A 57,671-nucleotide genomic window follows, 5' to 3' on the forward strand; every position below is an offset into this window, starting at 1 on the left:
ACTTTCCTGTTCATGCTCGTGACCCATTGGTGAGCCAAACACAAACCAATAAAAAAATGTCGAAGACTCATATTGTTGGTATTGATCAAACCTTGGTTGATATTGAAGCGAAAGTGGACAGCAGTTTGATTGAAAAATATGGCTTGAGTAAGGGACATTCACTGGTCATTGATGATAAAGCAGCGGAAGCGTTATATACCGAGTTAAAGGAAAAAGAACTCATCACTAACGAGTTTGCTGGTGGAACGATTGGGAATACGTTGCACAACTTCTCGGTATTAGCCGACGATAAATCGGTATTACTGGGGGTTATGAGCTCAGATATTAAAATTGGCAGTTACGGCTACCGTTACCTGTGTAATACGTCGAGTCGAATGGATCTCAACTACTTACAAGGTGTTGAAGGTGCGATTGGGCGTTGTTTTACCTTAATTACCGAAGATGGCGAACGTACGTTTGCTATTAGTGAAGGTAAAATGAATCAATTACAGCCAGAAAGTATCCCAGAAAAAATATTCAAGAAAGCATCGGCATTGGTACTGACTGCTTATTTAGTTCGTTGCAAACCTGGTGATCCAATGCCGGCGGCAACCATGCAAGCAATAGAATACGCAAAGAAATACGATGTACCAGTCGTTTTAACCCTGGGTACACGTTTTGTTATTCAAGATGATCCGAAATACTGGCAGGACTTTTTACAGCAACACGTGACAGTGGTTGCCATGAATGAAGATGAAGCGGAAGCATTAACAGGGGAAAGTGATCCTTTGGCCGCATCAAACATCGCGCTTGATTGGGTGGATTTGGTATTGTGTACTGCAGGTCCTATCGGTTTATTTATGGCTGGCTACACTGAAGACAGTGCGAAACGCGAAACGTCACTGCCACTGTTGCCAGGGAGTATTGCAGAGTTTAATCGCTATGAATTTAGCCGCCCAGCAATCAAGCAAGAATGCATCACTCCAACGAAAATTTACTCTCATATTGCACCTTATATGGGCGGGCCAGAGAAAATTAAAAATACCAATGGTGCGGGTGATGCTGCGCTTTCAGCCCTACTGCATGACATGGCAGCAAATAAACACCATAAAGAAAACGTGCCTAATTCAAGCAAGCATCAGCATCAATTTTTAACGTACTCTTCTTTTTCTCAGGTATGCAAATACTCTAATAGAGCAAGCTATGAAGTGTTGGTTCAGCATTCACCACGCTTATCACGAGGTTTGCCGGAAAGAGAAGATAGCTTAGAAGAAGCATACTGGGAAAGATAATAAAAAAGCGCCGTAAAGGCGCTTTTTTTTATATGTCTTTAAACACAATAGAATAAGTGATTAAAGCTCAAATTCTTCTAGAGATTTACCTGCATCTAACGCGGCTTGGATTATTGATGGAGTACGGCCTTGGCCTGTCCATGTTTTTTCTGCGCCGTTGTCATCAAGGTATTTGTATTTAGCAGGACGCGGTGCACGTTTGCTTTTGTTTTTCGCTTTAGATTCACCAGATAATGCAGCGATTAGGTCTTCAACATCGATACCATCTTTAGCAATCATCTGTGCGTATTCGCTCAGTTTAGCTTCACGAGCTTCTCTTTCTGCTCGTTCTTCTTCATCAGACTCTCGTCTTTCAGTGACAACAATAGTAAGTTTTTCTAGTGCTTCTTCTAATTGCTCAACCGTTAGTTCACGAGCAAATGCACGTAGGCTACGAATATTAAGCAATGTTTTTGTTAATTCAGACATGACAATTCCCATGATTTTGTTTCGTTCGGCTTTAATAATAAACTTCATCGGCCATATTGACAATGAATTAGGTGTAACAAAAGTGAAAATATAATAATCTTTACACAAAATTGATAAAACTAAGAAAGATTACTTTAAGTGTTACTAATGATTACAGGTGGATTTATTTAGAGACTGATGTTCACGGTATGACATTCATTAGAATGGGTTATTGATGTTTGGTTTTGTTGCATATTAATTGCAAAAAATCTTTAGTTATAAAGTTTAGTTTATAAATCTAAGTCGCTAACGGAACTTATTTGAAACGCAAATGTCCATCGCAGATATCGAAAATTTAATGGAATACCTATTATATTGATAGCCCAAAGCACAATACTATCTGCGTTCGCGCGATTAAGTCATGCTATAAGTTCACTATTAAAGTGGTATCGACATATAAAGAGGCATCAACATCGTTATTAACGTTGTTATCTTTTACTCAATTGCCGGTCTTTTATTCCGCGAAAAACTTTCCTCCAACCTAGGCGAGTGATGCCTGAATTAGCCTAGGTAATAAGGCGTAACAACCTCTTCACAACATTGATGTTGCAATTAACAGTTCGATAAGTACAATGGCGCGCACCTAATGCAAAAGTAAGAACATTCCTCTAACTGTGAGCTTATAAGTTAGTCGATGATTTTGCTTTTGATGTAGAGGTGCGACTGCGAAAAGTACTTGTCGTTGGGGTGATGCCAATGAACGACAACAAAAGGCGCGGTCGCCGAAGTGAGAATAGAAGATCAAACTATCTTGCTGGTGTTGTCTCTGAAAGGAACAACACTGCCATAGTCTATTATTTGTTAAACTATGGAGCGCTACTGTGGGGGTTGGAAAAGCAATCGCTTTTCTTTCGCTTATTCAACATTATGTTGAAATCTATGTGTTACACGCATGTCTGCAGTAGATCTCTGACCATAATTAAAACTGGTTTCTGAAGATCATGAACTTAATCGATTTTGCTTCCTCACCATTGTCATTGCTACCGCCGCTCGTAGCTTTGAGTTTGGCTATCATCACACGTCGTGTTTTACTCTCATTAGGAGTAGGTATTGTTTTAGGTGCCTTCCTTCTAAATGATTACTCTGTTGCCAATGCTGCAGGCTATGTCTTTGATACTGTTTCTGGTGTCGTAATAGAAGACGGCAGCCTGAATATCTGGAATATGAGTATTGTTGGTTTCTTGCTGCTGTTGGGCATGATGACTGCACTATTAACCTTATCCGGCGGAACTAAAGCGTTTGCCGAATGGGCTCAGTCTCGAGTTAAAAGTAAACGCGGTTCAAAACTGCTTGCCGCTTGCCTTGGTGTGTTTATTTTTGTCGATGACTATTTTAATAGTCTAGCGGTGGGAGCTATCTCCCGCCCTGTGACAGACCGCTTTTATGTGTCTCGTGCTAAGTTGGCGTACATTCTTGATTCAACGGCCGCACCAATGTGTGTATTGATGCCCGCTTCAAGTTGGGGGGCATACATCATGACGATTGTCAGTGGTATCTTAATTAGTCATGGTATTACTGAGTATTCCGCAATTGGTGCTTATGTTCGTTTAATACCGATGAACTTTTATGCCGTCTTTGCGCTGTTAATGGTATTCGCCGTCGCCTGGTTCCAACTGGACGTTGGCCCAATGCGTAAGCATGAGTTACGAGCGAAGCAGGGCATTGGCTTTGATCACGACAAAGACAATGACACAAAAGAAGCACATGAATTAAATGAAGAACTCGACATCAAAGAGAGCGATTTTGGTTCGGTGTCGGATCTTGTGCTACCTATCCTTGTTTTAATCTTTGCCATGATTGGTGCAATGTTATTTACCGGCAGTCAAGCACTCGCTTCTGATGGTTTACCATTTAACTTACTTGGTGCGTTTGAAAACACTGATGTAGGCATGTCGTTGATTTATGGCGGCAGTGCCGGTCTTGCAACAGCCGTGTTTACTGTGGTTAAGCAAAAATTAGCCTTTAAAGATATCGCGATAACCATGTGGATCGGTGCTAAATCGATGTTCGGTGCGATTCTCATTTTGTTCTTTGCTTGGTCCATTGGTTCAGTCATTGGTGATATGAAAACGGGTGCTTACCTGTCATCAACGGTTCAAGGCAGTATCGATGTTCATTGGTTACCTGTCATTTTGTTCTTATTGGCTGGCTTGATGGCATTCTCGACAGGAACGTCATGGGGCACATTTGGCATTATGCTGCCTATCGCAGGTGATATGGCTGGTGCGACGGATATCACGATGATGCTACCGATGTTAGGTGCAGTGCTTGCGGGCTCTGTATTTGGAGACCACTGTTCACCAATTTCCGACACAACGATTCTGTCATCAACCGGAGCACGTTGTAATCATATTGATCACGTATCCACTCAGTTGCCTTATGCGTTGTCGGTAGCCGTCGTGTCTTGTGTTGGCTTTATCGCGCTTGGCATGACCAATTCAGTTTGGATCTCATTCGCAGCTGCGAGTGTTACCTTTGTATTGGTATGCTTCGTGCTGTCAGCGTTATCACGTGCTCGAATGTCACAAGATATCAAAGCGTAATCACGCCGTGCCTATTGGCACCGTTATGTGAATATTAGGAGCCTTTATGGCTCCTTTTTTGTGCGAATTTTTTATACTAATCCGACGCGCAGGGGTTAAAAGCAGAATTCTTATTCTGTCAGCAAGATTATTTTTGAAAAACTGTAAATTAGTGGTTGAAAATTTAGCTGAGCTTAGTTAGTGTGAAGTCACAGCTTAAAAGGAATCGCCAAATAATTATGCGCTTAAACGATATGAACATTCATCATCACCATCATCACCCAATCTAGTCTTTCGGGAGATGCGCGCATATCCGAGAGCTAACTAAACTCTCGGAGGTTCGAAGCAAGATTTAAGAATTAACCCTCGGGAGACCAAAACTCTCGAGGGTTTTTTCGTTTTATAATTTAGAAATCAATCTTCTGCACAGGGATACAGCAATGCAAACACAACGTCTAAGAATCGCAATCCAAAAGAAGGGCCGCCTCAGCAGAGATAGCCAAGACCTCCTAAAGAAATGTGGAGTGAAATTTAATGTCATGGGTGAGCGTCTCGTCGTTCATTCACTCAACATGCCAATTGATTTACTACTAGTGCGTGATGATGATATCCCTGGTTTGATTATGGATGGCGTTGTTGACCTTGGTTTTATCGGTGAAAATGAATTGGAAGAAGTGCGTTTAGATCGCATTGCTTTGGGCGAACCAAATGAATTCCACACACTGCGCCGTTTGGATTTTGGTGGCTGTCGTTTGTCTATCGCTATTGATAAAGATGTGACGTACAACGGACCTCAAGATCTTGCTGGTAAGCGTATCGCTACTACTTATCCTCAGTTGCTAAAATCTTACATGGACGAGCAAGGTGTCGACTTTAGTGCTTGTATGCTAACAGGATCGGTTGAGGTTGCGCCTCGTGCTGGTCTTGCCGATGCTATTGCTGATTTGGTGTCAACGGGTGCGACCTTAGAAGCCAATGGTTTAAAAGAAGCTGAAGTGATTTTCCGCTCTAAGGCGACATTAATCCAGCGTCAGGGTGAATTTGATGCCGATAAGTTAGCGTTGATTGAGAAATTGTTGACTCGCATGCAAGGTGTACAACAAGCCAAAGAGTCTAAGTACATCATGTTACACGCGCCGATTGCGAAGTTAGAACAGATTAAAGCACTACTTCCAGGAGCTGAAGATCCTACCGTACTGCCACTTTCAACAGATAAAGAACGAGTAGCGGTTCACCTGGTGAGCACAGAAAATCTTTTCTGGGAAACGATGGAAGGTTTAAAAGAACTCGGTGCGAGTTCCATCCTTGTGCTACCAATTGAAAAAATGATGGGGTAGAGACTATGAGAACCGTTGTTTGGCGCTCACTGAGCCAACCCCAACAAGAGTCAATCTTGGAACGACCAGCGATAGCAGATGGTGCGAATATTACCGCTGCTGTGTCCTCTGTTATTGAACAAGTGCGCCAAGGCGGAGACAGCGCTTTGTTTGCGTTGACTGAAAAGTTTGATAACGTGCGCCCGGATTCAATTCGGGTGACGAATGAAGAAATTGAAGCCGCGTCTAACCGCCTGACGGATAAGATGAAGCAAGCCCTTGAGCAAGCGTATGCGAATATTTCGAAGTTTCATAAAGCGCAACGCCCTCAGCCATTAAAAGTTGAGACTCAGCCCGGTGTCGTGTGTGAACAAGTGACTAGGCCAATCAATAATGTTGGTTTGTATATACCGGGGGGAAGCGCTCCGCTACCGTCTACGGTACTTATGCTTGGTGTCCCTTCTCAAATCGCAGGGTGCCGTAAGGTTGTCTTGTGTTCACCACCACCGATCGCTGATGAAATCTTGTATGTCGCAAAGTTGTGTAACATCGATGAGGTATACAACGTGGGAGGGGGGCAAGCCATCGCTGCGATGGCTTACGGTACCGAGACCGTCTCTAAGGTCGATAAAATATTCGGGCCGGGCAACGCGTACGTAACAGAAGCAAAACGTCAAGTGAGTAACGATTTCCGTGGGGCGGCTATCGATATGCCCGCGGGCCCATCAGAAGTGCTAGTGATTGCCGACGACAGCGCGGATCCTGATTTTGTTGCCGCGGACTTATTGAGCCAAGCCGAGCACGGTCCTGATTCTCAGGTTGTATTGGTGACACCATCAGCGGTGGTGGCCGATCAAGTAACAGAAGCGGTTAAAAAACAACTTCAAATGCTGACGCGAGCGGATATTGCGCAAAAAGCATTAGGTTCTAGCCTCGTGATAATTGCAGAGTCGTTAACTCAATGTGTATCGATTTCTAATTACTATGGCCCAGAGCACCTAATTGTCCAGACGAAGAATCCGCGGGAACTCTTACCATTGCTTGATAACGCGGGCTCCATTTTTCTAGGAGATTGGTCTCCGGAGTCCGTAGGTGATTATGCATCAGGTACGAATCACGTCTTGCCTACCTACGGTTATACAAGAACGCACTCTAGCTTAGGCCTTGCTGATTTTTCAAAGAGAATGACGGTACAAGAGTTATCAAAAGATGGCTTAAAGTTACTGGCGCCAACGGTGGTGACAATGGCGGAAGCTGAAGGGCTAGATGCACACAAGCGAGCGGTTACTATCCGTGTTGACAAGCTAGCGCAGGAGCAAAAATAATGGAAAAGTTAGCGCGTAAGCAAGTGCAAGCTCTCACTCCCTATATGTCGGCCCGACGTATCGGCGGTTCCGGCGACATTTGGTTGAATGCGAATGAATCCCCATTTGATAATGAATATAAAACCGACTTTGCTCGTTTAAATCGTTATAGCGAATGCCAACCGAAAGCGCTAATAGAAGCGTACGCTGCCTACGCAGGTATAGCACCTGGTCAAACATTGACATCTCGAGGCGCTGATGAAGGCATTGAACTGCTGATTCGTGCTTTTTGTGAGCCTGGTGAAGACAGTATTTTATTTTGCCCACCTACCTACGGTATGTATGCCATCAGCGCTGAGACTATTGGCGTAGCAAGAAAAGTCGTGCCTTTGACATCTGACTGGCAATTGGATCTTCCTGCAATAGAAGCAAGTTTAGAGTCAGTGAAACTTGTGTTTGTTTGCAGCCCTAACAACCCAACCGGTAATTTAGTCAATCGTGACGACATTATTGCTTTGCTGGAAATGACAAAAGATAAAGCTATTGTGGTTATGGATGAGGCATATATCGACTTTTGTCCTGAAGCTTCAACGGTCGATTTATTAGCGGAGTACGACAATCTTGCGATTCTGAGAACATTATCCAAAGCCTTTGCTCTAGCTGGCTTACGTTGCGGTTTTACCCTTGCTAACGAGCCGCTGATTAATGTTCTGCTTAAGGTGATTGCGCCATATCCAGTACCCGTGCCCGTAGCAGATATTGCTATTCAAGCGTTATCCGAGCATGGTTTGGCGCGAACGAAGTACCAAGTCCTCGATCTTAATGCCAACCGTGCTTATCTTCAGGCCGGGTTGACTATGTTGCCGGGTGTTGTGGTTCATGAAGGGTGGGGTAACTATCTATTAGTTGAATTTACTAATGGGGATGAGCTGTTTAAAGCCACGTGGGATAACGGCATTATCTTGCGTAACTCCCCAATAGAGAACTGTGTCCGCATCAGTGTCGGTAATCGGGATGAATGCGAAAAAACACTCGCATTTATTCGCAATAAAATAAATCAAAGCGCTGCCTAAACGACGCATACAGACAAGGAGTTTTATAGTGAGCAACCAACAAAAAATCTTATTTATTGACCGTGATGGCACGCTGATCGTTGAACCACCAATTGATTTTCAAGTCGATCGCCTAGACAAACTGAAACTTGAACCTTTTGTGATTCCAAGCCTGTTAGCACTTCAAAATGCCGGTTATCGATTAGTCATGGTGACCAATCAAGATGGTCTGGGTACAGACAGCTATCCGCAAGCAGATTTTGATGCGCCCCAAGATATGATGATGGAAATTTTCGAATCGCAAGGTGTGCTGTTTGATGATGTACTCATCTGCCCACACTTTGACGAAGATAACTGTTCGTGCCGTAAGCCAAAACTAGGCATGGTGAAAGAGTATCTGCAAAGTGGAAAAGTAGACTTTAAAACATCAGTCGTCATCGGTGACCGTGCGACCGATCTGCAACTGGCAGAGAATATGGCAATACGTGGTATTCAATATCACCCTGAGACAATGGGTTGGCGTGATATTTTAAAAGATCTCACTGTAAATGCTCGAACAGCAGAGGTCATCAGAACGACAAAAGAAACGGATATTAAGGTTTTCGTCAATCTCGACGAGGCGGGTGGCAATGAGATTTCGACGGGGATGGGCTTTTTCGACCACATGCTTGATCAGATCGCGACCCATGGCGGTTTCCAAATGAAAATCGATGTGAAGGGTGATTTGCACATCGATGATCACCATACGATTGAAGACACGGCACTTGCACTCGGACAAGCTTTAAAAGAAGCGCTGGGTGATAAACGTGGTATTGGTCGTTTTGGCTTTAGCCTACCAATGGATGAGTGTCTTGCACAATGTGGATTAGATTTGTCCGGTCGACCTTATCTTAAATTTGAAGCAGAGTTTTCTCGCGAGCAGGTTGGCGACCTATCGACAGAAATGGTGGTGCATTTCTTCCGTTCATTAACGGATACGCTAGCGTGTACATTGCATCTTTCTTCATCAGGCCACAACGACCACCACATCATTGAAAGCCTGTTTAAAGCCTTTGGTCGTACGCTGCGTCAGGCGATAAAAGTCGAAGGTAATGAGCTCCCGAGTAGTAAAGGGGTGTTGTAATGGAACGTACAAAACAAAAAGTCGTCATTATTGATACTGGTTGCGCTAACGTTTCGTCAGTCAAGTTTGCTATTGAACGTCTTGGTTACGCCGTCACGATTTCAAAAGATGCGGATATTGTACTTGGCGCTGACAAGCTGTTTCTGCCGGGAGTTGGCACGGCCAGTGAAGCGATGAAAAACCTTGAGCAGAGAAACCTTATTGAGTTGGTGAAACAGGTCGAGCAACCTTTATTAGGAATTTGTTTAGGTATGCAGCTTCTCGGTAAGCTATCGCAAGAAAAAGGTCAGAAAGCGGATCAACAAGTCGAATGTCTTGGCTTATGTGATGGTGAGGTGAAAAAGCTTGAAACAGGCTCGCTTCCTTTGCCTCATATGGGGTGGAATACGGTTAAGGCGAATTCTGGGCATCCGCTGTTTTCAGGTATTGAAGATTCAGAATATTTTTACTTTGTGCACAGTTTCGGTATGCCGGTTGGTGATTACACCATTGCACAATGTGACTATGGAACAGCGTTTAGCGCCGCTATCCAAAGTGAAAACTATTATGGGGTACAATTTCACCCTGAACGCTCATCAAAAGCTGGTTCGAAGTTGATCCAAAACTTCCTTGAATTGGTTTAGCAGCCGTGTTCAAAACCAGATGATTTAATAAAGACACAAGGCGTTGTCTTGAGTCCGTGAATAAAGATATTAAAAGGGATTGAAAAGTGATCATTCCAGCACTTGATTTAATAGAAGGACAGGTTGTAAGACTCTACCAAGGAGATTATGGCCAAGTGACAGAATACAAAGTGGACCCAGCGGAGCAGTTTAACCTATACCATCAGGCTGGCGCTAACTGGTTGCACCTTGTGGATCTCACGGGAGCGAAAGATACTACCGCTCGTCAACTCGATTTGATTGCAACTTTGCTAGCGAGTACGCCAGCAAGCATACAGATCGGCGGTGGAGTACGCACGGAACAAGACGTCGTAGATTTGCTAGAAGCGGGTGCTCAACGAGTGGTGGTCGGTTCGACAGCCGTCAAACAGCCAGCTTTAGTTAAAGGTTGGATGCAAAAGTATGGTCCTGAAAGAATCGTACTCGCCCTTGATATTAATATTGATGATCAGGGCGTCCGAAAGGTTGCGATCTCGGGTTGGCAAGAGGATTCTGGTGTCACGATTGAGGCACTTATCGACGACTATTTAACGGTCGGACTCAAGCACGTGTTATGCACTGATATTTCTCGCGATGGTACACTACAAGGAAGTAATGTGGAGCTGTATGTGGATTTATGTCGTCAATATCCCCAAGTGCAGTTTCAATCATCGGGTGGCATTGGTAGTTTAGAGGACATTGCTGCGCTAAAAGGCTCAGGTGTTGCAGGCGTTATTGTAGGACGAGCTTTGTTAGATGGTAAATTTAGCGCCGACCAAGCGTTTGAATTGTGGAACAATGGTTAATGGTTAATGGTTAATGGTTAGCGAACGGATAATTGCTTCTAAATGAATAAAAAGCACGCTTAGCGTGCTTTTTTACGTTTGGTTACGTAATTGAGAAGACGGATTGCGTCTTGACCCAATCGGCTATTATCAACTCAGTCCCACATGTGATAAGTCCTGCTAATGAGTGATAAGTCAGGCTAATGGTCTGGCGATTTGTGTATTCTATAGTTTTAAATTCTACCATTAGTGGTGTTTATGTAACATTTGCGAAATATATACAAGGCATTGAATTGCTGGTTGATTGTTGACTAGTTTTGCATCAAAGTGGTGGTAATATTCATAATTTCGAGTTTAAAGCACTTTAATGTGCATATTATCTCAGTTATAATCGCTGTATTAATCAGTATATTAGGTTAATAATTTGTTGCAAACACCACTTTGTAGTGCTAGCTTGTATCGAATATCAAAAGGTCGGAGTACCTTAGCAGTCCATAAAATACAGGGAGCACAAGCGCATGAATGATGTACCAGCGCTGGACATAAAAGAACTGCATAAGACATTTGGTCAAAATGAAGTTTTAAAGGGGATTTCCCTTACCGCTCATAAAGGCGATGTAGTATCAATTATTGGCTCATCGGGCTCTGGAAAAAGTACCTTCCTTCGTTGCATCAACCTCCTCGAAACTCCTACTTTAGGTGAAATATGGGTCAATGGTGAATTGATTCAAATGAAAAACAATCGCTCCGGTGAGGCCGTTCCCGTTAATGAAAAGCAAGTTCAACGCATCCGTTCGCGTTTAGCTATGGTTTTTCAGGGTTTCAATCTTTGGTCTCACATGACCGTACTAGAGAATGTAATCGAAGCCCCAGTTCATGTGTTGGGCGTTCCGAAAGCACAAGCGATAGAAAATGCAGAATTGCTGCTCAAAAAAGTCGGATTGTATGAGCGTAAAGATTATTACCCTGGCCATTTGTCTGGCGGTCAACAGCAACGAGCGGCAATTGCAAGAGCGCTTGCTGTCGAACCTGAAGTGATGCTATTTGATGAGCCAACGTCTGCTCTCGATCCTGAATTGGTTGGGGAAGTTTTGGGTGTAATGCGTGATTTAGCAGAAGAAGGGCGCACCATGTTGGTGGTGACTCATGAAATGGCGTTTGCCCGTGATGTATCGAATCACGTGATGTTTCTGCATCAAGGCTTGGTTGAAGAGCAGGGGGACCCTGCGCAGTTATTTACATCACCAGAATCAGAACGTTTGAAGCAATTCATTTCGTCTATTTACTAATTATCAAGCGGTTGGCAGCGCTGCTAATCGTTACCGATGCGCTAAACATTGGTACGCGTCAGATACTTGATACCCGATAGATAAGACGACGCGTCATACAATAATGAATAAAAAGCACCACAACATAAAAGCAACACAACACTAAAATAACGTTAAGTTAAAAATAATGTAAATCACAGGAGTATGGAAATGAAAAAGTGGTTATTAGCAGCGGCAATTATTGCGACAGCAGCAACTGGAGTAGCACAAGCAAAGGAATGGAAAACAGTGCGCTTTGGTATTGAAGGTGCGTATCCTCCATTTAGCTGGACAGAAGCCGATGGCTCCCTAAAAGGTTTTGATGTTGATATGGCTAACGCTCTATGTGAAGAGCTAAAAGCGAAATGTGTCATCGTTCCTCAAGACTGGGATGGCATTATTCCTTCTCTATTGGCGCGTAAATATGATGCGATTATCGCCGCGATGTCAATTACTGAAGAACGTAAAAAGAAAATTGATTTTACGGGTAAATACGCACTTATTCCGAACAAATTTATTGCGAAAAAAGACGCGGGTATTGATTTCGACAACCTTAATGGTGTGAAAATCGGTGTTCAACGTGCAACGACTCATGATAAATACTTAACTGATAACTTCGGTGACAGTGTTGAAATCGTACGCTACGGTTCGTTTGATGAAGCTTACCTTGATCTTGGTAACGGTCGTATCGCGGCGGTATTGGGTGATGCCTCTGCTCTTGAAGATGGTGTACTGAAAAAAGAAGGTGGCGATGCCTATGAATTCGTTGGCCCTTCATTAACTGACCCTAAATGGTTTGGTGATGGTTTTGGTATTGCTGTGCGTAAACAAGACAAAGATCTAACTAAACAACTGGATGCGGCTATTTTGTCACTACGCGAGAAGGGTGTTTATCAAGAGATTGCTGCAAAATACTTTAATTATGACGTATACGGTAAGTAACCCGCTTATCTAACCGCTCATTGATAAGGCTTGAGTGTTATCTCAAGCCTTTTTACCAAAATACGAGTCAACGACCCGTATGGTAAGAATTATCAATGCTTAAGTTTCGCAGTTGGAAGAAACTATGCTCGATTTACAAGGATATGAAGCCTCCATCCTCAAAGGGGCTGTGCTGACAATAGAAGTGGCCGTGCTGTCATTGATCCTCGCAATGCTTTTAGGCATGTTAGGCGCGCTGGCTAAACTTGCTCCCTATCGGTGGGCTCGTGCGATCGCGACATTATATACCACCATTATCCGTGGGATCCCCGATCTTGTTTTGATGATGTTGATATTCTTTGGTGGGCAAATATTACTCAATAATAGCTTGTATGCTGTTAATGAATGGTTGAATGAGTGGTTTACCTCGAGCAACCCGAACCATGAGTGGACCGCTTACCTACCGGATTATATTGATGTCTCTCCATTTATTGCTGGTGTGCTGACCATTGGTTTCATCTTTGGCGCGTATATGGCAGAAACTTTTCGTGGCGCTATTATGGCCGTCGACAAAGGCGAAATGGAAGCGGCCAAAGCCTATGGAATGAGTGGCCCTATGGCCTTTAGGCGCATCCTGTTGCCGCAAATGATCCGACATGCTCTGCCTGGCTTCGGTAATAACTGGCTGGTATTACTCAAGACGACGGCGTTGGTTTCGATTATTGGTTTGGAAGATATGGTACGGGTCAGCTCCCTTGCTGCTGGTTCAACCAAAATGCCCTTCACTTTTTATATGTCAGTCGCGATCATTTTCTTGTTTTTCACCGCGGTATCAACAGGTTTATTGAAGCTGGTTGAGCGCAAATTTAGCATTCACGTGAGGTAGATATGGACTTTTCTATTATTATCGATAGTTTTCCGGTTTATCTCGATGGACTGTGGACTACAGCATGGTTGGTGTCATTGTCGCTAGTCATTGGTCTTTGCGTTGCTATCCCCCTTGCCATCGCTCGAAATAGTAATAACTACTTTGCCATCGCGCCATCTTGGGCATTTATTTATTTTTTCCGTGGCACCCCACTACTAGTCCAACTTTATTTGATTTATTACGGCATGGACCAGTTCTTTCCGGTAAAAGATACCCTTTGGGAAAACGCATGGTTCTGTGCACTTGTTGCGTTTGTTCTCAATACATCAGCGTATACGTCTGAAATTATTCGTGGCGCAATAAATGGCTTGCCAAAAGGAGAAGTCGAAGCGGCGAAAGCCTACGGTATGGGATACTGGAAAACGTACCGTCGTATTATCTTGCCGAGTGCATTGCGTCGTGCGCTTCCTGCTTACAGTAACGAAGTTATCTTTATGTTACATGGCTCAGCGGTGGCGGGTATTGTCACGATTATGGATTTAACGGGGGCGGCTCGCTTAGTCAATGCGCGTTATTACGCGCCATTTGAATCATTCCTCGCCGCTGGACTGTTCTATATGGCATTGACCTTTATTATCCTAGCGGTTTTTAAATTTGCAGAAAAACGATTCCTTGCATACCTCAAGCCTCTAAGTTAAAGAATGGGCTTCGTTGAATAAGTTGATAAATGCATGCGATAGAGGTCAATTATTTTCGGTAAGCTGAACATATATTAAAGCGACATCCATACCGACGTGAAAAAGCGCTGAACCTATAGGTTCAGCGCTTTTTTTATAATGAGTGACTTGATCTGAAGTGGCTATTTAAAGCTAGACCAAATCGGCGCATGATCTGATGGCTTTTCAATTCCACGCAATTCATAATCGATACCCGCTTCAGTACAATCTTGAGCCAACCCCTGAGTTGCAAGAACGACATCAATACGCAGACCTCGGTTGTCGACAAAGCCTTTCGAGCGATAATCAAACCAAGAGTACTGGTCATCTACTGTCGGGTGCAATTGACGGAAGGTATCAATGAATCCCCAGTCAAGAAGTCGTTTGAGCCACTCTCTCTCCACTGGCTGGAATGAACATTTTCCTGTTTTGAGCCAGCGCTTTTTATTGGGCTCACCAATGCCGATATCGAGGTCGATTGGGCTGATATTAATGTCGCCCATCACGATGACGTTATCTTCAGGGGTGTGGTGCTCATCAAGGTAAGTCATCAGGTCACTATAGAACTGACGTTTGTATGGGAACTTGGTCTCATGGGCGATGTTGTCCCCTTGAGGAAAGTAACCGTTTAATACCGTGACTTTTTTATCGTTTTCATCGTCGAACGTTGCCATGATCATACGCTTTTGATGATCGTCTGTGTCAGTAGGGAATCCGTATTGAACCGAACTTGGTTTTTGTTTACAAAGCATGGCAACGCCATAGTGGGCTTTTTGGCCATGGAAATACACGTGATACCCCATCGCTTCGACGGCCTCTAGGGGGAAAGCATCATTGTGTACTTTAATCTCCTGTAAGCCGATAACATCAGGCTGATGCTTGTCAATTAATGCTTGAAGCTGGTGAAGTCTGGCTCTTAGCCCATTAATGTTGAAGCTGATAACTTTCATTTTTGGCGATCCTATAGGTGGTTCGATCTAATAGGTTGTTCACGTGAAAGCGAAAGACACAAGGCTGGGATATGAATTCCCATTGAGTTATTGATCAATGTGAAATGAAGCGCCGTAATCCAATGTTGTTCTCTTGCTTTACGTGTTTTGTTATAGCAGAAATACTAGCACTGTCATAGAGATGGGTATACTTCAAATTATTGAGGTATCGTTATAAACATGTTGTAATAAAAGACTCAATAAAAAGGATGTTCTGTCGATAACATCTATATATGCATAACCGTTTGCGAACAAGGAAGTATTATGCGAACTCTCTCCGTACAATGGAAGATTACCCTTTTAGCTGGCTGCTGTTTATTATTTACGTCGCTTGCACTTATTGGTTTCTCTCTCTATAACGCTACAAATAATCAAAAAGCTACGCAATTACTGAGTTCTCAATCAGTGGTTGAAAAGTCTGAGGCACTATTGGAAGCACGGGCTGAAATAAATGCACGTGAAGTGAAAGACTATTTTAGCGAAGCCATATTTCGTGCAGAGATGCTAATTTCTAATGCCACTTTCCAAAAGTCGAATGCGGAAGAGAACTTTGTCCCGAGTGAAGACTTGCGTACAGCACTGGATGAGATGCTTCGCCAAGCTGTGATTCAATTTCCGTCGATTGAGGGGGCTTATCTCGTCTTTAAGCCCAATATGCTTGATGGTGAAGATTCTAACTACGAAGGGGCAGATTATGTTGGCTCGAATGAACTTGGCCAGTTTGCTACATATTGGACGATCACGGAGTCAGGCGAGAACGCGGTCCGCCAAGTGTTAAGCAAAGCGGACCTGGATAATTTTGATAATGCGGAACGGTTTTATTGTCCTCTTGCATCGGAATCAGCCTGTGTCAGCACACCTAAAAGCACTCAAATTGGGGGCAATACTCACCTAATTTCATCACTTTCTTTGCCGATCAGTGTAGATAACATGGTTATTGGCTTTCTGGGGATCGACCTACGTTTAACACAGCTTGCAGAAACCGTCACAGACTCAGATAGCAGTTTATTTAGCGGTAGCGGTAATATTAATATTGTCAGTCTGGATGAGTCCGTTATCGCGAGTGATGATCCCAATGTAAAAACTGGGACGCCTTTCGTTAGTCACGTATTGTCAAAAGACCAAGTGACGGACCTGATGTTTGGAGAGGAATCTGTTATTCAATGGAGTAAGGATGGCGAGTGGTTGACGGTATTCAATCCCGTCTATATTGCTAATCAGACTTGGGGTGTCTTCTTTGATATGCCTAGAAGTGCTGTTTTGAGTGATGCCATCACCTTAGATCGAACGCTGACTACTCAATTAGAAGAAGGCGTTCTCATTGAGATTTTAGCTGGGTTAGGCTTTGTTATTATCGGGTTGGCGGTGATTGGTGTTGTATCACACAGTCTAGTTAAGCCGATTCGTGAGGTTGTAGCTAGGCTTGAAGATATTGCGACGGGTGAAGGTGATTTAACGCAAAGACTGGAAGTGAAATCAGGGGATGAAATAGGCCAACTCGCCGTGCAGTTTAATGCGTTTTTAGAAAAACTTCAGTCGACTATCTCTCAGGTTGCTGTCACCTCTGAACAAGTGACTCAAACGGCGGCGCAGGCAAAATCAACCGCGGCATCAAGTCGAATTAGTTGTGACGCTCAGTTTAGAGAAGTCGATTTAGTGGCGACCGCTTCAGAAGAAATGACACAGACGGCTTCGCTTGTCGTTCAAAATGCGGAAACGGCGGTTGAAGCGGCGGAATCGGCTAATAATTCCGCAAGTCAAGGACAAGAAGTCGCGGAGTTGTCAGCGGCCGAGATGGTGAGACTTGTTGAACAAATGAAGGCGACCGTGCCTATTGTTGAGGAATTGGCGAATAACAACGCCAATATCACCGCAATTTTAGCGGTCATCGAGGGGATTTCTGAACAGACCAATTTACTCGCTCTCAATGCAGCAATTGAAGCAGCTCGAGCTGGAGAGCAAGGACGAGGTTTTGCGGTGGTGGCAGATGAAGTTCGTAATCTTGCAAGTCGAACGCATGACTCTGTGGGGGAGATTCGCGAGGTGATTGACCGCGTACAAAAGGGAACCAAAGATGTGGTTCAAGCGATTCAACATGGGTCACAACTTGCTGATTCTACGGCGTCTCATGTACAACAAGCGGTAACGTCGTTGAGTAGTATTTTTGAGTCAATATCGGCGATTAACGACATGAACTCACAAATCGTAAAAGCGGCGGAAGAGCAGCAGTCTGTTTCAAGTGAGGTAAACCAAAATGTCACCAATATACGGGACTTAAGCGCGAAGATCTTAGATCAAGCTGGAGAGTCGGAAAGTGTGGGTAATGATATTTACCAGCTATCTTCGGAGCAGCAGCGTTTAATGAACCAATTTAAAGTGTGATTTGTCCCTGGATTACAATGGTTGAAAGGATCTGGCATCGATCTTAGAGTGCCGGATCTTTTCAACGTGATAGGGCTGCGGCTGATCCCTTGATATCTGTATTCGATCATTTAGTCGTTGTGTGACAAATAACGAAACTGGCTTACTGCTTACTGCTTTCGAGTTGTCGACGAAGATCGGATTGAACGATATCTATAGCTTTCAACGCTATTTCTGGTGAAATATCATTACTTTCCAACAAATAAATAAGGTCAACGGCCAGTTTTATTTCTTCTGGCGCACTGTCTAAGCTTTGATCGTTTGGCATTATAAAAACTTCTCACTTTCGCTAATCTGATGTTCAATATTGAGTATGGCTGACCGGCAGCGTTGCAAGCGTTGCTCGGCGGTTCGCCATGCTTGTTCTAGCGCCACATTATGTGGGGCTGATTTATACTGGACTTCTTTTTGTCTGACCATATCACACAGTCTGATTTCCCACACTTTGTGCTGCTCAAGGCTGGCGTTAAGTTCATTAATAGGCGTAGTATGATTACCTGCTGCGGCTAATGATGAAGAGGCGAGTGCTCGCTCTAAGGCTTCTAACTGTGCGACAAATCGCTCTGACAGGTATTGTGCCTTGTTGGCGTGAAGGTCTGGAGAGGAAAGCTGGCGCAGGTTCTCCTTTGCTTCTTGTACACAGGGTGACAACAGCCGAGATGGCGAATTAAATAACTGCTGATCAAACAAAGCCGGGGCGTGTTTCTGACGCTGTGCATCAAGCGCAGAAGCAGACCGTCGGAGAACATCGAGACGTGCGTGTAGATCGGTTAATCTCATGGTTTCTCCTAAGCACTTTACTCACATTGGCAAATCAAACAATCAATGTTAACGATCAAAACCACGCATCGTAGGCGAGCTTGATTGCGAGAATACTCACAACGGTTACAAAAATAGGGCGAATGAACTTGCCACCAAACCGAATGGCCGAATGCGCGCCAATGTAAGCCCCAACCATGAGGCATACGCCCATCGTCAGTCCCAAAACCCAATTAATATGACCGAGAATGGCAAAAGTGATGAGGGACGTGAAGTTACTGGTAAAGTTCATTGCCTTAGCCAGACCAGAAGCCAACAAGATATTCAAACGATACAACGCCATTGAACTCACGGTCCAAAATGCGCCCGTACCTGGCCCCGCGACACCGTCGTAAAATCCAAGTGACAAGCCTTGCAAGTATTGTTTACGATTGAATTTTGGGCATCCGCGATTGACGCCATCACCATCCGCGCTTGGTGCTTTGTGAAAAACAGTGTAAAGCGCAGCGGCAAGGATAACGAGCGGAAGCACTTTCTCGAGCCATTGTGTTGAGATCATATCAACGACAAGCGTGCCTAGCGTGGCACCAATCAATGTAGACACGAATGCTCGTTTCCAGCACTCGGGCTTAAAAAGTCGTTTACGATAGTAAGTAAAGGCCGCTGTCGAGGAGGCAAAAGTCGCAGCGAGTTTATTGGTACCAAGCGCGATATGCGGCGGCAACCCAAGCGAGAGCAGGGCGGGAACCGTTAGCATTCCGCCGCCACCTGCGACGGCGTCAATAAAACCAGCAGCAAACGCCACTAGCGCAAGAACCACCAACATGCTGGGTTCAATAAATTCCATGGAAACCGATCACCTTACTTTTCTATCGTTCTTTTAAATGGGGGCAGGGAATCGAGAAGAGATTTGCCATACCTTTTGGTTACGATACGTCTATCGAGAATATACAAGGTTCCGCAATCTCTTTCTTTTCGCAGTAAACGTCCGGCCGATTGTATCAGCTTTTTACTGGCCTCTGGAACAGTAATCTGTAGAAACGGGTTACCACCGCGGCGTTCAATGTATTCGGCATGCGCTTGTTCTATTGGTGAAGTAGGCACGCCAAACGGTATTTTGGTAATAATGAGGTTTTCTAATAACTCCCCTGGGAGATCGAGCCCCTCAGAAAAGCTACCGGTTCCAAAAAGAACGCTGGTTTTACCGCATTGAGTCAGCGTTTTATGTTTATTTAGAATTTCTGTGCGCGAGCGTTCTCCTTGTACTTGCAGGTGCCAGCCTTTTAATGCGAACTTTCCTTTAATGTCATTGGCGACCTGGTTCATCTGCCAATAAGATGAAAATAGCACAAGGTTACTTTTACCATCAGCGATGTATTCCATGAGTTTCTCTTTTAACTCATCAGTAAAAGGCGTGGCTTGTGGCTCGTACTTCATCTTTGGCACAATCAATTCTGCTTGATTCGCATAGTCAAAAGGCGAAGCAAGGGCAAGAAACTGCACACCATCGTCTTCTTTTTGACTAATGCCACTTTGATGGCAGAAAAATGAGAAAGAATTAAGCGCTCTCATGGTGGCAGAGACGAGCACGGCGCCGACACAACGAGACCACAGCTGTTGGTCGAGTTGCCAGCCAACTTCGAGTGGCGATACGCTGACAATGTGGTCATTATCGCGTTCTTTACTTTGCTCAATCCAGCGAGCAAGCGGCGCCCCTTTTTCTTTTTGCGCCTCGCTCATTAGTCGCCAAACCGCCGCTAGATTGTCAAAACGCTGAATGTAGAATCCAAGCTCCGCCAGCGCAGGTTCTGCAATGCGCGTCGCGATCTCTCCATCTTTCAGTCGCTCTGAAATCAAGTCGGCTATTTTAGCGGAAGCTTGTGCGCCTTTTTGGGTGATGGATTTAAGATCTTTCGCTTGCGTTTCCAACCACGTCGGCAGCTCGCCGTTTTCAAATCGACAGTTATTGTCTTCAAAGGTTAGGCTAGAACAAAATGTATTCACTTCGCCGAGTAACGGAATAAGCTGCTGTATTGAGTCTTGAAGTTCATTGCGAAAACGACCGACACGTTTTTCGTCAGCCAGCCCCGAATATTTAGATACCGCTTGGTTTAAGCGCTCTAACCAACTCACTGTCCCCTTTAATGCCGCGGAAGCCGACGCGTGGTCACGCGCGACTTGTGGCAGGTGATGCGCTTCATCAAAGATAAAAATCGTATTTTCTGGTTCGGGTAGGATGACCCCACCGCCCAGATCAGCGTCTGCCATGACCAGACTGTGATTAGCAATAATGACGTCGTTTTTATCGAGTTCAGAGCGTGCTTTAGCAAATGGGCACTGCCTATGTGCGGGTAATCCACTATTACAACTGTGCTTTTCACTGACAATAGACTGCCAGATTGAATCGTCAATCGGGTTAGGCCATGAGTCACGGTCACCATTCCATTTGTTTTGAGACAGCTTCTCATACATATCTTGAAGCTGTGTGATGTCACTTTTCTTTGGTTTAGCATCAAACATGGCGAGTTGGCTGTTGTTGTCATCCGCCTGACCGATACCGCAAGCGACCGCTAACTTCTCCGCGCAGCAATAACGTTGACGACCTTTTGCTATAACAAAGGAGAAGTTTTGGTCGGTTATTCGCCTATATAGAGGTAAGTCTTTATCAAGCAGCTGTTCTTGAAGCGCTACGGTTGCGGTGGAAATCACAATTTTGCGGTTATTTTGCACTGCAATAGGAATCGTGGCCATCAGATAGGCGAGACTTTTCCCAATACCTGTCCCAGCTTCCGCAACAATAATGCGTGTTGATTTGTGATATTGCCCAAGTAATGTCTTGGCAATTTCGGAAACCAGGTAGTTTTGCGCCCGACGAGGTACAAAGTTATCCAACTGATGTTGCAGGTTTTGATAGCTATTACGAATAGATGTTTGAATTTTACTGGTTGTCATACTGTGATCCAAGTTGCAGTCGGGCGATGATAGCACACTTCGAACCATGGCAATCAAAGATTCTCGACAGGGTATTGCTGTTAGAGTTTTGATCTATATCACAAAAAATGAGTGAACTTTCATAGGTGGCTATATAATTTGATTGGTGAAAAATATAAAACGCCAAAAAACATATGTTGATAGTTTAAAGTTCTGCTAGCGGTGTGCTTGTTATCCATTCTTTAGAGTTATATGTAATTATTGGATGTTTTATTTAGCGAAATATTGCAGCTTACTACCATGAAAAAACTTTGCGGTACATCACGAACTTTCTCATAACCCATTGTTTTACATGTCTTTATAATAATTTATCATGAGCCTTTAGAGTGTTTGACATTGTCTTATAACTTTTGCATTCTTGATTTCGAGATTTAACGACGCTGAAACGACTTGAGAACAAAAGGTTGTTGTTCTAAAAAATGATTTTGGCGCGATATATATTAAAAAAGGGAACCGAAAGGGAATTCCCATCTAATGAAAAGGCAGTGGATTATCATGAAAAAGACTCTAGTAGCTCTAGCAGTATTTGCAGCAGGTTCTGCGCAAGCAGGAATCGAAATTTACAACGAGAACAATGTAACTGTTGACCTTAAAGGTGACATTGAAGTTGTTTATGTACAAGACATTGGCGTAGACCAAAGTACTGAGCAACAAATTCAAGACGCGGATTTTGGATTTGATGTTCGCTACGCAATTAACGACGATCTACAGTTTGGTGCTTACTGGGAATTTGACGGCAGCGCAGATAATGGTTTATCTAACAGCGCGGTTAAAGCTGGTAACACTTACGTAGGTGTTTACTCTCAAGCTGCTGGTTCATTAATTGTTGGTCGCCTAGATTCTATTCTAGATGACGCGGGTATCGGTTCAGATTACCAGTTTGGTTTTGATGCATTCTTCTCTAATAACTCACCATTTGGTGCAGATGAATCTATCCGTTATGACATCGATAAAGGCAATTTTTACGCTGGTATCGCATACAAGCAAGATAAAAACACAAACGCAGGTTTGGGTGAAGACGGCAACATGGTCGACGCTAAACTTGGTTACCGTGTAGCAGACTTTGATTTTACTGGTTTCTACGGCAAAGCAGACTTTAAAGGCGCTGGTATTACAAATTCAGGTGATAGTGAAGAACTATACGCTCTAGAAGGTCGCTGGGCTGGTGTTGAAAACCTAAATCTAGAAGCTGGTTATTATCGTATGAATGATACTGTATCTAGTGTTGATAGCAGCATGGATATCTATGGTCTTGCTGCAGATTACACCATTGATAAAGTTATTCTTGCTGCTGGCCTTCAGTACGCTAATTTTGATAAGAAGACTCTTACTAGTGCAAACGGTTCAACACAAGATGTAGACTCAGAAATGGGTTGGTTTGTAAACGCTGGTTATATGGTAGCTCCAGGCGCAACTGTTTACGCTGAACTTGGTGGCAACGATGGTCACGGTCTTGATAACTCTGGTAACTACCAGTCAAATGATATCGGTTTCGCACTTGGTGCAAAAGCTGAATTCTAATCTAGCTTTTAGCTAACAGATTATATTGAAAGCCACCCTTGGGTGGCTTTTTTATGTCTGTTAATTAGTGATTTAGATGTCAATTTATCTAAAAAATCCTTTTTTGCAAGTGGTCTCTGTGGCATGCTGTTTGACAAGAAACTAGGCAGTAGTAAAGGAAGCCGATTGTGAAAAATAGTATTGTTATTCTTACCGCGTTGAGCCTGGCATTTAGCGTTAATGCCGCAACGCTGGTCCCTATGAAAGGTGTGTCGGTTTACTTTATTAACGGGCAAGAAGCCGGAGAGCGAATTGGTAAGAACCAATTGGTTGAAGGCGAAAACCAAGTTGTTGTGCGTATGGATAAAAAGCTGGGCAAAGGTAGTAGTTCAAATGTTTTTACCTCTGCGCCATATGTACTAACGCTTAATGTGACAGGCGAAGAGGTGAAAATTAACCACCCAGTCGCGCGCAGTGAGCAAGAAGCTAAGGTTGCATTTCGTGGAGATTCGCCAGAATGGCGAGTAACACAAGATGGCTACGCATTAGCGTACGAGCAAGAAAAGCTAAAAGGTAAAGATGGTTTCTTGCCTTATATGGCGATGGATGAACTGATCGCTGCACATAATGCTGAGCGTGGTATTACTTTTGCTTCTGGTGACATGGTTGTGGCGAAGGCCGCCACGCCTTCTACCACCGCGGTCGCTGCTACTACTGCCGTCGCGGCGACGAGCGTTGCGTCCACAAGTGCCTCAGTAACACCATCTAATGAAACGGCGGCTGCGCCAGTCGCTTCTGATAATGTCGCGCAGCTGCAAGCATGGTATTCAAAGGCGTCTAAGCAAGAGCGTAAAGAATTCCGTAAATGGATGATTGACCAAGAATAGGTCAGATTGATCCGATTTTAAAAAGGAGCCTTGGCTCCTTTTTTATTACCTGCACCTGCACTACCACCTATAGCGCTAAATACAACGACTACCATTGTTGTGTTGCCCACAGGTCTACCGCGTATTTAACGATACCACTAACAATAAATTGACGAGCAAAACGAATTTTGCGTTAAACTATCGATATTATTGCAATGCATTGTAAGCCTATCGTGAATCAACTTATCGCTCTTATCCAACGTTTCCCAAAAACGATTCTACTTATTGTTCTCATGCTAACCGCCGGCAGTGCCTGGTATGGGCAGCAGCACTTCAAAATGAATGCTGATCTTTCTTCTTTAGTGAAGCAGGAAGGGGGATGGGTAGACAATCTCGTCCGTCTTGATAATACCTTTCCTGAAACGGGTAACGTCGTGGTGTTGATCACCAGCGATGATCCCGAACTCGCCAAACAAAGTGTTGACACGTTATATGAAAAACTGGCTAAGACGGTTATCTTCAAAGATGTATTCGCACCCTCATTGCTTTCTTGGTTTCAGCAGTATGCGTTAGGGTTTGTCTCTGATGCCGAGTTTAAGACTTTACAAGGTATCACGAGCAAAGAAATGGCGCCGCTAATGGCGGGGGCTCAGTCACAACAGCTTGATGTGTATCTTGGGCAATTGATCGCCAAAAATTCAACGCATGATGATCCACTTTTAGACGCGCATGTATTGGACCCGCTTTTGGCCGCGATAAACGGACAAGATATCGATTGGAATCAACGCTTACGTCAAGAGATTACGTCCCCTAGTGCCTATGCGATAACGCTAGTGGCACAACCAGACGATAGCGTGAAAGAGCCCAACCGAGTCATTATTGAAACGATCCATCAGATCATTAATGAGGCAAACCTGCCGGCAAAAGTGGAGGTCCAGATTACCGGACAAGCGGCATTGGACTTCGATGAGATCGCCGACGCGAACAACAGTATCGCGATAGCTGGGGCGGCGTCGTTGGCAGGTTTGGTATTGATTCTTGCGATTGGTATTCGCTCCGTTCGTGTGATTATAGCTTGTTACCTAACGGTTATCATTGGCTTAACCTGGACGTTTGCCGCCGGACTTTTCGTCGTGGGTTATTACAACACGATATCCATTGTGTTTATGGTCATGTTTATCGGGCTGGCTGTCGATTTCTCAATACACTTATGCCTGCATATTCAAGAGCTGCGGATCAAAGGTGAAGACAATACCCTTAGCCTCACTCATGCGGTCGCGCACTCTTTCAAGCCTCTTTCTCTGTGTGCATTGTCATCCGGTATCGGGTTTCTAAGTTTTTACCCCACCGCCTACACTGGTCTCGGCGAACTGGGCATTGTCTCGGCGTTAGGTATGCTGTTAGGGCTGACTGCAACCTTCATTGTTATTCCGTTATTTTTTACCTTATTTGGCTACCCAACTGTTAAGCATAAAGCCGACACGCGCTTTTTTTCCGCTTTTGGTTCATTGCTGACTACCTATAAACGCAGTATTTGTCTGTTGATACTTGGTGTCGCTTGCGTAATGGGTTACGGTGCGACTCAGTTTAAGTTTGATTTCTCAACATTGGTTCTAAAGAACCCTGAATCTGAATCGGTACTAGGGCTACACGCGTTGCAGCAGCATGGTTTAGGTTCCAGTTATCAATTGTATGCGATTGCAAGTAACGAACAGGAAGCCAAAGAATGGAAGTCTCAATTGGTGCAGCAAGCCAGCGTGAGTCATGTCCTCATTGCCAGTGACTTCATGCCAAACGATCTTCAGGAACGAACGAAAGCGCTGTCGGATTCTTTGGCTGTAGACTCGACCGTTAGCCCTGTTTCGTTAAGTAATTTTAAGCAACAAGCGATGGCAATGGGCTGGCAGGGAGCTAAAGATATTCCAGACACCATTGATGTCGAAAATACGACTCGTCATTTGTTTAGTGGATTAGATTCGGGGTTGTTGTCCGCTATCGGGGCGAATAGCAATGAGTTGGACCTTAAGACCGACCTGCCGAAATCGTTGCTGACCCGATATGTTGGTCAAGCCGGGGAATGGTTAGTTACCGTAACCCCAAGCGGCAATATGAGTAATGTTGACGAGCTGAATCAGTTTATTGGTGATGTGCAGTTTATCGCGCCAAATGCAACAGGTCGGGCGGTGGCTGAAAAAGAGGTCGGCGTTATCGTTGTGGATGCATTTCGCTCGGCGATTCTTATGTCCGTATTTGCCATCGCACTCATTCTTATTTGGACCGTGGATAAGAAACGCGACATTATTCTTATTTTTATTCCGTTAGGACTCGCGACGATCACCACATTAGGAATGATGTACTGGCTGAATTTATCGATGAATATGGCGAACATTATTGTTGTGCCATTGATCTTCGGCTTGGGTGTCGATAATGGCATTCATATCGTTAAGCGCTTTCGAGCAGTCGGTAGTCTGACGGCATTTTTTACTACCTCAACCCCTAAAGCCTCGTTAATAAGCTGTCTGACAACACTGGCAACCTTTGGTGCACTGATTATTGCTAAACACCAAGGTATGCACTCGATTGGTTTGGTTCTAACCATTGCGTTATCAAGCATCCTTCTCTTCAGTTTGGTGTTACTGCCAATTATGCTAGAAGCCACAAAGAAAAAGACCCGTTAAGGGCCTCTTTCAAAAAGTGGTTTTATTCTTGGAGGTGTATCTAGAATCTAGCATCTAACGTCATGAAGAAACTTTTTCTTTGTCCGAAACCGATCTCGCTGATCAATACCCAGTTTGGTGTGAATTCATATTGCGCACCAACGAGGGAGTTCCAGTTGTTGGCGAGGCTTTGTTTTACATTGAATTTACCTTCACCGTCTCTATTTACAATATCAATAAGGCCTGCAAGTTCAGACGGTAGGCTAAGGTCATTAATGTTCCCAGAAAGTTCCTGTTGGACATTCTGATATTGTGCTCCGACCCAAACACGAATAGGGACATCGGTATTTCTAGAGAAGTCGTATCCAATTCGAGGTGACATTACGACCGATTCAATTTCGCCACTGATAACGGTTAATTGAGTTTTCGTGTAACTTATGTCGGCTAAAGCAAACCAGTTTTCGTACCCGCCAGCGATGACTGTACCACCACCGTATAAATAGCCATCCAAATCCAAGCGAAAAGGAAGCTCAGTATTGACCTCAGGGAGCGGTCCTATTTTTAACGACGTGATTGTCGTCTCTGAATAACCATTTATTTTTCCACCAATAGCATAGAAATTTAAGAATGGCAGGACCCAAACGTCGGCTTTAAGTGTCAAAACGTCACTCTCTTGGTAACCACTTTCTGTTTTTATTCCGATAGAGTCTGATCCAATCGGAATATTGCCCAGTTTGAGACCGTCGAATTGAATAGAATCGATATTAATATTTTGAGAAACGTTCATGTAACCCAGGCTAAGGCCGAATGTTTCCGGCAAGGTATAGCCGCGAGCTTCTGCTTCTTCTTTGAAGAGAGGCAGCTCGATAGCACTTAACATAGGTGAGATTGTCGCGCCAACCATAGCGGTAAAGGCAATCGATAGCGAACGAGATGTGACCATGAACCTACTCTTTTTAATGATGATACGTGTCGTATTGATAGCGAGCGCGGATTTTAAAGGATAGCAGTATTATTGGAAAGGGATTATATCGTTTTAAATATGGTTTTTAGTTGCTTATGAATGAATATACCTATTCAAAATGTAACAACTGACAACGAATGTGGGTACTTCGATGGTTTTTAGCCGTAGGACAGCGTTCGATATTGCGTTTAAACAAGGCGGCTTCGTTAATGACGAAACCACCTAGTGATGACATTCAGTCGTTCGGTTTTTCTTCGCCGGAAAGCTCAAGCCAGTCAATTTTAACCTCAGCTTGTTCAAACATGTCTTGGCTCAGTGAAATCTTGTCACCCCAACGAGAAAGGAAATCCTCAGACTGCGCAGGGCAGTGCACAACAGATATGCCGGTTTGGATGATTTTTGCTGCGCAATTAGGGCAAGGGAAATGAGTGACCCAGATTTCACAGGCATCCAAATCTCGTTTTGCAAAAAGAATGGCATTTTCTTCCGCATGCAGCGTTTTGAGGTACTTAGTTTCTCTTTCGTCACTTTCTGCGCTATCAGAAATACCATGCGGATAACCATTAAAACCGACGGACACAATTCGGTTATTTTTTGTAATGACGGCACCCACTTGAGTTGAAGGATCCTTGCTCCATGATCCGACGAGCTCTGCCATTTGGATAAATCGTTTTGCCCATTTTGAGACCATTTCGACTCCATATTATCGAAAAACATTTGTGAACAAGTTTACAAAAGTTAATAAGGGAACACGAGCGCTAATTGCAAACGATTACATTATATTTATTCGACCCAAGCGACAACGGACCAAAAGGCCGTGACCTATGATATCAAATAAACATGGCTACGCAGAATGAAATGATTTTTGTGACTCGACCGAAATTCTTTGTCAGAGTATTGCGAATTCTGTATGAAAACGCTAAAACATTAATGATCATGTGGCAGTATTCGGCTTAATCTTCAAGACAGGAAATAATAATGCGAAAAACACTGTTAGCGGTTTCACTATGTAGTCTGTGTTTTAGTGCGGGAAGCCTTGCATTTACAAAGGATTGGTCAGCGTCGAGCGTTAAAGCGGTAACCCAAGGTGCAAAACAAGGCGATTTGTTTGCTCAAATCGAGCTTGGTGATCGTTATGCTGCGGGTAATGGAATCAAAGAAGACGATAGCGTCGCGGTTGACTGGTACGCTAAAGCTGCAAAGCAAGGCAGTGAAACGGCCATGTATAAATTGGGAATGATGTACGATAATGGGCACGGCGTGCACTATGACGCGAAAGAAGCGGCATCGTGGTTTGAAAAAGCCTCTGCTATCGGTCATGACCAAGCGCAATATTATCTTGCTGGCATGTACAAGTGGGGACGAGGCGTAGAAAAAAGTAATGCTAAAGCGGTGGAATACTATCGCCTAGCGGCAGAGCGTGACTACGATGTTGCTCAAAATAGCTTAGGTGTTATGTACGCAAAAGGCTTAGGGATTGAGCACAACGATACTGAAGCGGTAAAGTGGTATCGAAAGGCGGCTGAAAATGGTTATGCTTATGGTCAAAGAAACCTTGCGTTCAAATACTCGCTAGGCGAGGGCGTTGAGCTTGATAATATTCAAGCATTTGCGTGGGCATCAGTCGCATCTACAAATGGTTACCAGAGTGCAGAGCAATTACGAGATAAATTAGCATTGAAGTTGAATGAAGATGAAATTCAACAAGCGATGGTGTTTGCGAAGCAATATCTAGAGGCTTACTCGTCACATAAGTAATAGAGCTATCCGCGGTCAGTTAGATAGGGAAGCAGTGCTTCCCTTTTTTGTGTCTTGTTTAGTAACACGCGTAGTCCAGGCTCGATGCTACATTTCTTCGATATCTATCTACCAACTCAACACTTTCTTAGATGCCGCTCCGAACTTGCGCTCATATCGAGGGAGCATGGTTTCATTACCCAGTAATCCCCCTTGATGTATATACAGTAATGTCGACTCTTTATTCTCTTCAAGCCATGGTACCAAACATCGCCACATGAGCGGGTCGTACAGTAAATCAAACTCGACATGCGTTTGTTCATTCATGGTTTGCCACATCAAATAATCATCTTCATAGAGCTTTGCGAAGTGATGTTTTTTCTCTAGCTCAAGAATTGTAGGGTGGTTATCATATTCAGCAAGCTCATGGAATTGGCGAATCAAATACTCTTTTCCTCCTACGCAAGGACAAGTGAGGACCTCAATACCTTCGGGTTGTAGCGCTTTTGCCAAGTATAATGCCGTCGTTCCGGTGCCCGACGGTAGAGCTACCTTAAGTGCTGAACTTTTTTCGAATCGTGACCAGGTCAAAATTTCTCTGGCAAGCTGTTGAACGCCCAGTTGTGCCGATTGAAAACGCCCACCTTCAGGTATGATAAGACATGTTTCGTCATTACCATGGTGACGTTGAATAAAGTCTGACGGATGCAATTTAGGCTCCGACATACAATCAGAACCGTTGATGTCAGCTAGGGAGACAATGGTCGCCCCGAGTTCTAGTGCCATGCGATAATTCCCCATTGGTTTTTCATCCAACCAACTGGGTTTGTGGTCAACATAATAGGTTAGAGACCAGCCTTTAATTTTTGCTAGGGCTGCCAGCGTCGTGAGTGAATTAGCCTGAGCTGAACCCCAACCGATCAACCGAGTCACCTGTGGGTATTGTTGTTGCAGTGTATCGGCAAACTTACGTGCTTTATTACCATTAAAATGACTATGCAGTAGGTCATCCCGTTTTAAGTAAAACGTTCGACCATTCAGATTGTGCTGTGTGATGGGGCTGTCTTGTAGTTTCACTGGATACACCGCCTGAAAATTCGGGGAAAGAAGTCTAACGCTAATGGTGCGGTGTGACAAATGGTTGGTGTTACAAATGCATACATTGGCAACCTAGCAGGTATGCGATACTGGCCATTAATTGGTGTGGTGAATTAGAGGCTGAGCCAGAAAAAGGTATCTTTTTTTTTGACAAAAAACTGACGTTCACTGTGGTTGACGAGCAGATTTCGTGAAAATATACCGGTCTCGTGGTTACTCAGTATAATTTAGAGGCCATAAAAGTAGATAATTTGTTAAGTTCTTTTGTCTTCTGTCGATAAAAGAATGCATTTAATGAATGTTTGCTTTAATAGTGTCCTAAAGGTTAATAAATTAGACCTCAGAAGTACAACAACCCTTTTAATTCTTTGAACGCCCTAGTAAACTTTAATGTTCTTCGTGCTAGCATGCACGGTTATCTGTGAGTTAAATATATGAGCCAGTCATTTCTCCCTTTGTGTCGACCAGCGGTAGATGAAAACGATATTCAAGCTGTCGTTGATGTTCTTCGTTCTGGATGGATTACCACCGGTCCAAAAAACGCGGATTTAGAAAAAAAAATATCAACCTATACTGGCGCACCACAAGCCGTCGCATTGAGTAGTGCGACCGCAGGAATGCATCTGGTGCTGCTAGCGCTGGGCATTGGTCCAGGCGACGAAGTCATCACACCATCATTGACATGGGTATCGACCATTAACATGATTACCTTAGTGGGGGCAAAACCGGTCTTTGTTGACGTTGATGCCGAAACCTTGATGACTGATGCCGAAAAAATTGCCCCTCTAATCACGGATAAAACGAAACTCATTGTCCCAGTGCATTACGCAGGTGCTTCGCTGGATCTTGACCCTATCTATGCACTTGGTGAGCAACATGGTATCCCTGTCGTGGAAGATGCCGCTCACGCACTTGGCGCAGAATACAAAGGCCAACCGATTGGTTCACGCGGAACTTGTTTGTTCTCCATGCATGCGATTAAGAACGTGACCACCGCAGAAGGCGGTGTCATGACGACCTTCGATTCTGAGCTCGCTGACAAAATTCGTCGTCTTAAATTTCATGGGTTAGGTGTGGATGCGTTTGACCGCGAAACACAAGGTCGAGCGCCGCAAGCTGAGGTTATTGAACCAGGCTTTAAATACAATATGCCAGACATCTGTGCTGTATTGGCTTTAGGGCAAATGGACCGTATCGCTGACATTACGCAAGCACGTACGGGCTTAGCTTTAAATTACCGCGCGAAACTGAGCTCGCTTAAGGGGGTCACGCCACTTGGGTTGGCGAGTCATGATCACAAGCACTGCTGGCATTTGATGATCGTTCGTATCGACCCTGCACAAGCGGGTCTAACACGTGACGAATTGATTGCTAAATTGAAAGAAAAAGGTATCGGTGCAGGCATCCACTTTAAAGCTTGCCATACTCAAAAGTATTATCGTGAGAATTACGCGGACAAGTTCGGTGCAATCACGCCTAACCTAGCGAATACCGAACGTAATAGCGACCAAATTTGTTCACTACCCTTGTTTCCTGATATGACTCAGGAAGACGTAGCGCGTGTAGTGAATGCCGTTTCAGAAATAATTGGGTAACACATGAAACAGAATGACACCATTAATTTCGTATCTATCGTCATACCGGTATACAACGAAGAGAGCTGCTTACAAGAGCTAATTGAACGTACGACGAAAGCGGCAGACAGTTTAGGCAAAGACTACGAGCTTGTGCTTGTTGATGACGGTAGCCGCGACCGTAGCGTCGAGATCATAGAGGCAGCGGCTGCAGAAGAAGGCAGCCATATTGTTGGAGTGATCCTTAATCGCAACTATGGTCAACATAATGCGATTATGGCGGGCTTTGAACAGGTTCGTGGTGATTTAATTATTACGCTTGATGCTGACTTACAGAATCCACCTGAAGAAATTCCGAACCTTGTATCAAAGGCGGAAGAGGGCTTTGATTCTGTTGGTACGGTTCGCCAAAACCGCCAAGACAGCGCACTTCGTCGTTACCCATCAAAAGTCATTAATAAGCTAGTGAAACGCTCAACTGGCGTTGAAATGAACGACTATGGTTGTATGTTACGCGCTTATCGCCGTCATGTTGTTGATGCGATGCTAGAATGTCATGAGCGCAGCACATTTATTCCGGTATTAGCGAATGGGTTTTCTCGTCACACGACAGAGATCCCGGTTCATCATGATGAGCGCGCTGACGGAGAATCAAAATACAGTTTCATGAAGCTTATTAGCCTCATGTTTGATTTGATTACGAGTATGACGACCGCACCACTTCGCTTACTTAGTATTTTTGGTGGCATGACAGCCGCCGCAGGTATTGCGTTTGGTATCATACTGATGTTGATGCGCATCATATTCGGTTCTGAATGGGCGGGTGACGGCTTGTTTACGTTATTTGCTATTCTATTTGTATTTGTGGGTGGACAGTTTGTCGGCTTAGGTTTGTTAGGTGAGTACATTGGTCGAATTTATTCTGATGTTCGAGCAAGACCGCGTTATTACGTGCAAGATGTTTTAGTGGGTGAAGCGACTAAAAACGCACGTGAAACAGACGAATCAAAAAATAAATAATAAGATTTATATTAGAGGAAAATTCCATGAAAGTAGTAGTGTTTGCCTACCACAATATCGGTTGTACTGGTGTTCGTAGCTTGCTAGATGCAGGTGTTAAAATCGAAGCGGTATTTACTCATGTTGATGACAGCAACGAAAATGTATTTTTTGAGTCTGTAGCGAAGCTTGCGGCGAAAAACGGTATCCCTGTGTATGCGCCGGAAGATGTGAATCACCCTCTCTGGGTTGAGAAGATTCGTCAGATGCAACCGGACGCGTTGTTCTCTTTCTACTACCGCAACATGATCAGCCAAGAAGTATTAGATATTGCCCCTAAAGGTGGTTTCAACCTACATGGTTCTCTACTTCCAACGTATCGTGGTCGCGCTCCAATCAACTGGGCGCTCGTGAATGGCGAAACAGAAACCGGCGTGACGCTGCACAAAATGGTGCAAAAAGCGGACGCAGGTGACATCGTTGGTCAAGAGAAAATTGCTATCACTGACGAAGACTCAGCAGAAACACTACACTCGCGTCTTGCGGTAGCGTCAAGCGATCTTATGTCGAAAGTATTGCCAACCATCGTGGACGACAGCGCGGTAGCCACAGCACAAGACGAAACGAAAGCGACATGCTTTGGTCGTCGTACGCCTGCTGACGGCGAAATTAAGTGGTCAACCGATTCACGTACTGTGTTTAACCTAGTACGTGCAGTAACGGAACCATTCCCTGGCGCGTTTACTTACCTTGGTGAGCGTAAGCTAACGATCTGGAGCGTAACGCCAAGCGATAAAACGTTTGATGCGACACCTGGTTCTATTGTCGCTACGTCTCCTCTTACGATTGCATGTGCTCAAGGCTCTGTGATTGTGAACTCTGGTGAAGCTGAAAATGGCCTATACCTTGGTGGTGAGCAGCTAGCGGCAGAATTGCACCTAATCGAAGGCATGCGTTTTGGTCCTCAAGCAAGTGCAATCATCAATGCGAAGAAACGTCAAAAAGTATTGATTCTTGGCGCGAATGGCTTTATCGGTACGCACCTAACTAAGCGTCTTCTTGATGATGGCGGTTATGAAGTATACGCACTAGATATGAGCTCAAACCAGATCTCTGATCATCTAGGCCACCCAGACTTCCACTTTGTTGAAGGTGATATCACCATTCACAACGAATGGATCGAATACCACATTAAGAAGTGTGACATCGTATTGCCGTTGGTTGCTATCGCAACACCAATTGAATACACGCGTAACCCGCTTAAAGTGTTCGAACTTGATTTCGAAGAAAACCTGAAGATTGTTCGTGGTTGTGTGAAATACAACAAGCGCATCATCTTCCCGTCGACGTCAGAAGTTTACGGTATGTCAACGGACGCTGAGTTTAACGAAGATACATCGCCACTGATTGTAGGTCCTATCAACCGTCAACGCTGGATTTACTCTGTGTCTAAGCAATTGCTTGACCGTGTTATCTGGGCTTACGGTAAAAAAGATGGTCTAGATTTCACTCTATTCCGTCCGTTTAACTGGATGGGTCCACGCCTCGATAGCCTAGATTCTGCACGTGTTGGCTCTAGCCGTGCGATCACTCAGCTTATCTTAAATCTTGTTGAAGGTACGCCAATCAAACTGATTGACGGTGGCGAGCAGAAGCGTTGTTTCACTGATATCTCTGAAGCGATTGAAGCTTTGTTCCGTATCATCGAAAACAAAGATGGCCTATGTGATGGTCAAATCATCAACATTGGTGCACCAGAGAATGAAGCGAGCATCAAAGAGCTGGCTGAAACGTTGGTAGAGAAGTTTGAAAACCACCCACTACGTGGCAATTTCCCTCCATTTGCGGGTTACAACCTCGTAGAGAGTAAAGCGTTTTACGGTGATGGCTACCAAGATGTTCAACATCGTAAGCCAAGCATCGCCAATGCGAAGAAACTTCTTGATTGGGCACCAGAAGTGCACATGAACGATACGATTGAAGAGACACTAGATTTCTTCCTTAAAGGTGCAGTAGCAGAAGATAAGTAATGAATCAGAATGAAGTCACTAAGGTCGGTCTTCGGATCGACGTAGATACTTTTCGAGGAACAAAACTCGGGGTACCTAAGCTGCTCGAAATTTTCGAAAAGCATGGAGTGATGGCTTCATTCTTCTTTACTGTTGGACCTGATAACATGGGGCGCCATATATGGCGCCTTTTGCGTCCTGCATTTTTGAAGAAGATGCTTCGCTCGAAAGCCGCCAGCCTTTATGGCTACGATATCCTTATCCGCGGTACGCTTTGGCCTGGTCCTATTATTGGCAAAAAACTACGCTCGATTATAGAATCCGCTGATGTCGCCGGTCATGAGATTGGGCTTCATGCGTGGGATCATCACAAGTGGCAGATGAAGACAGATACGATGTCTGATGCTGAACTTCGCAATCAAATAACGCTAGGTTACAACCTTCTCAAAGACATTACGGGTAAAGACTTGCCTTGTAGTGCAGTGGCCGGATGGCGCTGTACCGATCAAACCTTGATCGAAAAAGATGCCTTTCCTTTTAAGTACAACAGTGATTGCCGTGGCGATTCCATCTTCTCTCCAGGGGAAGGGATGGCACCACAAATCCCTGTGACCTTGCCAACGTATGATGAATTGGTTGGACAAGACGGCGTCGATAACAGCAACTACAATGGTGCAATACTGAAGCTAATTAAACGTGATAGTTTGAACGTTTACACCATCCATGCTGAGGTGGAAGGTATTGTTTGTGCTGAAATGTTTGAAGAATTGATTGTCAGAGCTAAGCAACAGAATATAGAATTCGTACCTATGATCGATTTGCTAGGCAGCGTAGAGCAACCACTTCCGCGTGATACCATTAGTAATATTGAAATGGAAGGGCGTGAAGGGTGGTTGACGCATCAAACCTCATTTGTAGAAAAAATGGGATTGTAAACCACGCTAGCTGAACATTAAAAAACATAAGCCCATGAATGTCGTGGGCTTTTATTCAATTGGATGAAGAATGCAACAATCTCGAATTAACTGGGCGGTCTGGGTACCGCTGTTCTTTATAGCTCTCTATATTTTGCCTTTGGATATCCGTCCTTTGTGGTCGCCGGATGAGCTACGTTATGGTGAAATATCACGAGAGATGGTCACATCAGGAAACTGGATTGTACCCACTTTTAATGATTTACGTTATTTCGAAAAGCCTATCATGGGCTATTGGTTTAATGCGATCGCCCAGGTGATTTTTGGCGAAAACAACTTTTCTGTTCGTATCGCTTCAGCGTTGGCAACACTTGGTGTTGCGATGAGCCTAGTGCTATTAGTAGGACGTGTGACGAATCGACGCCAAGGTTGGTTAACTGCCGGTGTCTTCTTGAGCATGTTCATGGTCGCTGCCGTGGGTACTTATAGTGTTCTTGATGGAATGCTCGCATTTTGGTTAACGGGTTGCTATGTCGCGTTCTTCTTTGCGACACAATCTCAAACCACCGCACAGCGTTGGCTTAATTACGGCCTAGCGGGTTTTTTCTGTGGCTGCGCGGTACTAACGAAAGGCTTTCTTGCATTGGCGCTTCCTGTCATTGTGGTAGTGCCTTACATGATCATGCAAAAACAGTTCTTAGAGATCCTTCGTTGGGGCTGGTGGGTCATGCTGGTCGCTCTTGTTACCTGTTTGCCGTGGTCGTTAGCCATTCATGCAGTGGAACCAGACTATTGGAATTACTTCTTCTGGGAAGAGCATATTCATCGCTTTACCGCGGAAGATGCTCAACACGTTGCGCCGATGTGGTACTACATCCCATTCCTATTTTTGGGGACATTGCCTTGGGTTTTCTGGGCACCATCAGCGGTCGCGCAGCTAAAAGGAGAGTTGAGTAAACCTTTGATTCGCTACGCTCTGCTTTGGGCTATTATCCCGTTCCTGTTCTTTTCTTATGCGAGCGGTAAGCTTGCTACGTACATCTTGCCATGTATGGCACCTATTGCGATTTTGCTGACTCATGGCTTAATTAAAGCGGGTGACAAAAAGGTGCGCGGTCTCACAATTGGTTCGTTGCTCAATGGTGCATTCTTCACTGTGGTCGCCATCACATTGCTGGTCATGTTCTTCATGGGCAAGTTGCCTCTAGAGGCTTCTGAGTCTTACCGTCCTTGGGTTGCTGCATTTATTCTAGGCTTCTGGGCGTGTTGCGCATTTTATGCAGTAAAAGCCTCATCTTTTGAGAAAAAATGTGCCGCCTATATGGTGTCCCCTCTCGCCTTGTTCACGCTGTTTACCTTCGCGGTACCAAACACCGCTGTTCATTCGAAAATGCCTGAACAGTTTATGGCAAAACTTGCGCCTATGGTTTCGGATGACATGGTATTGATTGCGGATTATCCAGATACCATGTCAGCATTGAATTGGTACTTGAAGCGCAGCGATGTTTACTTAACCAGCGGTATGGGTGAGGTGGATTATGGTCTCAAGTACGAAGATTCAAAACATCGTTATATTGAATGGAACATGCTGGGTGAGTTTATAAAAGATAAGCAATTAACGGGACCGGTGCTTTTACACTTTAGGGACTTACCAACATTACCAGACGGTTTTCCAGAATCCAGCGATCACGTTGATCTTGGTCGTTATCATGCGTTGATCTTTAACAAGAAAGATCAGTAAACGTGACCATTTTTCTTTTTGTGCTCTCGGTTATTGCGAGCTCGTTGAGTCAATATTGGCAAAAGCGTGCCGCGATGCATTTTGAAGAGCACCCCGATCTATCCGCACTAGGAAAGCTATTTAGCTTTCCTATGATGCTAGGCATTGGGTTCCTAGGGACGAGTGCGCTGACGTGGCTTGGTGTTTTGAGTCAGTGGGATGTGTCCATGGCTTATCCATTACTGAGTATTAATTTTGTCATCATGTTATTGGTGTCCAAGTTTGCTTTTGGTGAGGTGATTGTGCCTAAACAGTGGATAGGCGTCATGTTTATCATGGTTGGCGTTGGGATATTGGGAGGCGCGAATTAATGGTGCTGAAAGACTTAAAGGCTGGCTTACCGGTCGCCTTATTAAGTGTCTCATTAATATCTATTGCTCAGCTCTCAATGAAGTGGGGAATGGGCAATTTATCCGATTCATGGATGACGCTGCAGACAATGTTCGAACAAGCACAATGGCAAGCCGTTTGGATTCAGGTTTGGCCCGCGCTGTTGTGCGTTGGGTTCGGCTTACTTTGCTACGCAATGTCGATGGCATGCTGGGTGATGGCGCTTAAGCATTTGCCTTTGGGTGTTGCCTATCCACTACTGAGTTTAAGCTATGTGGTGGTTTATGCGCTCGCAGTGAGCCTACCTTGGCTAGATGAGCCTTTCGATGGGGTGAAGTTAATTGGCATTGCTTTTATATTGCTCGGACTTGGGCTTATCTTTACCGCTAAAAAATCCAGTTAACACTGGATTTTTTTGTATTACCTACCTAGATATTTAGCTGCCTATCTGCCGTGTCTTCCCACCATGATCTTCAAGGTAAGAATGACGATGTGAACGTCAGTGATTATCCAGGTTTTGAATGATGATAACGACAGAGCATAACTATGGTCAAAACCTACCTTGCGTCTCACGTCGTCAATGCATGTATCATAACCTTGATTGACTTGTGCGAGTCCGGTAATTCCGGGTAAAACGTCATAAGTACGTTCCACAAAATACGGGATATCATTTTCAAGTCTTTGGTAAAAATCCGGGCGTTCGGGTCTCGGTCCAATGAGTGACATTTCGCCTTTTAATACATTGATAAATTGTGGGAGTTCATCGAGTCTTGTTTTTCTTAAAAAACGACCGACAGGTGTAATTCTAGGGTCATCTTCAGTCGCCCAGGTCGCGCCACTGCGAGACTCAGCATCAATGTACATGGTTCGATATTTGATCACATGAATAAAATCCATCTTGGTTGGTGTCCACTTACCGACACGCAACTGCGTATAAAAAATGGGTCCCCGTGATGTTAACTTAATCGCGAGTGCCACAGGAATAAACAAACATGCCAAAATTAGCATACCCACCGATGCTCCGATGACATCAAAGATTCTTTTTGACACTTTAATCGATGGCTTTTCGAATGTGGTAATTTTCATTTCTGGCTCCTAGCGCGTAATGCGTTTCCATTTACCATTCTCCAAACCCAGCAGATAGCGTAGGCCGCCGATCAGATTAGCGGTATGACCAAGAATGACATAAGTGATAAGTTTAATAACTTTAAGTCTTTGTAATGAAGGGATATAAACGCCCAATATCGCAATAATGTAAATCAGTATCTGCGCACTAAAAAGAATCGCAAAAATGGGGTAGTTGGATAGGAAAGCACAAGAAACCAACGCAATAATCATTAAGTACGGCGTTATCAGACGTAATCCTTTCCCCGAGAAAAAGGCAAAAGCAACACCTTTGTAATGGGGTGAGAGCAAGCCGAATAACTGCATTGTTTGTTGCATATTTCCAGCTGAAATACGCACTCTCCGTTTGAAATCATCGTCCAAATTGGTGGATTCAAGCTCAACAGCGTTCATATCCTCTGCATAAGTTGCGCGATACCCCGATTTTATAATTTGCATCGGGATCAAGAAGTCATCATTAATGGCGTTGGCAGGTAATGGATTGAATAATGCCGTGCGAATGAAGTATAAAGCGCCATGACTGCCGATGGTTGAACCTAACGTGGTTTCTCGGTACTTAATTTGGTTTTGATACTGCCAGTAAGCTGACTCACCGCTGTCGTTGTCGAGTAATTGATACGTCGCGTTCACCACACCAACGCTTTGATCTTGAAATTGATCAGCTGCGATAATCAGGGCATCAATGGAAATGAGAGCCGAGACGTCTGAAATCGCGGTAATATCAGTGCTAATCTTAGGAATATAATGATTGAGAATCGCTACTTTCCCTTGGTTTTCTTCGTTCGCAATGACTTCAAAATGGGTGTCGGCGCAAATCGCTTCCTGAATGGTTGACTCCGCTTCTTGAACCGTATTATCGGTACACCCATCGCAGATAATAAGTACGCGTAGTTTGGTTTTTGGGTAATCTAGATAGGCGAGATTACGAATTTTCTCCGCAATCCAAGCCGCCTCGTTATACGCTGGAATAAGGACCGTAATATTTGGCAAGGCTCTGTCTCTTTTTAGAGTTCGATAGCCTCGGCCTATGTGTGCAACCTGTGTTATTGGGTGCCGACTCGAATACCACCTTAGCAAAAGAGGGTAGCCCACATGATGATAAACAATGAGCGATACGCTGATTGCAAAGGCTCCAACCCATAATCCATCCATAATATACTCCTAACGCTGGTTAACGACGGTACGACGCTATGCTTCAAAAACGAGATTGCGATACGCTTGACTCATCATTCGCACATCGTTATTTTCGACAACGAAATCTCGTGGGCTAAATAAGTGTTTAGTTCGGATTGTGGCGTCAAGGGCGTTAACGAGAGAAATGACGCTCATTGGACGTGAGACGACACCAGACAAGGGGCACAAGGTCTCTCTTGCCGCACCTACATCGGTAACAACGACCGGAATGTTACAAGCCTGAGCTTCCAAAGGAGACAAAGGGAACCCTTCATGAACGGATGGCAAGCAAAATACGTCAAGGGCTTGATAGAACAATGGCATATCGGTCACCAATCCCATGAAATGGACACGTTCATCAAGATCAAGCGCCACGGTTAACTGCTTGAGATCTTGCTCAAGTGAGCCAATTCCCGCCACCGCAAGGTGCACGTGCGATGGCAATCTGACGAGAGTTTTGATCAAAGAAGCCTGACCTTTGACTTGCTCTAAGCGACCCGCTGTGCCGATAAGCGTAACGTGTGAAGGGAGATTAAGCCCGTGTCTTGCAGTAGTTTGGTCACCCGGAATAAATCGATTGCAGTCTATGCCATTTTTGATGACGGTTGGCTGCGTTTCGGGAAACCAGGCTATGAGTTGTTGCTGAACGGCGCAGGCATCGGCAACGAGGATAGGTTGGACGAAACGCAGCGCGAGACGTTCTACTTTTCTACGCTTCTCGCAATTGAGATGCCACATATCATGCTCGGTGTGAATTCTTACCGGTACGTTCGCCAACCGAGCGGCAAGGCCTCCATAAATAAGCGGACCGACGTGATGAGTATGGACAACTTGAGGGGAAAGGGCGCGTAAAAGTCGTGACAATGTACGAAACATGGTGATTTGCGTGCCAGACTGCTTGGTGAGAAAAAACAGGTGTGCTCGGTATGGGCGAAGAGTCGGCCAATGGTCGAGCGCCTGCTCAAGATTACCCTCCAAACTGACAATAAAGACTCGTTCGGTGTCACTCGCCTGTTTTAATAACTCCAGTACCATTGTTTCGAGTCCGCCTGGCGCCATATGCTGCACGACATGAACAATTTTGAGGTTTTTCCCTGCGATCTTTTTGGGAATTAAAGGGGACGTGGTCATAATACACTCCGTCGTATTCGTAATGGTTAGATATTGCACGTACTGTGCCATATTTTTATTTTTTAAATTTCAATTGGTTAATGGGGTTTTGAATACCCTTTACTCCGTATTCTCAAATTGAGAATCATTTTTAATCTTGGCGCTTTAAGTTAGTTACATTTCGGTATGGCGGTAACAATAGAAAGTCCCGACACTTGTTTTAGTTGTTGCTTGGTTCTGATAGTGGTATCAAACAGCTCTAATAAAATGGCAGTTCCAACCCCTAACGCAATCCCGCCGATTATTCCTGCTAAGATAAAGAAGAACGTGGGCAGGTTAGTGGGTACGCTGGGGGTAAATGGCCTGTCGATGATCTTTACCCGTTTGTTTTGTTCGAAGACACTGAGTGATCCAGTCAACTGAGCCATCTCATACCGCTGTACTAATTCATCATAAAGCTGGCGTTTCAATCCTACGTCTCGGGTGAGCTCTAGTAGTTGCTTCGCATTGCTCCCGTAGGTTTGTGAGGTTGACGTGAGATCGTCAATCATCGTTGTTAGGCTCGCCGTTTCCTGTTTGAGCGATTCGTATTTTCCCCGAACGAGCTGCAAGCTGTGTAACTGCGTAATTAATAGAGGTTGCAAGTTAGTCCTGTCGTTACCTGATGACGCACTAGCAATTCCCCATAGTTGTTCGCTGTCCAAAGAAGACTGTTCGGAATTGAGAAGTAACGTTCTTTCTTGTTCTAAACGTTGCAGTTCGCGATTTTTAGCCTGAACGGCACTATGATTGCTGGTGTATTTGGCTTTAAGTAAGGTAAGTGCACTGCGTGTTTCAATGATTTGTTCTTCGATTCGCCCGACTATCGGGTTGGTTTTAGAGAGCTGTTGATCGAGTGTACCCAGGCTTTTCTCGACCCCTGAAAGTTCCGCTTCCTTTTCAGCCAGAGTCTGCCTTAGGGAAGCAAGGCGACTAAGGTTTTCGTTTTGCATTTCAGGTGTTGATGATGAGAAACGATTATAATAGTCCGCTAACGCGAGCTCGGCTTCGTTGAGCTCTTTTTTCCGTTTGTCGATGTGAATAGCAAGGAACTCACTGGAATCACGGATGGATGATCGTTCCGGAGCGAGAAGCTCTTCAATGAAGTGGACACTGACCGATTCGAGTAACGCTTCCATGCCGTCAGGGCGGTCAGCGGTGTGCTCAATTTTGATAAAGTCTTTGCTTAATTGCGTCACCTTCAAGCTAACGGCGATCTTGCTGATGATACGTTCGATATCGTCGGGACGCATATTGTCATTGATTAGTCCAAGGTCAAATGCCACGGATCTCAATACATGACGACTATTTAGCAATGTTTTCAGAGCCGTGATGCGGTCTTTTAGCATGGTTGAGACGGCCAAATCTTCAAGGAAAGGGTTCATTTTTGCCGTTTCTTGAATCAACATACTGGTATGCGCTTTATATTTAAGTGGAGCAACACCGCTGATGGCAAACGCAATAATTGGCATCAGTAAGATAGGAATGACAATGGCGTATCGGCGTCGCCAAGCTGCACTGAAAATAATTAAAAGGCGAAATTTTAGTTCATTCATAGCGACTCCAAGTAACGTTCTAATGTTACGACTCGGTTGTCCCAACTTTCGTTATCAACAATCCCTTCTGGCAACAGGTCAGGGTGTGCCTCAAGTTGTCTGAGTGTCGAAATCAACGATGTTTTGTCTTCTACAATATTGATGTGAGTACGATAAGGGTCGAGCGCTGGAAACTCTGTAGTGACAATGGGGCGTCGTGCGGCTAGGTATTCTTTTAGTTTTAAAGGATTGCAGGCTTTTATCTGGGAATTATTTAAAAACGGTAACAAGCTAACCGTCCAGTGTTGACTATAACTAGGCAATTCAGAGTGAGGTCTAGCTCCAAGGACAAAGACGTTATCTGCCTTTATGAGAGGGTTCGACTTCATTTCATTTGGCCCGATGAAGACGAAATCCCAATCAGGCATTTCGACGATAACTTGGTTAAGAAGCTCATAATCGAGCCAACTAGAAAGGCTGCCATAAAAACCAGCGATAGGTCGGTCGCCATCAGGAAGATCGTTCGCTCGTATGCTTGGGGAAGAAAATAATTGGCAGTCAACCCCATGTGTTAATAGGCGCTGTTTATCTGCGGGAAATTTGTGTTGTAGCTTCTCACTGGCCGTGAGAATCATATCAGCTTGTTCAACAAGGCGTCTTTCATGCTCGCGAACCGTGTGGTGGTCTACGCCAGCGAGTGCCGAAAAGTCATCGCCACAATAATACACCACACTTGACTCTCCAAGGGTGCCGCAAAGATCCGCGACTGTTGGAAGGGATGTCCATAAAATGGGGGCATTAAGGTTGAGTTTTCGTATCCATGGCTTTATTTGAGCACGAGTGAGTACCGCTGCTACTATGCGCCCAAACTTCGAACTAGGAGCCGGAATAGTTCGCACGTTGATCACTTGAATCGAAGATGGGATGTCCGAAGATTGCATGCCAACCTGTGCAGACTTTCCCCGACCAAGTAATTTTTGGCCCACTCGTGTTAAGTCTGCTTTGTTGAAGCGAGGCTGGCGTAAGCCTATGGAATTGACCCAAAGCACTTGTCTTGTATTCGCGATGCGGCTGATGAGATGTTGCGTGCTAGAAGGCAGAGCCCCGTAGTCTTCGCCAAAAACGATGAGATCATTCATGGGTATTCTCCTGCTCGTTATTCTCAACATCGTGGTCTTGGTGAATCTTTTGTTCACGGATAACAGAGAGGACGTCTGTGTCTGATGACGCAGTGTCAGCAGTGATAGATTTAATGACTTTCGCCGGAGAGCCTGCGGCGATGACAAAGGACGGTAAATCGTGGGTCACAACGCTGCCGGCGGCGACAATGGTACCTTGTCCAATGCGCACTCCAGTTTGTACCGTGACATCTGATCCTAACCAAACATCTTGCTCCAAAACTATGCTGCCAACACGATGATCTTCATCGGGTTCACCTTTTGCTCGCTTGACTGCGTCCAGTGGGTGGCCAGAGTAGCCAAAAAGTTGGCAGCGACCCGCGATACGTACATTGTCTTGTAGCTCAATAGTTTGCCCTATTGCCATCGTCACTTGCCAGCCGATGCCGACATTGTTACCAATGAACAGTTGAGGGCCACTAGCGCTGGGTGTGGTAGTCGAACGCCCGCTGAATGTTGTCTGGCCAGAAATTCTACATTGATTGCCCACACTGATGCTCACCGGTCCTGAGATGAATGGCAATCCACCGTATAGATAGAGAGCCTGCCCACACTGTTGCAGACGCCCTTTAAACGCAGGGGTATAGACAAATACTCGGGTGAGCGTTGTAAAAGCATCTCGAGCAGATGTACAAACAATATAGAGACTTTTGTTGAACCAGCGTGGCGTAGGTAAGCTTGCGTTGCGACACTGTTTTAAGAAGACAAAAAGACGCGGCCCCCAGGGACTAGGATGATTCTTCAACCAATACTTTAAATTGTGCGCTGTGACAAAACTCATTCTGATCGTCCTTTTAGTATCAAGCGTTTGAGTTAACTAAGAGGGTTACAAGAATTGAGCCATAAAATAATTGGCTAATAATCAATGGCTTGGGTTTGAATTCTATTATTGCTGAGGGCGATTCTCAAATTGAGAAGCAATTTGTGATACCGCAATAGTGAGAGCGGCCAGAATGTAAATGGGCCAGTTGAATCCTTGTGTCAAAAAGGTACCAGATATTATCGTGCCGATTAAGCCGCTGTAGACCGCGATAGCCATGGCTTTTAAATAAGGTGGTGCCGAGGTGGTGCTGTCGAGTTTGCGAAGTGTACTTGTCGCACAGCGAACAAGAGAAACGATAAAGATAATAAACAGTCCTAGCCCCAAAAAACCGGTCTCGGCTAACACACCAAACCATGTACTGTGAACCGCGTGATTGAGGCCATCCCAATGCGGGCTGTAGAAGTAGTAGTTGTAATAGAAGTTGTTCAAACCGACGCCGAAAATGGGATTGTCGAGTGCCATTTTAAACGCGGCTTCCCAAGCGTACAGACGCCCCATTGCTGATGCATCAATGCCAGCTTCTGCTGCTCCTCCGGATGCTCGACTAGAAATACCCGCTACTGCATAGAGTACAACCATGGCTGTCGAAGCCACAAAAACAAGCAAAGTTTTAGACGGGATTAATCGCCAAGCATAAACGCCCAATACTGCCAGAGAGCCTAGTAAACCGCCACGGCTTTGCGTCGCAATGACGGCCATCATTAATAGGAGCGAGGTAATGAAAGATAGGGTTCTAAAGCCTTTGTTGATACCGTTGGTTGTGGCGATCGCCACTGAAAATGCTAATGGAAACATCAATACCAAGGCTAAATCGTTAGGGTCACCTAACATTGAACCGAAGTCCCGTCCAATTGTGACTCGTGAACCTTCCACCAATCCAATCCCATTCACAGAATTGAACAATGCTACACAGCTAACTAAAAAACCCGAAATAATCATGAGAACAGAAAATCTAGACAGCTCCTTGGGCGAAGTAATGAGCCATGCAATTGCCAACGTCATTATCATGATTTTCCAATAGGTGCCTTTAAACATGGTCATCGCGACGTCACGGTTGGCTGCTAGGAGGACTCCAATCAGGACGATACCCCAGAATGCGAATAGCCAAATAAAGCAGCGGTGCCAAAATAGCGTGACCTGACGGCTGATGAGTGTATGCCAGAGCAGCGCGGCAAGTGCACCAGCGGAGAGCATTAACGGAATTCTAAGGGGGTAGAGCGCTGGAAATACTTCATGGATTCGAAAAAAAGAAAACACAACAAACAGTAATACAAGCCAAAATGTTTGGCTCAACACCACTAAAATAGCAATAGGTAATAAGCTAATCACCACTGCGAGAATAGGGTGTGGGACCAAATACCAAATAAGACCAACGGTCAGCGTCAACACGATACTCAGCGTGCAGTGATGCTCTGTAGTGCTTTGGTGAGTGACTGACATCTAGCGCTCCCTCAGATATAGGGAAGGGAAATTGATATGAGAGAGACGTTGCAATATGAGCGTGACCAATAGCACACAAATAGGGGCAAGCAACGATAGCACAAGGCGTGATTCAACTTGCGTTACTTGGCTTGATAATGAGATTAAGACGACGGTTAAAAGTATGATAAACGCGACAGGTAATACATTGTATTCTAGTCGCAATAGCCGTTGGCTGACGATATAAACGGCAATAAAGCGAACAAACCCGACAGTACATAACGTGGTCAAAATACCCATGATGCCCCACTGACTAGCAATGGTTGCTAATAGGATACCTGCGGCTGCGCATGCGGAATTAATCACCAGCAATTGTTTGGTTTGCTTGCGATAAAGAATACCAATATTGGTGATTTCAGACAGCTCTTTGAACAAGGCAATAATGAGGACTGGAACAATATAGTTAATTGCTGAGTGGTAGGTGTCTGGCAACGCGGCGGTAATAAACAAAGGGGCGATGAAGCTCATGCAGGTGGTGACGATACAGACATAAATAAGGCCGGCTTGGGTGATTTTAACCGTTTGACTATTTCCGGCTGTTCTAAGGACATTGAATCGTTTTGGCATCCACCACATCCCAAATGGTTGCACTAACAAGCAAGCGGCAAGCGCAAACTTTGCCGCGATGGCATACCAACCTAACTCAAGTAATGATGTGCTTGCAGCGAGTATCCATTTTTCTGCCCCACTTAACCCAAAGGCAACCACACCCGAGCCAACGATAGGGAGGGTGTACCATGTGTAAGTCTGTATCGATTTCAAACTTGATGTTCTGAGCGAGAGTCGATTGACCCACTGCAGCGCGATGATTTGAATCAATGTTGAAATGAGGGCCGCCCATAAGATACCGGCAACGGATGCTTGTGTGGTAAGCGCAACGACAATCCATAACACTTGGACAAGGCTCGCGGCTGAACTGATGGCTAAGAACAAGCGAGCTTTGTCTTGCATTCGCAACCAAGCGGTGGCAATAGACAACGGCCCGGTAAACATCACAGTGATGAGGGTAAGGACAAGTTCTTGGCGAGTGATGGGCAGTAGCGACTCATTAGGGATGAACAGCGACGCCACTAAGACGATCATAGTGATAATGATGGCGACGAAACAAGACAACGTAAACAGCTTACTGGCGATGACATATTGTTTTATCAATGAACGGTAATGTCCTGCGAAGCGATACAGGGCCTCGTGAAGGCACACGGTGATAAACAAACCAATAAACACGCCGATGGTGGCAAGTAATTCTAATCTACCTATTTGCTCAGGCGCTAGATAACGCGTGATAAAAGGCAGCATGATCAAAGAAAGACCTCGAGTGATAACAATGCTTAGTGCATAGGTGAGAAACTGATGCCATGATTTATTCATTGGAAGCCTCATGCAGCATGGCTGGCTTCGACAAGGACATGATCGACGTTAGGATATCACGATAAACATTATCGGCTTGGTAGTGCTGAGCGTACTCGAGAGCTGCAATACTGATGTTTTCTCTTGCTAAGTGGTGTTGAGCGATAAACTGGAGCTTGCTCGCCAGAGATGATGCGTCATTGGCGGTGTATTTGATGCAGTTTACCCCGTCGGTGAGTTGGTTGTCCCAATAAGCCCCGTCGTGCGGTATAACTGGACACAATCCTGCCGCCATTGCTTCTAATATCGATAAGCCAAATGGTTCGTTAACACTTGTTGAGACGAAGATACTCGAGTTCATTCGAATTTCATCAAGATTATTGGGCTGTTGGTGCCAGGTGATTCTAGGTGTATTTTGTGGCGCGACACATTGATCTTGCAGTGCAACCATCTTACTGGGTCTTATATAGCAAACGTCGCCGCTTATTGGCTGTGTCTGCCGAGAAAGTGCTTCGGTCAATAAATCTAAATTTTTCCATTTGAGTAATGATGCGGCCCAAAATACACGTGCACGGCTTTGATTGCGTAACCTTGGCCATTGCGCCACGCTCAACCCATTGATAAAGCGTGACGCATTAATATCCTCTAATGTGAGAGGTTTTGTAGCGCCAGGCGCGGCGAAGTCGCTGTGCTGACTCGGTTGGGGACTCAAGTTTAACGCAATCAAAATCGACTCTACTGCACTATCGAGATAATAGATTTTATCAGCGTTCTTTAAACACCAAGCGACAGAGCGTGAGTTTCCAACGGGGCCGTGAATAAATTGTAAAACGGGGTAGCCAAACCAGCGTTTAAGAAAATACAAAGGCATATCAGAACCAGGCTGTGTCGAGCCAACAAGAAGCGATACTTTTGGTAACCAAGCGAGATAAATCAGGCACCAGAACAGTCGGTAGGCTAACAACAGATAGAACGCGCGACCTTTTAATTTAGAGACCACTGAAGCGAACGGAATAGAGAGAATATTGACGGAAATGTGGCCCTGCAGACCCGTGTTTTCCCACCCTTTTGGATGAGCCGTGATAACGCTGACGGTCATATTCGGTTCGTCACAAAGCGATAAAATACTTTGAGTTGCTACTTTAGAGCCGCCATGAAATGGCATAGGGTCAAAAACAACGATGTGACGAGATAATGTGTTTTGATTAAGCATTGTGCATGACTCCTGTCCAATAACGTTGCGCTAAGGTTTTTAATGGTCTGAACGCTGCGAAAAGAGAGGTTTGGCGATTGTTTTGATTGGAAATCATGACGTCATATACACGTTGTAGTGCGTGCGTATTCGCTTCAATGCTCAGATTATTGGAGACATAGTTGTGAGCTTGTTGGCTAATCTTTGGTGCCAATGTGTCATATTGCTCGATAAGAGTCTGCCAACAGTCCAGTAATTCACGGTCGTTGTCATACAACAAGGCACTGACATTGTGTGTGACAAATTCAGGGATACCACCAATGTTTGGTGCAATAATTGGCAATTGCGCGAGCCCCGCTTCTGCCACTACTAACCCGAAAGCCTCTTCTCTCGCCCCGCTAATGAACGCGTCGACACCACCTTGTAACCAAGCCGCCACGTTATCCTGCTCGCCAACAAACGTGACCTGCTTATCTACCTTTAGGTGCGTAGCCAGAGATCGCAACGCCTGATTAAGCTCACCGTCACCAATAATGAGCAGGTGCGGAGGGTTGAGTGTTGTCTTCAGCGTGACCAGTGCATTGAGCAGCCTGTCGATGCCCTTACGATGTATCAGTGAACCGACCGTAGCAAACAACAAGGTTGAGTGTTTGATGCCGAGCCTATCTTTAACCCAGTTTGGTTGATGGGTTATGACTGAGGGGTTTGCGATGCCATTGTGGATGACCTCTAATCTTCGTTTTGGGAATCCATCTGATAGTAGACTCTCTGAAATGGCATGACTCACGGTGACGACCGTTGGTGACAGGTGTATCGCTAACCAGAAACGGTCACTCAGTAAGTAATCGGAATGCAGCTGTGTGACCAGCGGTGTTTTGGTGAACTTAGCAACGAGATTCATCCACTGGCATGGTGCGCCGCTGTTGACGTGTATCGCATCGATAGTGTTGTTACGAATTAGTGTTCTTCCTTTCAATACGAGCGACAACCAATTTTTTACATCAAAGTTAGGCTGGTATCCGCCCATCATTAAAGTGAACGAATCAAGATACGAGGACACGCCGTTGGAGATAAGTTTATCGTGGAGTGCTGGGTTATTGGTCCAAACGATGGGGCAGAAGCGCTGGGTGTCTAAGCTGCTAATTAATTGAAGTAAGCATTGCTCACTTCCTCTAATCCAGTTATCACCAAAATGAACGTATAAAATATTTTTCATACTTGCCTCTGATTCTTCGCTTATTTGATAAAGGAAGAGAGCAAAGACAATGCCAATTAAATTTTCACCATAATAACAGTGGGTTAGTGGTTTTTTAGAACATAGGTAAGTTCAATGGATAGAATGTTCTCAATATAGGAATCAGATTGAGACGACCATTGAGTAAGGGAGCAAGGACGATGGCTAACGATCAAGAAGGGGCTTACTTGATTAGCCGTTGATACAAGCTGATAAACTGAGGTACGACAACATCGGTTGAATAGGCGTGTTTAATGCGTTCTCTTGCGGCTTGGCAAATACTACGACGTTGCTGCTGAGATAAGGTCATCCAATGATTTACTTGAAGTATCATCTCTTCAGAGGTGTCGACAATCCAACCACTCGAACCCGTCGTAATCAACTCGGGCAGCTGACCAAGAGGAAAACTGATGACGGGAATGCCTCGCGACATGGCTTCGAGTGCAGCCATCGGTAATCCCTCGAATTGAGAGGTTATCAGGAGTATATCAATGGTTGGCCAGACGGTATTCATTTGGCTCTGCTGACCATGAAAAATGACGTTATTAGAGGCATGGTTGATGAGGGCTTCTCGCATTGGCCCATCACCATAGATATTAAATTGAGCGAAGTGGCAGTGCTTGGCGATAGATAAGAAACGTTGGGGGTCTTTTTCTTCACTCAAGCGCCCTACAAACCCTATGGACACGTTTTGGGTCTTATTACTGTCTTTTTTACTGTTATCTTCGTCAGGGATAGGGACGAAATTATTAATGAACCGTGCACGCGACGACAAAGGGAGCTTGCTAAGAATGAGCTGACTGACGGCAATTCGCTCATGATTCATTAGGGAGGTATAGCGATCAATCCAATCATATATTTTCACACGCCCAGTTGGTGTTTCACCTGCGTGAAAAGACGCGACGTAGGTAATCTTGAAGGAGCGGTGGCGTAATTTCGTGAGTCGACAGAGAATATTAGCTTTATAGCCGTGAGAGTGAATGGTTGTCGGTCCATTGCCATCGAGTTGCGCGGCTTTGATGGCCAAACCAATGTGCGACCATTGAGGTTGGTCTGGGTAATGGGTACTCAATACCATGTGGGGCACATCATTTTGGTCGAGCTTGTCAACGACCGCGGAGCGTTCCCCGTAGTCGCTGAGCAGCACGACGTTCACTTGTTGTCCGTGGCTTATTAACCCTTTGGCAAGTTCAACCACATGGGTTTCGATCCCACCAAACCCGCTACTATCAAGTACTAGCCAAATCATGATGCGTTGGACTTAGTATTAGTAAGCACGATCTTCCGCTTCCCAAGCTTGTTTCTTTCGATAGACGGTGGATGGGCTTAGTTCTAGTAATACTGCTGCAGTTAGGACATTGCCATCACAAAAATCAATGGCTTGTTGGATGGTTTCTCGTTCAATTTGCCACATTGGCCGTATGTTATCGCTTTGAGTCGCGGAGTTGGTTGACACGTCTGTGGAAACATCAATCATCGCTTGGGCATCACTTTGCGTTGCTTCGTTTTGGCTAACAGGAGGCGGGGTCGTTGGCTCCACGAAAGTCGAAGGCTGGGGAACGAGGTGTGGCTTAGTGATTGACGCTCCTTTGATTTCTTTTGGTAAATGCTCAATGCCAAGTGATTTATCATCGTTAAGTACCACTATATTTCTAATGATATTTTGCAGCTGCCTAACGTTGCCAGGCCACTGATACTTCTTGAAATACCTCTTTGCATCTTGAGTGATGGATTGGAAACTTCTCTTATCTTGTTTCGCATATTGCAACAGAAAGTGCTCGGCAAGGGTCACGATATCGTCACCACGTTCACGCAAAGGCGGCATATGAACCGGTACCACATGCACTCGGTAGTAAAGGTCTTCTCGAAAGCGGCCCTCTTGGACTTCGAGTAATGGGTCACGGTTGGTGGCACAAATAATTCGAGTATCGACCTGGTGCTCCTTTGTCCCACCAAGTGGAGTAAAGGTTCCAGTTTGCAGAAAACGAAGTAGTTTCTTCTGCATCTCTAAATCCATCTCGCAAAGTTCATCGAGAAATAGGGTCCCGCCATGAGCGAGAGAAGCTGCGCCTTTCCGATCGGTGGTTGCCCCTGTGAATGCTCCTTTCATATGACCAAATACTTCACTTTCCATAAGATCTTTGGGTATGGCACCACAGTTGATGGCGATAAAAGGCTTGTCTCTTCTGTCGCTTTCATTGTGGATAGCATTCGCACACACTTCTTTACCGGTGCCACTTTCACCGATGACAAACACACTGGCGTTGGTGTTCGCAACAGCATCGATAATTTTGTATACCCCTTGCATGGGAAGGCTAGCACCAATAAAACCATGAAAATGCTGTCGATCCATTCGTTGTTGAATATCATCAAGCATCGTTTCGAGTTTTGCTTGCTTTAAGTGGATGCGAATTGAGGTTTTTAATCGGTCAGCACGAATCGGCTTTTCTAAAAAGTCTTTGGCACCCTTTTGGATAAGGTTGACGGCAATGTCGACACTACCATGTGCTGTCGCGATGATGACGGGCACTTGCAGATTCTGTTCTGCAATCCATTCCAATATGACTTCGCCTTGCATATCAGGTAATTGCAGGTCAAGAATCACTAATGAAGGTAACGTCCGCTCTAAGACTCTTTTGGCTTCACCGCCCGTTGCAACGTGTATGACGTCGTAAGGCTCATCTTTTAAGAACTGTGTGTAGAGTACTGCCAAAGACGATGAGTCCTCAATCAGAAGTACTTTCGGTGTCATATCGAGATCCTTTGCTTTTCTTGGTATATCCCTATGCATTAATCATAGACGAAAAGTAAGGTGGTGTTATTGAAAAGTATCGGTAACAACCTGAAACTAATAGCGATAACACAAAAACTCATCTCAACGACACCTAAATTGACAGCGACAAAAACGAACTGTTGTTAACTTTGTTCTTCAAACGAGTCATTAAGCTTTGAGGTAGCCAAGGTAGCCGGTTTAATTCCCGACAAATCTCTGCAGATAACGTAGGTTGATGTTGGTAATTAAGAATGGTCCCTAATATTTGGGTGTGCTCTCCTTGGGAAAGGCGTCGCACCGCATCTGAGACCTGATTAACGAGCGTAACACCACCTAAAACAACAAGGAATGTGCCATCGCAAGCATTAGCAACGCAAGATGCAGGGATATTATTTTTGTTAACGTTAAGAATGGGAGAAGTGTCGATGATTACTCGATCAAATTCGGTAAGCCAATTCGCCACTTCTTGCCTTAAAAAGTTTGGATCTTTGTAGGCTAAACGCGTTCCTGGGTCACTAGGGGCAGAGACGCCAAGAAAAACCTTTGGTGAATCATTGTGTTGCACCCAAGTGCTAGAGCCATGAGCTTGCTCGTTGAGAGGGTCATCCTGTTGTGACCCAATTGACAGCGGAGAAAGTGTCGGATGATTGAGGTTTAGATCGACCAGCAAGGTCTTGTGTCCCGCAAGGAGGTATCGTTCAGTTAAGGCTTGAGCGATGGATGTTGTCCCCTCGGCCTCGTTACACGCAGAGATACATAATGAGCGGCACTGATGCAGCTCAGCACTAAGATAAATGTCTTCAATTTCTGAATGCGTAGACGGAATCGTCATCATAGTGCTCCTATTAATACGATAGTGGTTGTTAGTCTTAGGATATCAGTAAGCCCGATTCGCGCTTTTTCGGCGAAGCTGTCACGTCGATCTGGGATGTAAATGGTATCGCCTGCACGTAGGACTGGCAGTTTTCGAATGTCGGCTGTTTTACTGAAAGAGACTAAGTCAAAGGTGCGAGCTTGGCCTTGGCAGCAAGACATATTGACGACACTGATTTTTTCCATGTAGGCTTTGTCGCTTGGACCACCTGCTTCGGCTAAAATGTCCAGAATGGTCATGTTGTCATTAAAGGCGTATCGACCTGGGTTGTTGACTGCGCCTAGTACACGAATGGTTTCTTCCTTAGGCGTATCTAGCCAGTTTTTGTCTTTTTCTGGCAGGTAAATGGTATCGCCTGGTCTCACGCTCGGTAGGATAGTCTCATCACCGGTTTCAAAATAAAGAGATAAATTAAGTTTACTCACTTTAGCGTACGTTTTATCGCGGTGAGTGACGCGGATATTATGAATGTCAGCATCCTTGGTAGGCCCATCGGCTGCCGATAAAATGTCAAGAAAATGCATCTCATTGGTGAAACGATAACGTCCGGGTGCGTTCACTTGTCCGAAAACATAAATCGAGGCGTCTGAGCTTTGACGAACCCATTGAGATTTGTTGTCGGATGGGTCTTGTGGCAGGTCATGGATACGTATAAGGGTACCGGCTGTGATGTACGGGAGCTCTGATTGTGGTGCGCCTTTTTTTATAAAGGTGTCTAGATTGAAAACTGTTGTCTTGCGTCCGTTTGCAATTTCAATTTTTGTCGTATCAGCACGAAGCGTTGGACCACCCACGTGGGCAAGCAAATCCATTAGGTCCATTTCATCTGACCACTCGATACGACCCGGTCTCACCACCTCGCCAATAACGTTCACCGCGCGGTCCGGCGCGATCTTCAGCCATGATTTTTCATTCATGTCTGTTTTTTCAGGAACAAAAATAGCATCACCAGGCCCGATATCCGGTGCTTGGCCACCCTTTAATCCCTCGGTGAATGCGGTCATATCAAATCTAACTACTTTTCCCGTTGATTTGATAACGCGAATTTGTCGTGATTCTGCAAAACGAGTGGGGCCGCCAGCGTTGGCGAGAATATCCATAAAGGTGGCGCCGCGCTTGCCTTCATAAGCCCCAGGGCTTGCCACTTCGCCCATGACATAGACCGTGTTGGCGCCTGATTTTATTTCTTCCTCTTGGCGAGGAACAAAAATAGTCGCACCGGCTTCAAGGGGAGGGAGCATGGAGACGTCCCCTGAATCCAAATAACGTTTTAAATTAAACAATGTCGGCGTGTTGTTACTGATAATTCTGATCTGCTCTACGCCAGCGTATCGTGTCACTCCTCCGGCTCGCATCAACACATCAACAAGGTCTGTGTTGGGCTTGTAGGAAAACGAACCGGGCGCGTTGACTTCGCCAAATACTTTGACAGCCCGTCTTGCGTCAGCACTGTCGCCTGCATCAGCCAGTTTAGCGGGATCAAATTCTTGTTCGATATTACCAACAAGAGGGGACGCTGGGACAAACAATGTGTCTAAAGACTGCAGTTGCGGTAAGTTGTCATTGTCGCCCGTATCCAAGAAACGTTTGTAATCAAAATTTTGTCGCTCTGCGCCACGCTTCAATATCATCTTGTTAAGTTGGGCGCCAGAGCGTAGCCCGCCTGCCGCGTGAAGTGCCATTTGAACATTAGAATTAAACGGCAACGTATATTCTCCAGGAGAGGTTACGTACCCTTGTACTGAAACAAGAATCTGTCTTTCAGCGATGTAGACCTGGGCATTGCTGGTGTCACGAAAAGCTTGCGAAAGAGCTGTGCTCACAGTAGTGGCGAGCTGGGTTTCATCATAACCTGCCACAAAGATAGCACCGACTTCGGGTAGGGTAATACGACCTCGTTTATCGACTTGAAAACCGCGATTGAGTGTCGGTTCCCCCGGCAGATCAACTTGTATGAGGTCGCCCACCTGAACCTGCTTGTCATCGGCAAGTGCATTAGGGGTAACAACCAGCCCAATTAGGCACAAGAAGGTCAAGATGTGAGCCAGTATAGATTTAAACATCATTGAGAACCTCCCGAACTATACGAGCTATCATCATCGGCGAGGACTTCAATACTCACGCGACGATTGGTCAGCTTCACCCCTTCTGAATCGCCTTCATAAAGCGGGAGTTCGTCACCTAATGATTTAGTGTCAACACGATTGGGGTTAAGGCCAAAAATAGACAGGTAACGTTTCACTTGTTTAGCCCGACCTAATGCAAGACGTTCGTTATACTCTTCACCACCCGTGGCGTCAGCGTGGCCGGTGACGGACAAGCGTATGGTAGGGTGTTGTTTTAGGATGTTGGTTGCTTCAGCTAAATGGCCCATGTACTTTGGGTTGACTTCAATTGAATCGTAGGCAAATTGATTATCAACATTGAGCAGCCCATAAACTTCCTCAACCACAGCCATTAGGTTATCGAAATCTTGCCCTTGCATGGGAGGCGTGCAAGAGGATTGTGTGCGAACGTAATCAAGGCGAAGTTCAAGGTCATTCAGTTTCTGGCGTTGAATGACGATATCGTTGGCGGCGTCAATCCACAGTCCGCCCTCTAATTCTCTCGCGATTCTATTTTGCTTTTCTTGAGCCTGCAGTACCGCAGCAGGGAAACACCAATTGGCGCCTTCTCGAATGAGCGTTTCTAAATGCAGCTTACTGAGCTTCCAGTCGAACCTGAGTCCATGCTCTGGCCCTAGTGGTTCATCAGGCATGACCGGTGAAAAGTCGGATCCTGCATATTGTTCAGCGATGCCTCCGGTTCCTTCATCAGGATAACTGGTACATGCCGATAGAAGCATGACGACACTGATCACTTTTAGGCGAGAAATTACATCCATATAACCATCCCTAGCTCAACGTGATGACGTTTCACGCTGTTATTATAAGTATTCGTTGCTGATGTGTGTGTTGATCGGAATGGCTTGCCCAATCCGTAATAACTTCATGATTTGTAGCGGTTGTCCTGTTGCATTCTCGATTCGCATCACGCGTTCACGTTCAACAAGACGCTTATATAGATAAACAATAGCACCGATGCCCGAAGAATCCATAAAGTGAACCTGCTTGAGATCAACTTCTACTTCATGATGTCCATCATTATGAATAATATGATCTATTTCTGTCTGAGCTTCTCGGCTTCCTTTGGCATCAAAGTCACCAAATAGTTGTACATGAAGTGTTTGGTTATTGTTGGCTTCTGCTTTGAGTAATTCCATGATTGTTGCCTCAGTGATAGGTTAGACAAATTAGGAACTGCAGCTTACGTGCCAGAAATTTATTTGTTTTTAATCAATAGGTTAAAATCATTAAGGAATGGGATTCCCAAAATAAAAAAACGCTTCTCAAATTGAGAAGCGTTTTCTAATCGGTTCAATACTGGGTCTTAACCTACATCGCTGTCGATTTATCTGGCGTTAGGTCGTCTATTCTTGTTTGGCTTTTTAGTGGGGGGCGTTGCGCTATTGCTTCGGCTACCCGGCTTTTTTTTGCCATTTCGTTGGTTTTGTCCATCGGTACGAATGTCTGGTTGACCTTTGGTGTGCTTAGTTGCGAAGCGATGTGCACCGTGACGGCCTGATTTTCTGCGTTGAGCTGGGGTTTTTGAATCCAGATCTTCGGCCGGAACCAAGCAACTGTCTTTTTCGCCAATCAAGTACGCCTTACCCATGCTAATGAGGGCCTCACGTATCATTGGCCAGTTAGATGGATCGTGGTAGCGAAGTAGCGCCTTGTGGAGTCGACGCTGACGTTCACCTTTTGCAACGGGTATATCGATTCGTTTTTTGTACTTCACTCGCTTGAGCGGGTTGGTCTCCGAGTAA

At 44.9% G+C, this 57,671-nt stretch carries 49 protein-coding genes, 1 pseudogene, 1 riboswitch and 1 other annotated feature (2 of these 52 running past the window's edge); of the genes and pseudogenes, 24 read left to right on the forward strand and 26 right to left on the reverse strand.

Going from position 1 to position 57,671, the window contains the following annotated elements; genetic code table 11:
* Positions 1-1,271, forward strand: the 3' portion of a protein-coding gene (locus tag ACE1OE_RS04755) for an inosine/guanosine kinase (RefSeq protein ID WP_102471630.1). Its footprint begins 34 nt before the window's first position; only the last 1,271 of its 1,305 coding nucleotides appear in the window; its start codon lies off the left edge, out of view; its stop codon occupies positions 1,269-1,271.
* Between the two features lie 60 nt (positions 1,272-1,331).
* On the opposite strand, the gene ACE1OE_RS04760 is transcribed toward ACE1OE_RS04755, so the two are convergent.
* The gene (locus ACE1OE_RS04760) at positions 1,332-1,739 is read right to left on the reverse strand and encodes an H-NS family histone-like protein (RefSeq protein WP_102471911.1); all 408 of its coding nucleotides are present in this window, start codon (positions 1,737-1,739) and stop codon (positions 1,332-1,334) included.
* Between the two features lie 683 nt (positions 1,740-2,422).
* A riboswitch (Lysine riboswitch) is annotated at positions 2,423-2,605 on the forward strand.
* A gap of 114 nt (positions 2,606-2,719) precedes the next feature.
* Between ACE1OE_RS04760 and ACE1OE_RS04765 the strand changes: the two genes are divergently transcribed.
* The 11 genes from ACE1OE_RS04765 to ACE1OE_RS04815 all read left to right on the forward strand — a co-directional run bounded on the left by ACE1OE_RS04765 (position 2,720) and on the right by ACE1OE_RS04815 (position 14,315).
* Entirely contained in the window at positions 2,720-4,321 is a 1,602-nt protein-coding gene (locus tag ACE1OE_RS04765; protein ID WP_372060529.1) for a Na+/H+ antiporter NhaC family protein, read from the forward strand.
* Positions 4,322-4,565: 244 nt separating this feature from the next.
* Positions 4,566-4,699, forward strand: a sequence feature (His leader region).
* A gap of 41 nt (positions 4,700-4,740) precedes the next feature.
* The gene (hisG, locus tag ACE1OE_RS04770) at positions 4,741-5,637 is read left to right on the forward strand and encodes an ATP phosphoribosyltransferase (RefSeq protein ID WP_102471628.1); all 897 of its coding nucleotides are present in this window, start codon (positions 4,741-4,743) and stop codon (positions 5,635-5,637) included.
* Positions 5,638-5,642: 5 nt separating this feature from the next.
* Positions 5,643-6,941, forward strand: coding sequence for a histidinol dehydrogenase (hisD, locus tag ACE1OE_RS04775; protein ID WP_102471627.1), 1,299 nt, complete (start codon positions 5,643-5,645; stop codon positions 6,939-6,941).
* Positions 6,941-7,993 carry a histidinol-phosphate transaminase gene (hisC, locus tag ACE1OE_RS04780; protein WP_449210307.1) on the forward strand — a complete coding sequence of 351 codons (1,053 nt, stop codon included), beginning with the start codon at positions 6,941-6,943 and terminating at the stop codon, positions 7,991-7,993. The genes hisD and hisC overlap by 1 nt, the downstream gene beginning before the upstream one ends.
* A 28-nt stretch (positions 7,994-8,021) precedes the next feature.
* On the forward strand, positions 8,022-9,095 hold the full coding sequence (gene hisB / locus ACE1OE_RS04785; RefSeq protein ID WP_372060526.1) for a bifunctional histidinol-phosphatase/imidazoleglycerol-phosphate dehydratase HisB: 1,074 nt from the start codon (positions 8,022-8,024) through the stop codon (positions 9,093-9,095).
* Positions 9,095-9,718 (forward strand): imidazole glycerol phosphate synthase subunit HisH, encoded by a 624-nt coding sequence (gene hisH / locus ACE1OE_RS04790; RefSeq protein WP_102471624.1) that lies wholly within the window; start codon positions 9,095-9,097, stop codon positions 9,716-9,718. The genes hisB and hisH overlap by 1 nt, the downstream gene beginning before the upstream one ends.
* Before the next feature lie 86 nt (positions 9,719-9,804).
* Positions 9,805-10,542 carry a 1-(5-phosphoribosyl)-5-[(5-phosphoribosylamino)methylideneamino]imidazole-4-carboxamide isomerase gene (hisA, locus tag ACE1OE_RS04795; protein WP_449210308.1) on the forward strand — a complete coding sequence of 246 codons (738 nt, stop codon included), beginning with the start codon at positions 9,805-9,807 and terminating at the stop codon, positions 10,540-10,542.
* A 497-nt stretch (positions 10,543-11,039) separates the two neighbouring features.
* Complete coding sequence (locus ACE1OE_RS04800; protein WP_102471622.1) at positions 11,040-11,810, forward strand: ABC transporter ATP-binding protein; 771 nt, start codon at positions 11,040-11,042, stop codon at positions 11,808-11,810.
* Between the two features lie 189 nt (positions 11,811-11,999).
* Positions 12,000-12,770 (forward strand): ABC transporter substrate-binding protein, encoded by a 771-nt coding sequence (locus tag ACE1OE_RS04805; protein WP_198593104.1) that lies wholly within the window; start codon positions 12,000-12,002, stop codon positions 12,768-12,770.
* Between the two features lie 124 nt (positions 12,771-12,894).
* Positions 12,895-13,635, forward strand: coding sequence for an ABC transporter permease (locus tag ACE1OE_RS04810; RefSeq protein ID WP_372060523.1), 741 nt, complete (start codon positions 12,895-12,897; stop codon positions 13,633-13,635).
* Between the two features lie 2 nt (positions 13,636-13,637).
* A complete protein-coding gene (locus tag ACE1OE_RS04815; RefSeq protein ID WP_102471619.1) occupies positions 13,638-14,315 on the forward strand; it encodes an ABC transporter permease in 678 nt (225 codons plus the stop codon).
* Between the two features lie 161 nt (positions 14,316-14,476).
* Here ACE1OE_RS04815 and xthA read toward each other — a convergent pair whose 3' ends face one another.
* On the reverse strand, positions 14,477-15,283 hold the full coding sequence (gene xthA, locus ACE1OE_RS04820; protein WP_449210309.1) for an exodeoxyribonuclease III: 807 nt from the start codon (positions 15,281-15,283) through the stop codon (positions 14,477-14,479).
* Positions 15,284-15,586: 303 nt separating this feature from the next.
* Between xthA and ACE1OE_RS04825 the strand changes: the two genes are divergently transcribed.
* A complete protein-coding gene (locus ACE1OE_RS04825; RefSeq protein ID WP_449210310.1) occupies positions 15,587-17,704 on the forward strand; it encodes a methyl-accepting chemotaxis protein in 2,118 nt (705 codons plus the stop codon).
* Positions 17,705-17,846: 142 nt separating this feature from the next.
* On the opposite strand, the gene rsmS is transcribed toward ACE1OE_RS04825, so the two are convergent.
* The 4 genes from rsmS to dinG are packed head-to-tail and all read right to left on the reverse strand — an operon-like array spanning position 17,847 to position 21,454.
* The gene (gene rsmS, locus ACE1OE_RS04830) at positions 17,847-18,011 is read right to left on the reverse strand and encodes a pleiotropic regulatory protein RsmS (protein ID WP_102471616.1); all 165 of its coding nucleotides are present in this window, start codon (positions 18,009-18,011) and stop codon (positions 17,847-17,849) included.
* Positions 18,011-18,523 (reverse strand): primosomal replication protein PriC, encoded by a 513-nt coding sequence (priC, locus tag ACE1OE_RS04835; protein ID WP_449210311.1) that lies wholly within the window; start codon positions 18,521-18,523, stop codon positions 18,011-18,013. The genes rsmS and priC overlap by 1 nt, the downstream gene beginning before the upstream one ends.
* A gap of 55 nt (positions 18,524-18,578) precedes the next feature.
* The gene (locus ACE1OE_RS04840; RefSeq protein ID WP_102471614.1) at positions 18,579-19,349 is read right to left on the reverse strand and encodes a TSUP family transporter; all 771 of its coding nucleotides are present in this window, start codon (positions 19,347-19,349) and stop codon (positions 18,579-18,581) included.
* A gap of 14 nt (positions 19,350-19,363) precedes the next feature.
* Positions 19,364-21,454, reverse strand: coding sequence for an ATP-dependent DNA helicase DinG (gene dinG, locus ACE1OE_RS04845; RefSeq protein ID WP_449210312.1), 2,091 nt, complete (start codon positions 21,452-21,454; stop codon positions 19,364-19,366).
* Positions 21,455-21,988: 534 nt separating this feature from the next.
* Here dinG and ACE1OE_RS04850 point away from each other — a divergent pair.
* From ACE1OE_RS04850 to ACE1OE_RS04860, 3 genes are all read left to right on the forward strand, one after another.
* Positions 21,989-23,014, forward strand: a complete 1,026-nt coding sequence (locus ACE1OE_RS04850; protein ID WP_449210313.1) for a porin — start codon at positions 21,989-21,991, stop codon at positions 23,012-23,014.
* 167 nt (positions 23,015-23,181) lie between these two features.
* Complete coding sequence (locus tag ACE1OE_RS04855; RefSeq protein WP_449210314.1) at positions 23,182-23,880, forward strand: DUF2057 family protein; 699 nt, start codon at positions 23,182-23,184, stop codon at positions 23,878-23,880.
* Positions 23,881-24,092: 212 nt separating this feature from the next.
* The gene (locus ACE1OE_RS04860; protein ID WP_449210315.1) at positions 24,093-26,537 is read left to right on the forward strand and encodes an MMPL family transporter; all 2,445 of its coding nucleotides are present in this window, start codon (positions 24,093-24,095) and stop codon (positions 26,535-26,537) included.
* A 40-nt stretch (positions 26,538-26,577) separates the two neighbouring features.
* On the opposite strand, the gene ACE1OE_RS04865 is transcribed toward ACE1OE_RS04860, so the two are convergent.
* Entirely contained in the window at positions 26,578-27,459 is an 882-nt protein-coding gene (locus ACE1OE_RS04865; protein WP_449210316.1) for a TonB-dependent receptor, read from the reverse strand.
* Between the two features lie 256 nt (positions 27,460-27,715).
* Positions 27,716-28,171, reverse strand: coding sequence for a dCMP deaminase family protein (locus ACE1OE_RS04870; RefSeq protein WP_102470452.1), 456 nt, complete (start codon positions 28,169-28,171; stop codon positions 27,716-27,718).
* 287 nt (positions 28,172-28,458) lie between these two features.
* Between ACE1OE_RS04870 and ACE1OE_RS04875 the strand changes: the two genes are divergently transcribed.
* Positions 28,459-29,238 carry a tetratricopeptide repeat protein gene (locus tag ACE1OE_RS04875; protein WP_449210317.1) on the forward strand — a complete coding sequence of 260 codons (780 nt, stop codon included), beginning with the start codon at positions 28,459-28,461 and terminating at the stop codon, positions 29,236-29,238.
* Between the two features lie 108 nt (positions 29,239-29,346).
* Here ACE1OE_RS04875 and ACE1OE_RS04880 read toward each other — a convergent pair whose 3' ends face one another.
* Positions 29,347-30,294: a 1-aminocyclopropane-1-carboxylate deaminase/D-cysteine desulfhydrase gene (locus ACE1OE_RS04880; protein ID WP_449210318.1), complete on the reverse strand. Its 948-nt coding sequence runs from the start codon at positions 30,292-30,294 to the stop codon at positions 29,347-29,349.
* A gap of 455 nt (positions 30,295-30,749) precedes the next feature.
* Here ACE1OE_RS04880 and ACE1OE_RS04885 point away from each other — a divergent pair, with 455 nt between their 5' ends.
* The 7 genes from ACE1OE_RS04885 (at position 30,750) to arnF (ending at position 38,324) form a co-directional block, all read left to right on the forward strand.
* Positions 30,750-31,910, forward strand: a complete 1,161-nt coding sequence (locus ACE1OE_RS04885) for an aminotransferase class I/II-fold pyridoxal phosphate-dependent enzyme (RefSeq protein ID WP_449210319.1) — start codon at positions 30,750-30,752, stop codon at positions 31,908-31,910.
* 3 nt (positions 31,911-31,913) lie between these two features.
* The gene (arnC, locus tag ACE1OE_RS04890; protein WP_102470456.1) at positions 31,914-32,909 is read left to right on the forward strand and encodes an undecaprenyl-phosphate 4-deoxy-4-formamido-L-arabinose transferase; all 996 of its coding nucleotides are present in this window, start codon (positions 31,914-31,916) and stop codon (positions 32,907-32,909) included.
* Between the two features lie 26 nt (positions 32,910-32,935).
* A complete protein-coding gene (gene arnA / locus ACE1OE_RS04895) occupies positions 32,936-34,918 on the forward strand; it encodes a bifunctional UDP-4-amino-4-deoxy-L-arabinose formyltransferase/UDP-glucuronic acid oxidase ArnA (protein WP_449210320.1) in 1,983 nt (660 codons plus the stop codon).
* Positions 34,918-35,832: a 4-deoxy-4-formamido-L-arabinose-phosphoundecaprenol deformylase gene (gene arnD / locus ACE1OE_RS04900; RefSeq protein ID WP_449210321.1), complete on the forward strand. Its 915-nt coding sequence runs from the start codon at positions 34,918-34,920 to the stop codon at positions 35,830-35,832. The genes arnA and arnD overlap by 1 nt, the downstream gene beginning before the upstream one ends.
* A 70-nt stretch (positions 35,833-35,902) precedes the next feature.
* Entirely contained in the window at positions 35,903-37,552 is a 1,650-nt protein-coding gene (arnT, locus tag ACE1OE_RS04905; RefSeq protein ID WP_449210322.1) for a lipid IV(A) 4-amino-4-deoxy-L-arabinosyltransferase, read from the forward strand.
* A gap of 2 nt (positions 37,553-37,554) precedes the next feature.
* On the forward strand, positions 37,555-37,902 hold the full coding sequence (locus ACE1OE_RS04910; RefSeq protein WP_449210323.1) for an EamA family transporter: 348 nt from the start codon (positions 37,555-37,557) through the stop codon (positions 37,900-37,902).
* Positions 37,902-38,324 carry a 4-amino-4-deoxy-L-arabinose-phosphoundecaprenol flippase subunit ArnF gene (arnF, locus tag ACE1OE_RS04915; protein ID WP_102470461.1) on the forward strand — a complete coding sequence of 141 codons (423 nt, stop codon included), beginning with the start codon at positions 37,902-37,904 and terminating at the stop codon, positions 38,322-38,324. The genes ACE1OE_RS04910 and arnF overlap by 1 nt, the downstream gene beginning before the upstream one ends.
* A gap of 41 nt (positions 38,325-38,365) precedes the next feature.
* On the opposite strand, the gene ACE1OE_RS04920 is transcribed toward arnF, so the two are convergent.
* From ACE1OE_RS04920 to ACE1OE_RS05000, 17 genes and pseudogenes are all read right to left on the reverse strand, one after another.
* Positions 38,366-39,007: a sugar transferase gene (locus tag ACE1OE_RS04920; protein WP_102470462.1), complete on the reverse strand. Its 642-nt coding sequence runs from the start codon at positions 39,005-39,007 to the stop codon at positions 38,366-38,368.
* Positions 39,008-39,016: 9 nt separating this feature from the next.
* Complete coding sequence (locus ACE1OE_RS04925; RefSeq protein ID WP_449210485.1) at positions 39,017-40,201, reverse strand: glycosyltransferase family 2 protein; 1,185 nt, start codon at positions 40,199-40,201, stop codon at positions 39,017-39,019.
* Between the two features lie 33 nt (positions 40,202-40,234).
* The gene (locus tag ACE1OE_RS04930) at positions 40,235-41,350 is read right to left on the reverse strand and encodes a glycosyltransferase (protein ID WP_449210324.1); all 1,116 of its coding nucleotides are present in this window, start codon (positions 41,348-41,350) and stop codon (positions 40,235-40,237) included.
* A gap of 149 nt (positions 41,351-41,499) precedes the next feature.
* Entirely contained in the window at positions 41,500-42,924 is a 1,425-nt protein-coding gene (locus tag ACE1OE_RS04935) for a GumC family protein (protein ID WP_449210325.1), read from the reverse strand.
* On the reverse strand, positions 42,921-44,042 hold the full coding sequence (locus ACE1OE_RS04940) for a glycosyltransferase (protein ID WP_449210326.1): 1,122 nt from the start codon (positions 44,040-44,042) through the stop codon (positions 42,921-42,923). Before ACE1OE_RS04940 ends, ACE1OE_RS04935 begins: the two co-directional genes overlap by 4 nt.
* Positions 44,035-44,862 carry an acyltransferase gene (locus ACE1OE_RS04945; protein ID WP_449210327.1) on the reverse strand — a complete coding sequence of 276 codons (828 nt, stop codon included), beginning with the start codon at positions 44,860-44,862 and terminating at the stop codon, positions 44,035-44,037. The genes ACE1OE_RS04940 and ACE1OE_RS04945 overlap by 8 nt, the downstream gene beginning before the upstream one ends.
* Before the next feature lie 105 nt (positions 44,863-44,967).
* On the reverse strand, positions 44,968-46,344 hold the full coding sequence (locus tag ACE1OE_RS04950; RefSeq protein ID WP_372060502.1) for an O-antigen ligase family protein: 1,377 nt from the start codon (positions 46,342-46,344) through the stop codon (positions 44,968-44,970).
* Positions 46,345-47,751 carry a lipopolysaccharide biosynthesis protein gene (locus ACE1OE_RS04955; RefSeq protein ID WP_449210328.1) on the reverse strand — a complete coding sequence of 469 codons (1,407 nt, stop codon included), beginning with the start codon at positions 47,749-47,751 and terminating at the stop codon, positions 46,345-46,347. It lies immediately after the preceding gene.
* Positions 47,744-48,943: a glycosyltransferase family 4 protein gene (locus tag ACE1OE_RS04960; protein ID WP_449210329.1), complete on the reverse strand. Its 1,200-nt coding sequence runs from the start codon at positions 48,941-48,943 to the stop codon at positions 47,744-47,746. Before ACE1OE_RS04960 ends, ACE1OE_RS04955 begins: the two co-directional genes overlap by 8 nt.
* Positions 48,936-50,138: a glycosyltransferase gene (locus ACE1OE_RS04965; RefSeq protein WP_449210330.1), complete on the reverse strand. Its 1,203-nt coding sequence runs from the start codon at positions 50,136-50,138 to the stop codon at positions 48,936-48,938. The genes ACE1OE_RS04960 and ACE1OE_RS04965 overlap by 8 nt, the downstream gene beginning before the upstream one ends.
* A 202-nt stretch (positions 50,139-50,340) precedes the next feature.
* Complete coding sequence (locus tag ACE1OE_RS04970) at positions 50,341-51,405, reverse strand: glycosyltransferase family 4 protein (RefSeq protein ID WP_449210331.1); 1,065 nt, start codon at positions 51,403-51,405, stop codon at positions 50,341-50,343.
* Between the two features lie 18 nt (positions 51,406-51,423).
* Complete coding sequence (locus ACE1OE_RS04975) at positions 51,424-52,908, reverse strand: sigma-54-dependent transcriptional regulator (RefSeq protein WP_449210332.1); 1,485 nt, start codon at positions 52,906-52,908, stop codon at positions 51,424-51,426.
* A gap of 133 nt (positions 52,909-53,041) precedes the next feature.
* Positions 53,042-53,764, reverse strand: coding sequence for a chromosome partitioning protein ParA (locus tag ACE1OE_RS04980; protein ID WP_372060496.1), 723 nt, complete (start codon positions 53,762-53,764; stop codon positions 53,042-53,044).
* Positions 53,761-55,779 (reverse strand): annotated as a pseudogene (locus ACE1OE_RS04985) (SLBB domain-containing protein); the annotation flags it as partial. The gene ACE1OE_RS04980 and the pseudogene ACE1OE_RS04985, both read right to left, overlap by 4 nt.
* 86 nt (positions 55,780-55,865) lie before the next feature.
* Positions 55,866-56,687, reverse strand: a complete 822-nt coding sequence (locus ACE1OE_RS04990; protein WP_449210333.1) for an OmpA family protein — start codon at positions 56,685-56,687, stop codon at positions 55,866-55,868.
* Between the two features lie 42 nt (positions 56,688-56,729).
* Positions 56,730-57,065 carry an STAS domain-containing protein gene (locus ACE1OE_RS04995; RefSeq protein ID WP_372060493.1) on the reverse strand — a complete coding sequence of 112 codons (336 nt, stop codon included), beginning with the start codon at positions 57,063-57,065 and terminating at the stop codon, positions 56,730-56,732.
* 188 nt (positions 57,066-57,253) lie between these two features.
* Positions 57,254-57,671, reverse strand: partial view of a YgiQ family radical SAM protein gene (locus ACE1OE_RS05000; protein WP_449210334.1) — the 3' end only. The gene runs 1,814 nt beyond the window's last position; 418 of the gene's 2,232 nt are visible here — the last part of the coding sequence; its start codon lies off the right edge, out of view — the gene reads right to left on this strand; the stop codon is at positions 57,254-57,256.

The sequence above is a fragment of the Vibrio sp. E150_011 genome, assembly GCF_053544015.1.

What these genes read in the sequence shown, in the direction of transcription:
- ACE1OE_RS04760 (WP_102471911.1), bottom strand. Translation starts at nt 1,739, where the DNA reads ATGTCTGAATTAACAAAAACATTGCTTAATATTCGTAGCCTACGTGCA.
- ACE1OE_RS04765 (WP_372060529.1), top strand. Translation starts at nt 2,720, where the DNA reads ATGAACTTAATCGATTTTGCTTCCTCACCATTGTCATTGCTACCGCCG.
- hisG (WP_102471628.1), top strand. Translation starts at nt 4,741, where the DNA reads ATGCAAACACAACGTCTAAGAATCGCAATCCAAAAGAAGGGCCGCCTC.
- hisD (WP_102471627.1), top strand. Translation starts at nt 5,643, where the DNA reads ATGAGAACCGTTGTTTGGCGCTCACTGAGCCAACCCCAACAAGAGTCA.
- hisC (WP_449210307.1), top strand. Translation starts at nt 6,941, where the DNA reads ATGGAAAAGTTAGCGCGTAAGCAAGTGCAAGCTCTCACTCCCTATATG.
- hisH (WP_102471624.1), top strand. Translation starts at nt 9,095, where the DNA reads ATGGAACGTACAAAACAAAAAGTCGTCATTATTGATACTGGTTGCGCT.
- ACE1OE_RS04800 (WP_102471622.1), top strand. Translation starts at nt 11,040, where the DNA reads ATGAATGATGTACCAGCGCTGGACATAAAAGAACTGCATAAGACATTT.
- ACE1OE_RS04805 (WP_198593104.1), top strand. Translation starts at nt 12,000, where the DNA reads ATGAAAAAGTGGTTATTAGCAGCGGCAATTATTGCGACAGCAGCAACT.
- ACE1OE_RS04810 (WP_372060523.1), top strand. Translation starts at nt 12,895, where the DNA reads ATGCTCGATTTACAAGGATATGAAGCCTCCATCCTCAAAGGGGCTGTG.
- ACE1OE_RS04815 (WP_102471619.1), top strand. Translation starts at nt 13,638, where the DNA reads ATGGACTTTTCTATTATTATCGATAGTTTTCCGGTTTATCTCGATGGA.
- xthA (WP_449210309.1), bottom strand. Translation starts at nt 15,283, where the DNA reads ATGAAAGTTATCAGCTTCAACATTAATGGGCTAAGAGCCAGACTTCAC.
- ACE1OE_RS04825 (WP_449210310.1), top strand. Translation starts at nt 15,587, where the DNA reads ATGCGAACTCTCTCCGTACAATGGAAGATTACCCTTTTAGCTGGCTGC.
- rsmS (WP_102471616.1), bottom strand. Translation starts at nt 18,011, where the DNA reads ATGCCAAACGATCAAAGCTTAGACAGTGCGCCAGAAGAAATAAAACTG.
- priC (WP_449210311.1), bottom strand. Translation starts at nt 18,523, where the DNA reads ATGAGATTAACCGATCTACACGCACGTCTCGATGTTCTCCGACGGTCT.
- ACE1OE_RS04840 (WP_102471614.1), bottom strand. Translation starts at nt 19,349, where the DNA reads ATGGAATTTATTGAACCCAGCATGTTGGTGGTTCTTGCGCTAGTGGCG.
- dinG (WP_449210312.1), bottom strand. Translation starts at nt 21,454, where the DNA reads ATGACAACCAGTAAAATTCAAACATCTATTCGTAATAGCTATCAAAAC.
- ACE1OE_RS04850 (WP_449210313.1), top strand. Translation starts at nt 21,989, where the DNA reads ATGAAAAAGACTCTAGTAGCTCTAGCAGTATTTGCAGCAGGTTCTGCG.
- ACE1OE_RS04865 (WP_449210316.1), bottom strand. Translation starts at nt 27,459, where the DNA reads ATGGTCACATCTCGTTCGCTATCGATTGCCTTTACCGCTATGGTTGGC.
- ACE1OE_RS04870 (WP_102470452.1), bottom strand. Translation starts at nt 28,171, where the DNA reads ATGGTCTCAAAATGGGCAAAACGATTTATCCAAATGGCAGAGCTCGTC.
- ACE1OE_RS04875 (WP_449210317.1), top strand. Translation starts at nt 28,459, where the DNA reads ATGCGAAAAACACTGTTAGCGGTTTCACTATGTAGTCTGTGTTTTAGT.
- ACE1OE_RS04885 (WP_449210319.1), top strand. Translation starts at nt 30,750, where the DNA reads ATGAGCCAGTCATTTCTCCCTTTGTGTCGACCAGCGGTAGATGAAAAC.
- arnC (WP_102470456.1), top strand. Translation starts at nt 31,914, where the DNA reads ATGAAACAGAATGACACCATTAATTTCGTATCTATCGTCATACCGGTA.
- arnA (WP_449210320.1), top strand. Translation starts at nt 32,936, where the DNA reads ATGAAAGTAGTAGTGTTTGCCTACCACAATATCGGTTGTACTGGTGTT.
- arnD (WP_449210321.1), top strand. Translation starts at nt 34,918, where the DNA reads ATGAATCAGAATGAAGTCACTAAGGTCGGTCTTCGGATCGACGTAGAT.
- arnT (WP_449210322.1), top strand. Translation starts at nt 35,903, where the DNA reads ATGCAACAATCTCGAATTAACTGGGCGGTCTGGGTACCGCTGTTCTTT.
- arnF (WP_102470461.1), top strand. Translation starts at nt 37,902, where the DNA reads ATGGTGCTGAAAGACTTAAAGGCTGGCTTACCGGTCGCCTTATTAAGT.
- ACE1OE_RS04920 (WP_102470462.1), bottom strand. Translation starts at nt 39,007, where the DNA reads ATGAAAATTACCACATTCGAAAAGCCATCGATTAAAGTGTCAAAAAGA.
- ACE1OE_RS04930 (WP_449210324.1), bottom strand. Translation starts at nt 41,350, where the DNA reads ATGACCACGTCCCCTTTAATTCCCAAAAAGATCGCAGGGAAAAACCTC.
- ACE1OE_RS04935 (WP_449210325.1), bottom strand. Translation starts at nt 42,924, where the DNA reads ATGAATGAACTAAAATTTCGCCTTTTAATTATTTTCAGTGCAGCTTGG.
- ACE1OE_RS04940 (WP_449210326.1), bottom strand. Translation starts at nt 44,042, where the DNA reads ATGAATGATCTCATCGTTTTTGGCGAAGACTACGGGGCTCTGCCTTCT.
- ACE1OE_RS04945 (WP_449210327.1), bottom strand. Translation starts at nt 44,862, where the DNA reads ATGAGTTTTGTCACAGCGCACAATTTAAAGTATTGGTTGAAGAATCAT.
- ACE1OE_RS04950 (WP_372060502.1), bottom strand. Translation starts at nt 46,344, where the DNA reads ATGTCAGTCACTCACCAAAGCACTACAGAGCATCACTGCACGCTGAGT.
- ACE1OE_RS04955 (WP_449210328.1), bottom strand. Translation starts at nt 47,751, where the DNA reads ATGAATAAATCATGGCATCAGTTTCTCACCTATGCACTAAGCATTGTT.
- ACE1OE_RS04960 (WP_449210329.1), bottom strand. Translation starts at nt 48,943, where the DNA reads ATGCTTAATCAAAACACATTATCTCGTCACATCGTTGTTTTTGACCCT.
- ACE1OE_RS04965 (WP_449210330.1), bottom strand. Translation starts at nt 50,138, where the DNA reads ATGAAAAATATTTTATACGTTCATTTTGGTGATAACTGGATTAGAGGA.
- ACE1OE_RS04970 (WP_449210331.1), bottom strand. Translation starts at nt 51,405, where the DNA reads ATGATTTGGCTAGTACTTGATAGTAGCGGGTTTGGTGGGATCGAAACC.
- ACE1OE_RS04975 (WP_449210332.1), bottom strand. Translation starts at nt 52,908, where the DNA reads ATGACACCGAAAGTACTTCTGATTGAGGACTCATCGTCTTTGGCAGTA.
- ACE1OE_RS04980 (WP_372060496.1), bottom strand. Translation starts at nt 53,764, where the DNA reads ATGATGACGATTCCGTCTACGCATTCAGAAATTGAAGACATTTATCTT.
- ACE1OE_RS04990 (WP_449210333.1), bottom strand. Translation starts at nt 56,687, where the DNA reads ATGGATGTAATTTCTCGCCTAAAAGTGATCAGTGTCGTCATGCTTCTA.
- ACE1OE_RS04995 (WP_372060493.1), bottom strand. Translation starts at nt 57,065, where the DNA reads ATGGAATTACTCAAAGCAGAAGCCAACAATAACCAAACACTTCATGTA.